Below are 42,030 nucleotides of genomic sequence, written 5' to 3'. Positions count from 1 at the left end.
AATAAAAAAAGAAAAAGAGTACCTACAAAATTACATTAATCCCTTGTCTGTTTCATAAGAATAGAGAGGGACGATTGCGTCGAAGGCACAATCAGGGTGAGTCAATAAATTCTTAGCCCGATTTTACTATTGGCTTTCAAGTTACTTTAACAAAAAAAGCGAGTCTCCTTCCGGAAACCCGCTTTTGTATTTTCTTATCGATTTGCGACTACAGTTGATAGAGTTCATCGGCCCGAATCAATTCGGTTTTATGTTTTTGCAACATTTCCACACAGCGCTCAACGCGTGTTGGACGAATAACGGTTACCGCTCCTTCATCCTTCATCGAAAAAGCGTACATGTATTCAATAAACACTTCTTCTTTTTGCAGGATATCCAACAACTTGCTTAAGCTGCCCGGCTGATTCGGTGTTTTAGCCAAAACAACATCGGTGGTTTTTACTGAAAACTCGTTTTCTTTTAACACCTTACATGCCTTATCCGGGTCGGAAACAATCATGCGCAGAATTCCGAAATCAGAGGTATCGGCAATGGTGAACGCCGACAGGTTTATTTCGGCATCGGCCAGTATTTTTGTCACTTCGTTTAATCGTCCTGACTTGTTCTCTAAAAAAACAGATACTTGTTTAATGATCATGGCGTTTAGATTTTACGGTTATCGATTACACGTTTTGCTTTACCTGCAGTACGTTCTATGGTTTTAGGCTCTACCAGTTTTACATCCACCGAGATACCCAGCGTACTTTGAATATTGTGCGTTATTTTCTTTTTCAGTTTCTCCAGTTCGCGAACTTCATCAGAGAAAAACTGCTCTTGCACTTCCACCATCAGTTTCAGCACATCGAGTGTTCCTTCGCGCTCCACAATCAACAGGTAGTGCGGTTCTGTTTCGCTCATTTCCAATAGTACACTTTCAATTTGCGACGGGAATACGTTCACCCCACGAATGATCAGCATATCATCCGAACGCCCTTTACATTTTTCCATACGTACTAGTGTACGTCCACACTCGCATTTATCGTAAATAAGTCGGGTAAGATCGCGCGTACGATAGCGCAGAATAGGAATTCCTTCTTTCGTGATCGTTGTAAATACCAACTCTCCCACTTCGCCCGGTGCAACAGGTTGCAGTGTTTCCGTATCGAGAATTTCGGGGATAAAATGGTCTTCGTTAACGTGCATGCCTACCTGATGTTCGCACTCACACGAAACTCCGGGGCCAATCACTTCACTCAAACCATAAATATCAATGGCTTTTAACTTCAGTTTCGCTTCAATTTCCTTACGCATGCTTTCGCTCCATGGCTCGGCACCAAAAATACCTACGCGTAGTTTCAGTTCTTCCGGATCGATACTCATTTCCTGCATTACTTCGGCTAAAAACAAAGCATACGATGGCGTACAGGCAATTACTGATGAGCCAAAATCCTGCATTAGCTGAATTTGCTTTTGCGTATTTCCACCCGAAATTGGGATTACTGTTGCTCCAAGGTTTTCAGTTCCGTAGTGCAATCCCAAACCACCGGTAAACAGTCCGTAACCATAGGCCACCTGTACAATGTCGTTACGTGTTACACCCGACATACACAGCGAGCGGGTAACCACTTCGGCCCACATGCTGAGGTCGTTTCTCGTGTAACCTACTACTGTTGGTTTTCCGGTAGTTCCCGAGCTGGCGTGAACACGCACAATTTCGCTCATGGGCACGGTAAACATTCCAAACGGATAATTATCGCGCAGGTCTGTTTTGTTGGTAAACGGCAGGTTTTTCAAATCTTCTACCGAACGCACATCGCCGGGCAGCATTCCAATTTCCTGCATTTTTGCGCGGTAACTCGGTATATTGTGGTAAATACGCTGAACGGTTTGTTTCAAGCGTTCGCTTTGCACAGCGGCCATCTCATCACGAGAAGCGCATTCTATTTTTTCATTCCAAATCATAAAATTTAGTTGATCTTAGTAACTGTTAGGAATTTATAATTTCATTTTATTATTCGTCTTTTCCACTTATACTTCGGAATAATTTCCTTAAATAGCTGGTGTTATTCGCGTCAATTATTCCTTGTTTAAGTTAAAAATCCTTCATAATAATTCTAAAAAATAATTTCCTAACAGCTACTTTGGTTTTACATGTTGTTTTTTGTTCTACAATCGGGCATTTACGCCAATGCTATTTCCCGTAAACCACCTTGTCTTCAAGAATTCGGACATGGTTGATCTCCAAACGGCGAACAGCCTCCAATACATCGGGTACTTCAAGTAGCAGCACTGCCAAATTATTTTCGGCAATGAGCCTTGTGTAAGCACTTTCGATATGAATGCCGGCACGAGCAATCTTCACCAGAATCTCATCCAGACCACCCGCTTCATCTTTCATTTCAAGCGCAATCACCTCTTTCATCGCTACCGAATTTCCGTGATCGGCAAGAATTTTATAAGCTTCATCGGGCTGATCGACCAACAAACTTAATACGCCCCATCCGTGTGCCATGTTATTTAAAGTAAGCGTACGAATGTTGATTCCTTCTTTTTTTAGCAACGCGGTAATCGCCTCAAAATGCGTGATCTTGTTCTCCAGAAAAACAGATATTTCAAATGCCATAATTGTAGTTTTTTAGTTTATTCAACATGGTTTCCGTAAAAATAAAGTTTATTAGGTAAACATTCACCAACGGAAATCATATTTTCAATTCGTTCAAAACCCGTACCGTTATTTTATTCCGTGGTAACAGGTTGCCAGGTGCTCGTCGGACGTTTTTTGCGTAAACAAAGAAACAGCGATCAGCACCACTATCGATACCGGCATGGCAATTACCATCGGGTCGATGATCATCCACGGAAACTCGGTTGCCAGCGTTGGTTTGCCAAACAGTGCCTGGCAAATTCCCAGTGGCTCCGATTCTTTTGCATGCATAAATGCCAGTGCAAAAGCACTTGCCAGCAAACCGGTTATAATACTCCAGATTGCGGCTGTTTTTGTTACACGCTTCCAATACAAAGCGGCAAAATACACGGGCAGAAATGACGCCGCACAAATGCCAAAGAAAATGGCTGTTCCGCGTGCGATAATACTTCCGGGCAACTTATAGCCAATAATGATACTGATTATGATAGCCACGATGATCGAAATTTTCGACAGCATCATGGAATTGAATTTCTTTTTTGGAAAAACATTCTCGATAAAATCGCGCCCCAACGAAGTTCCCATGGCGTGAAACTGCGAACTCAGCGTTGACATACCGGCCGATAAAAGCGCCAGCATAAACAGGTACACAAACCATTCGGGCATGGCGGAATTAATGTATTCCGGAATTATCAAATCGACATTTCCTTTAGCAAACTGAATGGCCAACTGCCCCGATTCGTTGTGGAAATACACATTGGTTAGTGCGCCAACAGTAAAGATAAAGCCGGTGGCGACAAAAATGAAAATACCTCCGATTAAAACAGCACGGTTCAATTCTCGATTACTTTTTACCGTCATAAAACGAACGATCAGCTGTGGTTGTGCAAGCACACCAACTCCTACCCCCAAAATAATATTGGTTGTTAGCGCCCACCACCAGGCCGAGTTCATTTTCGGGAAAACCGTCCAGCCTTCATGACCGGCAGATTTCAGGTTTTCTGGCACGAGGTCTACCATATTTGTAAGCGCCTGATGTGCTCCGCTCACTCCACCCAACTTTTGGTAGGTTACAATCAGCAGGAAAAACAAACTCAGGAACATGATACTTCCCTGTAGCGCGTCGGTGTACATTACACCTTTTAAACCTCCGGCAATTACATAAGCCGCAATAATTATGGAGAAAAAGGTAAGTGCCAGTGAGAAATCAATTTCGAAGATACTCTCGATAAAACGTGCTCCGCCAATCAATACCACGGCGGCATAAAGCGGCATGGATACAAAAATTACCGCACCACTGATGATCTGAATTTTTTTCGATTGAAAACGGTTTCCCAAAAATTCAGGAAACGTATGTGCATCAAGATTATGCCCCATTTTGCGGGTAACGCGCCCAAAAAATATGAAGGCGATAAACACGCCCACAATAATGTTCAGTGCAGTCAGCCAGATCAGGCCCATTCCGTACACTCCGGCAATTCCGCCAAAACCTATAATGGCAGAGGTAGAAATAAAAGTTGCGCCATACGACATGGCCATAACAAACGGATGAATATCTCTTCCGGCAAGTAAATAATCTTTTGCCGATTTTGTTTGACTGTAGCCCCGGTAACCGAGGTAAGCAATTACTAAAAGGTAGATTACAACTACCAATCCCAGCGTAAATGTGTTCATAGCAGTTGTTTTAAATTTCTTCTTTTAAATGTTCATCTTTTTCTTCCCAATCCAGGTCGCGCTGAATTTCGTCGGTACTGGTTTCCATTCCTTTATTCCAGTTTAACGCCCCGTACACCACACAGGCAATTAAACCTACCACAGACAAAAGGTAGCCGAGAATTATCCCGGGATCGTTGATTCCTAGCATAAGTTTTTTAGTTTTTTGGTTGAGTATTTTTTATTAACTGGTTCCGTAAACGGTTTGGTCGTCGATGATTTGCACGCCTTGTTGTTCCAGTTTTTTTATCGATTCGGCATAATCATCAACATTCAATATCAGAATAGCTTTTTGTTTTTCGGTGATCACGCGGCCAACGGCATTATCGAAATTCACCTCAGCTTTTGCTACTTCCATCAGCAGATCGTCGAGGCCACCTGCTTCGTCGCGCATTTCAAGAGCGATAACTTTACGCAGTGCCACCGACACTCCTTTTTCTGAAAGTGCAGCTTTTGCTTTGTGCGGATCGTTAACAATCAGGTTGAGAATTCCCCAACCATTTGCGGTATCGTTGATCGCCATTGACCGAATATTGATCTGAGCTTCTTTCAGCACTTTTGTTACCCGTTCGAAATGACCGATTTTATTTTCGAGAAATATTGATACTTCGTAAGCCATGATTTTAAGACGGAAGACCGAAGATGGAAGATGGAAGACCGAAGCAACTACCTTATTTAAACGGCAACTCCTATTTCCATTCTTTTCTGCTCTTCCATTTTTTATTGGTTTGATTTAGTTTTTTTATCTCAACATTGTTGACTGCCAACTGCGACTGTCAACTAATTTAAAAGTCCGTTTTTGCGGTTGTCGGTAACGCGAATAGCTTTGCCTTCCGATTTTGGAATAGAACCGGCTTCCACCAGTTTTACAATTGGTTTTGCCAGCACTTCATCGCGAATCTGGCGGGTAATGGTATTGCTCAAACTATTCAGACGTTTGATATCTCCCCTAAACCAGTCGGATTTTACTTCTACTTCCACTACCATTTCATCGGCGCCGTTCATAGTCTCCAACGTGATCATATAATCCGATCCCACTTCCGGAATTTTCATCAGCACCCCCTCAATTTGCATCGGAAATACGTTACAACCTTTTATGATGAACATATCGTCTGAACGACCTGTAATTCTATCGATGCGGCGATGCGTCCGTCCACATTCGCATTCTCCAGGAATAATCCGCGTAATGTCGCGTGTTCGGTAGCGAATCAGCGGCATGGCTTCACGGTCGAGTGTTGTCATTACCAACTCGCCATACTCGCCATCAGGAACAGGCTGAAGTGTTTCCGGATCAATAATTTCCACCACATACGAGTCTTCCCAAATGTGTAGACCGTTTTGGTGCGTACACTCAAAAGCCACTCCCGGACCGTTCATTTCCGAAAGTCCAAAAGAATTAAATGCCCGCACGCCATACATTTCTTCAATACGTTTGCGTTGCGCGTCGGTATGAGGCTCAGCGCCGATCACCAAAGTTTTTAGCTGCGTATCTTTTTTAGGATCGAGTCCTTCAGCCTCGAAAACTTCGTACAAGCGCCCCAAATAACTTGGAATAGCATGGGCTGCGGTCGTTCCGTAATCGCGCATCAGTTTTATCTGGCGCAGACTGTTTCCTGCACCGGCAGGAATACTTAGCGCTCCAAGCGTTTCAATACCGTACTGAAAACCCAGTCCACCGGTAAACAATCCGTAACCACAGATATTCTGAAAAACATCGGTATCGCGAATTCCTGCACAAAACAGCGAGCGTGCCATTAGATTGGCCCACGATTTCAGGTCGTGACGGTTATGAAAAATTACTGTTGGATTTCCGGTGGTACCGCTGGAACTGTGCAAACGGATGATCTCCTTTTTCGGCAGACTTAAAAAGCCATACGGAAAATGTTCGCGCAGATCCTGTTTGGTGGTAAAAGGCAATTCCTCTATTTGTGAAATGTCTTTTATTGCACCCGGTTTTATATTCTTTTTGCTGTACAATTCGCTATAAAACGGCGACCTGCAAGCATGTTCTATCGTTTTATTCAGGCGTTCAACCTGAAGCTTTTGCAGGCTATTCTTCCCTAAAGTCTCGAACTCTTCCTGCCAAAATTCCTGCGCCATAATCTAAAAATTATAGGTCAGCATTAACAAAATCCGGTGGTTGGTGGCGTTTACGGTATCGTCGTAAAGTCCGTCGGAGAAATCGAATGTTCCGGTTCCGTAATCAGCCGAATCGATCTCATACTCTGCTACAAAACGCAGGTTTTTGTAATTATACGCGTAATACGGTGCTATACGCCATACCTGTTTCATGGTCGGCATCAATCCTTTTGTTTGTGCTGCCCCATCGAAATTATACAGGGCATCTTTTGTTCCGAAATTCGTAGACATTCCGGCAAAAAATCCCAGTTGTTTTTGCGTTCCGTAAACCACATTCACCAATGTAGATGAAGTTGTATAATTGGTGTAGGTCATTCCGCCAGTTGCCGCATCGTATGATTTTACCCCGTAACCACCAATCATCAGCATATTCGTCAGGTTCTGGCCCACCATTTCTTTTACCAAAAAGAACCACTTATCTTTTTTGTAACCGGCGTAACTCATAACCGCATAACTGGTATTCAGCTCATCGCTCTGAAATTTGCCTGCCGTTCCTTCGGTAATATCGATGGGTTTTATGGCATTAAACTGACCTGCAATTCCGAGACTCATGCCGTTATCGTTGTAATATAAACCGGCCACCAATTCCGGGATTCCGGCATTACGTTTTGCCAGGTTCTTGCTGTTGGTATTGGGAACATCGTAAAAGCCGGCCGAACAATACTGCTGCTCGTACAAAGCGGTTAACGAAAGAGTGGTTTTAGCGCCAAGTTTGTAATCGAAGTCGATTTGTGGCGAACGGTTAAACGGGTTGTAAGGACTACCAGTGTTCAATCCACCAACCTGCGGGAAGAATGCGCCACTTCCATTCCACAAGGGATGCCAGGTTTGACCAATAAGTAACGATGATTTCTCCCAATCGAGTTTTACATATGCTTTTCGCAAACGCAATACTTCGGGGTATTCGCTTACAATTCCGGCAAAATCGGTTTCGAAATTGGCGGATGTTTTCGCTCCTAAAATTTCAGGTCCGGTAATGTTAAAACCAAAGCGGGTTGCCATAGCCGTAAAACCATGGATTCCTTGCTGGTTGAGATCGTTACCTTCGGCATCTAATCCTTTGTAAAGAGGGAAAAGATAGAAGTTGTCCTGCGCGGCGTTAAGTCCTTTGTACGAATCGTAATAATACTCGCTTCGGATAAAACCGTAAAGTTCGATCGATGATTTTTTTGCAGAAACTTTGTTGTCGTCCTGTGCCATGACAAAGATGGAAATCAGACACAGAATAGCTGTTAGTGATAAATATTTTTTCATTGTGGAAATGATTAGTTGTTTTTAGTTGATTGAAAAATGATTGTGTACCCGAAGTCCGCGAATCAGCCCTTCGGGTAAAAACAGAAGTAATCTAATAAGAAATAATATGTTGCTGTCTTAAACACGAGGCTCAAAATTAGCAATTTTACAGGCCTGCCCAAGGTTGTACTTACAATTTGAATCCTAAATAGGCTTATTTATTTTGATTTCAAACTACACATAAAAAAGCTATCATTAACTTATTCTTTATTGCCATAGGTTTAATAGAATTGCGATCGGAGCATAAAAGACTTAATTTTGACTAACTCCGACATTTATGTCGGGGAATAACCACAACTTTTAACCCGGGCTTTAGCCCTCAACCTTCGGGCAATATAGACTACAATCATTCTGAAAATCAAACAAAAACATTCTTCTCGCTTCGCTGCGACTTCCTTTTTTTCTACAGCCAAAAAAAGGAAGCAAAAAATGCCGCCGCTGACATGAAAATTGCTAAAATTTCGGAATCTCCACTAAAAGAAAAGAACTCCACTGACGCTCCATCCTTCCGGTCAGTGTCAAACAGCTTTTCTTTTTTAACGTGGTGCTTCCAAAATTTCTTAACGCATTTTCCTGAAGGCGGACTTGGCGGGCTATAAACCATCAAATTTTTTATAAATAATCTTCGTGAAATGGACTTTTTTGATCGAGTGCTATTCAAAGCAAAATCTTACTGTAAGCGGGAAGCTCCGAAGCCCCGAGACTTCGAGGGAGGATATCAGTTTGTATTGTCAGTTAATTTATTCTGACCCCTTATTATCCCCCAAAGGGGGATGTTTCCTCTCCGCCAGTTGGCGGAAGGCCAGGTGGGGTCATATATCGGTATTATTCAAATAGCCATCAATAAAAAAACCCATTCGCGAACAATTGTCCGGAACGGGTTTCTTATAATGGTTATGAAATTTTTCTATTTGTTTGCCAAAGCGAATTCCAAACCGGCTTTAAAAGCTTTGCGGTTCATTTCTACCACTGCTTCACCTTTACTACTAAAAATGTGTGCAATTCCGGCTTCTATTTTTTCCGGTTCAATATTCAGAAAAGGAGTAGCTGCACCCAGCATCACCACATTCGATGCACGTTTATTACCAATTTCTGCAGCAATTTTATCAGCATCGATGGCTACAAAACGTGGCTGTTTTTCTATTTCTGCCAAAACAGCATCCACATCCGGGTAATTCGGGATGTTGATAAAAGGAGTGGTATTGGTTACCACATAACCTTCGGACGAAAGAAATGGCAGGTAACGCAGCGCTTCCATCGGCTCCACCGAAAGAATAAGATCGGCTTTTCCCTGTGGAATTAAATCGGCAGCAATTTCGCTGTCGGAAATACGCAGGTGTGACTGCACTGCCCCACCACGCTGGCTCATTCCGTGCGTTTCGGCCTGTTTCAAAAACAAATTCTCGCTAATGGCTGCATCGCCAATTATCGATGCAATGGAAAGAATTCCCTGTCCGCCAACTCCGGCTAATATAATATCTGTCTTCATTTCTACTTATTTATTGGGGTTATCTTTCATTTTCTTTGCCTTGCGCAATCGTTTTGCCGCTGCCTGAATACACTCGCGACGGAAAACAATTACCGAAACACCTTCGTAAGCAATTTCTTCTTCGAAAGTCTCCACCATCAGATCGTGGTATTTTTTCAGCGGTGTTAACACGCGAATATGATTTGGATCAACGCCAACACCGGTACAAATGCTTTCGATCTTTCCGAGTGCCGAAGAATCCTGTCCGCCGGTCATCGATACCGATTCGTTATCAGAAATAACAACCACAATATTCGCCTCATCGTTAACAGCGTCAAGCAAACCGGTAATTCCCGAGTGCGTAAAAGTAGAATCGCCGATAACTGCCACGGCAGGAATCAATCCTGCATCGGCAGCACCTTTTGCCATGGTTACCGAAGCGCCCATGTCAACACAAGAGTAAATACTTTTGTATGGCGGCAAAGCACCCAGCGTGTAACAACCGATATCGGAGAATACGCGTCCTTTGGTGTATTTATCCAGCGCCTGGTTCAATGCTTTGTACATATCCTGGTGACCGCATCCCTGGCACAATGCCGGCGGACGGTTTACTACCAGCTCCGGAACATCAGCACCAACTTGTGTTTCTTTTCCCAGTGCTTTAGCAACCAAGTCGGCATTCAGTTCGCCGTCGCGTGGCAAAGCACCACTTAAACGCCCCGAAACCTGAATATCCTTTTTGAACACAGCCTTAATGTGCTCTTCCACTACCGGATAACCTTCTTCCAGCACCAGTACCTCTTCGCAATGTTTGGCCATTTTATCCAAAAACTTTTGCGGAACCGGGTATTGCGAAAGTTTCAGCACGGTATACGGGCAATCGTCTTTCGGATAATTTTCCTTGAGGTAATTGTATGCAATACCACAAGCAATAATTCCAAAACTTTTGTCTTCGCCTTTGGTGTAAACGTTGTATTTCGATTTTTTAGCTGTCTTCTCAAATTGCTCCTGTTTCTCAAGAAGTCCTTTGTATCTTCTTCGGGCAATAGCCGGCAGCAATACAAACTGACTTGGATCAGATGGTAAAACCATGTCGTTTTCAGGCAGTACCTCGCTGCGAACAACTCCGGCTCGCGAGTGCGCCAAACGTGTAGTAATACGCACCATCACCGGCACTTCCAGTTTTTCTGACAGTTCAAAACCTTCGCAAACCATGTCGTAAGCTTCCTGCTGGTTGCTGGGCTCCAAAATTGGTATCATGGCAAACTTACCGTAGAAACGCGAATCCTGCTCGTTTTGCGACGAGTGCATCGACGGATCATCGGCAACGGTAACGATCAAACCACCGTTTATCCCGGTAATTGCTGAGTTAATAAATGCATCGGCAGCCACATTCAGTCCCACATGTTTCATACAAACCATGCTGCGTTTCCCGGCGTACGACATTCCTAAAGCGGCTTCGTAAGCTGTTTTTTCGTTGGCCGACCATTTGCTGCGAATACCTTTTTCAATGGCAAGTTCATTCTCCTGAATAAACTCTGTTATTTCTGTTGAAGGAGTTCCGGGATAGGCATAAACCCCTGAAATTCCGCCATCAATGGCGCCCTGCCCGATGGCTTCAACTCCTAAGAATAGATTTTTTTGCATTTTGGTTTAATTTTCGAAGCCAACAAAAGTATCAATTTGAGTTTTTTATGCAATTAGGATTGTCATGTTTTGTCCTTATAATCAATATAAATTAGCTACCGCTTTGATTCCAATCTATAAAACGGCACTCCCTCTCATTTGCAATAAGGGTATTGAGATTGCTTCGTCGTAGCTCCTCGCAATGACATAATCGCAAAAATAGTCTGCCGCGGACCGTAAGCAGTTATGCCCAAATAAACTTTATCGTGGTCCGCGGCTAATCATACCATAATTAATAGTCATTGCGATCCCGATTTATCGGGAGAAGCAAACTCCTCTCCCACACATTAGCAAACAAGATATTATAGTTTGCTTCGTCGTACCTCCTCGCAATGACGCAATCAGATATAATAAGTCTGCCGCGGACCGTGTGCAAACATGCCCAAATAAACTTTATTATGGTCCGCGGCTAATCATACCTATTATTTTAGTCATTGTGATCCCGATTTATCGGGAGAAGCAAACTATGGTTAAAGTTCAATGTGAAGTTTGAGCTTGCGTCGTTTCAAACGACAGGAAGGCGTTTCCCAATTTTGTACCAAATGTTACAACACATCTAATAAACCTTGAGCATATTTGCCGAAGACAAACAAGATTATGACCCGAAAAAGTTGGATAAAATCGTTCAAGAAACTACATAAATGGCCGGCAATTGTTATTGCTTTTATTGCCATTCTTTTTGCTGCATCAGGAATTGTTATGAACCACCGGCAGCTGTTTTCCGGTGTTGATGTTTCCAGAAAGCTGCTGCCCGAAAACTATCATTACCAGAACTGGAACCTGGCGGCGGTTCGTGGTTCTGTTCAGCTGGAAGATGCCAATTTAATCTATGGAAATATTGGCGTTTGGAAATCGGATAACAACCTTGAAGACTTTGCAAACTTTAACCAGGGATTTCCTCAAGGAATTGATAACCGGAAAATATATTCCATCGTGTTGTTTAATGATGTTCTTTATGCCGGGACACACCTTGGATTATACAAACGAAACACAACAAAAGACATCTGGCAGAAACTTCAAATTCCGGTGGAAAAAGAACGTATTGCCGATCTGGAAATAAAAGACAACAAGTTGCTGGTGCTTACCCGTCATTATTTGCTGGAAAGTGCCGATGGACAACATTTCAAAAAGATACAACTGCCGGAGCCGGTAAACTACGAACGCAAAACAGGCCTGTTCAAAACCTTTTGGGAATTACATAGCGGAGAACTTTTTGGATTGGCAGGCAAATTATTTGTCGATTTGCTTGGGCTGATAACCATTTTGCTTTCGGTTACGGGGCTGTTGCACTTTTTCTTTCCTAAATGGATAAAACGTAAAAAGAAGAAAATCCAGTCGAGGACAGAAAAACTAAATCACCCTCTGCCCCCTCCAGGCGGTAAGCGAAATAATGAGGTTGCCGGAAAAGGAAATGCATCCATAGATAAGTTGGTGAGGACAAAAAAGCTGAACCTGAACTGGCACAATGTTGTGGGTTATGTTTTTGCGCTGTTCCTGCTCATCAATACTTTTTCAGGGATGCACCTGCGGCCGCCCTTTTTAATTGCCATTGCCAACAAACAGGTGGGTATTATTCCGGGCACGCATCTCGACAGTCCAAATCCGTGGTTCGATAAACTGCGTCGTGTACATTGGGACGCTGCCCACCGACGTTATATATTTTCCACTTCCGACGGGTTTTACTTTGCTGACGAAAACCTTAGCGACAAACTCATTCCCGCCCCATCGCAGCCTCCCGTAAGTGTTATGGGCTGTAATGTGCTGGAACCGGTTGGAGAAGATTTTTTGATGGTGGGTTCGTTTAGCGGGATGTTTGTATGGAATCCGCAAACCGGAATGGTTGCCGACTTTTTTACCGGCCAGCCTTACCACGCGCCACAGGGAATGGCGCGCCCCATTGGTGCCAACACCGTTGCCGGGTTTGTACAATCGGGCGACAAAAGCTGGTGGTTCGACTATACCAGGGGAGCTATCGCAATCAATGCACAAAATGAGTTTGCCGCCATGCCCGCTGAGGTGTGCCAAGCTTCGCCCATGTCCTTATGGAATGTGGCTCTTGAAATACATACCGGCCGTATTTTTGAGCATCTCGTAGGGAGCTTTTATATTTTGTTTGTGCCGCTGGCCGGTATTTGCCTGATGCTGGTACTCATCAGCGGATTTTTCCTGTGGTGGATGGTATTCCGCAAAAAACAAAAAAAGAAAAGCCCCTCTCCCCCTCGTTTGCAAACAAGATATTGGAGATTGCTTCGTCGTACCTCCTCGCAATGACGCAATCCGATATAATAAGTCTGCCGCGGACCGTAAGTAGTTATGCCCAAATGAACTTTTTCATGGTCCGCGGCTAATCAAACCCATTATTTTAGTCATTGCGATCTCGATTTATCGGGAGAAGCAAACTCAGGTTAAAGTTCAATGTGAAGTTTGAGCTTACGTCGTTTCAAACGACAGGATTTTTAACCCCTCGTTACAAACGAGGGGCAGGCGTTCCTCAATTTGTACCAATTGTTACAAAATGAAAACCAAATGTTAAACATATTTGTGCCTCTAAAGCAACCGTATGACCCGAAAAAGTTGGATAAAAACATTCAAAAAACTACATAAATGGCCGGCAATTGTTATTGCTTTTATTGCCATTCTTTTTGCCGCATCAGGAATTGTGATGAACCACCGGCAGCTGTTTTCCGGTGTTGATGTTTCCAGAAAGCTGTTGCCCAAAAATTATCACTACAAAAACTGGAACCTGGCGGCAGCTCGTGGTTCTGTTCAGCTGGAAGATGCCAATTTGCTTTACGGAAATATCGGCGTTTGGAAAACGGATAACAACCTTGAAATCGTTGCAGAGTTTAACCAGGGATTTCCGAAAGGAATTGATAACCGGAAAATATATTCAATCATTCATTTTAAGGATGAACTTTTTGCGGGAACGCACATGGGATTATACAAACGAAGCCAAACGGAAAACAGTTGGCAGAAACTTCAAATTCCGGTGGAAAAAGAACGTATTGCTGACCTGGAGATAAAAGATGATAAACTGTTGTTACTTACCCGCCATTATTTACTGGAAAGTAGTGATGGGCAAAACTTTAGCAAAATACAGTTGCCGGAGCCGGTTAACTACGAACGTAAAACAGGCCTGTTCAACACCTTTTGGGAATTGCACAGTGGAGAACTCTTTGGATTGGCAGGCAAATTATTTGTCGATTTGCTTGGGCTGGTAACCATTTTGCTTTCGGTTACGGGGCTGCTGCATTTTTTCTTTCCGAAATGGATTAAGCGTAAAAAGAAGAAAATCCAGTGGCGGACAGCAGAAGTTGATCACCCCCTTCCCCCTCCAGGGGGTAACCAAAATAATGAGGTTGCCGGAATAGGAACTGCATCCATCGATAAGTTGGTGAGGACAAAAAAGCTTAACCTGAACTGGCACAATGTTGTGGGTTATGTTTTTGCGCTGTTCCTGCTCATCAATACTTTTTCGGGAATGCACTTGCGGCCACCCTTTTTAATTGCCATTGCCAACAAACAGGTGGGTATTATTCCGGGTACACATCTCGACAGTCCAAACCCGTGGTTCGATAAACTGCGGCGTATACATTGGGACGCTGCTAACCGTCGCTACATTATTTCCACGGTTGATGGATTTTATTTTGCTGAAGAAAACTTTAGCAACAAACTTATTCCCGCCCCAATTCAGCCTCCCGTAAGTGTTATGGGCTGTAATGTGCTGGAGCCGGTTGGAGAAGACTTTTTGATAGTAGGATCGTTTAGCGGAATGTTTGTGTGGAATCCGCAAACCGGCATGGTTGCCGACTTTTTTACCGGGCAACCTTACCATGCTCCGCAGGGAATGGCGCGGCCCATTGGCGCCAACACCGTTGCCGGGTTTGTACAATCGGGCAACAAAAGCTGGTGGTTAGATTATAGTGGAGGAGCTATCGAACTCAACGCACAAAACGAAAAAACCACGTTTCCTGCAATGCCCGAAAAAGTACGCCAAGCTTCGCCAATGTCGTTATGGAATGTGGCACTTGAAATTCATACCGGCCGTATTTTTGAGCATCTCGTCGGGAGCTTTTATATTTTGTTTGTGCCGCTGGCCGGTATTTGCCTGATGCTGGTACTCATCAGCGGATTTTTCCTGTGGTGGATGGTATTCCGCAAAAAACAGAAAAAGAAAAGCCCCTCTCCCCCTCGTTTGTAACGAGGGGGTAAAGAAGATTGCTTCGTCGTACCTCCTCGCAATGACGTAATCAGATATAATAAGTCTGCCGCGGACCGTAAGCAGTCATGCCCAAATAAACTTTGTCATGGTCCGCGGCTAATCATATTATAATTAATAGTCATTGCGATCCCGATTTATCGGGAGAAGCAATTTCTGGTTAAAGTTCAATGTGAAGTTTGAGCTCTTGTCGTTACAAACGACAGGATTTTTAACCCCTCGTTGCAAACGAGGGGTAGACGGGAATTATTACAATTTTTGAGTGACCAGCATCAAGTATCAAGTCTCAAACATCCAGAATCCATCATCCTTTTTCCACAGGCTTATAATTTCTGGTTATATTAGCCTCCTATAAAACCTGTCGAATTATGGATTACATCAACATCAATAAAAAATTGTGGAACGAGAAGACTGACATTCATTTTAAATCGGATTTTTACGATGTTGATGCGTTTGTAAAAGGAAAAGATTCGTTGAATTCCATTGAACTGGAGCTACTCGGAAATATCGAAGGGAAAAAGATCCTTCACCTGCAATGCCATTTTGGGCAGGACACGATTTCGCTGGCACGGCACGGCGCAGTAGCTACCGGAGTCGATTTTTCGGAAAAAGCGATTGAAAAAGCCCGGCAACTGAATGAGCAGCTCGGCACCAAAGCACGGTTTATTCAAAGCGATGTGTACAAATTGCCCGAAGTGCTGGATGAAAAATTTGATATCGTTTATACTTCGTACGGTGTAATTGGCTGGCTTCCCGACATGAAAAAGTGGGCAGCCATTATCGAACATTTTTTAAAACCCGGCGGGCAATTGGTGTTTGTTGAGTTTCATCCCATTGTTTGGATGTTTAGCTACGATTTTAAGCGCGTGGAGTTTGATTATATGGAATCGGAAGCTATTGTTGAAGAACTGGAAGGTACCTACACCGACCAGGATGCTCCAATTAAAGGAAAGTCGGTGTGCTGGAACCACGGACTGAGCACCGTTATCGATTCGCTGATAAAAGCCGGCCTCACCCTTACCGACTTTAAAGAATACAACTACTCGCCCTACGATTGCCTCGACAATCTAATTGAAGTTGAAAAAGGGAAATACAAAATTAAAGGACTGGAAAATAAGTTTCCTTTGGTGTATTCGCTTGTAGCGGTTAAAAGCTAAGTTCCTTCAGGCTTACTAATTAACCTATTTACCCGTTTTTATTAACCTCCTTTGGTTTACATATTATTTATGTTTACTTTTAGTCGGCCTTTTCACCCGGCGACACAGGTAGAAGATTCAAAAGCAGTAGAGCGCGCCCCGGAAATATAAATTGAAAATCTGAGACTATCAGCGAAATAAACGTAATGACCAGACACATACTTTAGCGTTAATTTTGAAAAAAGAAAAAGAATGAAGGAGAATATTCTAATACCATTAATTCCATTCGTAATAGGAATTTTATTAAAAGTTTTATTGGATTTTAATTTAGCTCTTTTTATTGTCAAAAATTTCTATTGGCTTCCAGTCAGAACAATATTCAGGACAAAACCAGTTGATATTTCGGGTGAATGGAGCCAGATGTGGGAAAATGAAGCATCTGAAAAATATTCCGGAGAAAACGGGAGAAAAAGTAATTTATCAATCAAACAATTTGGGAAATATATTTATGGGGAGTTTAGAGCAAATAATGATGAGCAATATTATGTTTTTGGGGAAGTAATTGGTAAAAATATTATAGGAAAATGGGCTGACAAAACTAATGATTTAGGATATTTCGGTTCATTTGAACTAAGAATCATTGATTCCATGAAAATAGAAGGCATTTGGTTAGGTCATTCTAATTCAAAACCTGACCAAATAAATTCAAACAACTGGAAATGGAAAAAATAACTTCTAGCAAAATTGATTAATAAATTAATTGGAGCAATAGTAAAAGATGAGTTTTATAGATGAAATTAATAAGTCTCAGAAATCATATCAAAAAGAGTGGAGCTTCACTTCTGAATTTTATTATGCTCAAGGATATTACGAAAGATTGACTTCCAGCCTAAACGATAATTTGAAAATTTTAGAAATTGGAAGTGGTTCTGGTTTCTCAACAATTAACTTATGCAAAAAAGCTTCTAAACTTTATTCAGTAGATGAAAACAAATATTGTATCAAAGAGACATTTGATAGATTAATTAAGAATAACATTCCCGCGACTTTAGTGGAAAGGGGGAGTATTCTTTCAAATGAGGAAGTTTATTCTTATAAATTAGAATATGAAGATATTTTTCCAACCTCAAAAAATCTTGTTTATTGTATTGAAGGAAATATTCTATTTGACTCATCTTTAATTTCTCATCTAAAATCCATTGAAAACTTTGATTTGATAACATGTTGGATGATTGGTGCCCACGGTTTAATATTAAATCATGAAGAACAACTTTTAAAGAATCGGTCTGCATTTAATACAACTCCACAAATGGTTCAAGACTATAAATTTGAAGTGATAGAAAAGGTCTCAGAAGTATCTCAAATAATTTTGAATCAAGAAGGCTTATTGAACATAGTTGAGAGAGTGAATCTTGAGTTTGTAAAACATTATGGGATTAATGACATAGTTGATATTTATAACGAAAAAATAGAGCCTTTTGGATTTAGCCTTTTTGAAACTTGTGAAATATTAGAAATTGAAACAAAAAGTACGATGGCAATGGTAACTTCAAATGGAAAAGTAAGAACTAATAAGCTTGGATTACTGAATTTAAAATATAAAAAAACTAACGCTAACAATTTGTAATATGGTTGGCGGGGGTTTTAGCGGTCAGACAAGTCAGACCTCGTGCCCACTTTCCTGCAGGTCTAACACTCCCGATTGTATCAGGACCGCCCGACCTCACACAAGTGACCGTTGGCGGTAATTTAAACGAACAAAAATGAACATTGAACATTTATTAAAAAAAGGCTATTTGCCAAAAGAATTACCAACTTCATTTTTCACAGAACTATTTGGTAACGACTATACTAATATTTCAGCTTTGGCGGAATCTACGAAAAACGCTAGTTTGACAAGCCTCCAGAATACAGTTGATTCTATGACCGGATTATCGAGCGCTGACAAAGCAGAGAAAAAGGTAAGAATAAAACAAGTTTTTAAGAACAGGTTAAACTATTCTGATTGTGGTCAATTCAATATCCCCAAAAATGGCATAGCAAGGAAAATAATAAAAATCCCAAACCCAATTCATCAAGGTAAATTGTCACAATCAATAATTGACAATTATTCGGACATTAAAAAACTCTTTGAAGATTCTAAAATATCTACGACAAGACCAGAAATTGAGACGGAATTAGAACAAGACAAACGCTCCATAAAACATAATGACTTCAGTTTTTTTAAAGAGTCAGCTATTATTAATTCATTCAAGTATGCTGTTCAATTAAAAACTGACATTGCAAAGTTTTATCCTTCAATATACACCCATTCTGTACCTTGGGTAACTTTTGGTGGCAAAGAAAAATACAAAAGGAATCGAGCCTTAAATAATTCTGATCCTCTGAAGGTTGGAAATATTTATGGTGATGACATTGACGATAGACTTATGTGGTGTCAAAACCAGCAAACAATGGGAATACCAATTGGACCAGATACCTCTTTCATTATTGCAGAAATTATTGCTTGCCATATCGATAAACATCTCGAAAAAAAATTAAAATCCAAAAAAATTGATTTTCTGGGTTACAGATATTATGACGATTATGCTCTATATTTTAATTCCGAATTAGATGCTCAAATTGGTCTTACAGAATTGAAAAAGATTCTAAATGATTTTGAACTAAAAACTAATGACGAAAAAACAGAAATATCCAAAACTCAAAGCGAATTAGAAAAACCTTGGGCACTTGATATTAAGTCATTCTACTTTAGACCAACTGAGAATGACCAAAAGGATGATATCTGGAATTATTTTTCAATGTCATTTAGATATGCACAAGAAAATCCCAAAGACAGCGTGCTAAAATTGGCATTAAACAAATTCAATTATGTTCGAATAGAAGAAGAAAATTGGGATTTCTTCGAATCCCTTTTGTTTAGACTCGGTTTAATAGAACCAAGTTCGCTAAACAAAATTGCCAAGCTATTAGTAACATATGAGAAATTAGTTTCCAAGAAACGATTAAAGGAATTTTGTTTTGAAATAATCAAACGCAATTATGAAAATCAACACGATTTTGAATTGACATGGGCGCTTTGGATTTTAAATGAATTTAATATTCAACCAACGAAGTCTATTTATGAGATGGTTTTTAATAGTAAAAGTGTAACAGGAATAATAGTAGGACTTGATTTATTCCAAAAAAACAACAGAATTAAAAACTTCGATTTTTCCACTGTTATCGAATTAATCACGACAGATAATTTAAACAATAAAGAGTGGTTACTTGTATATGAAATCATTTATAAAGGCTGGATTCCTGCATTAAGTAAATCGATAATAAGAGACCATTTCTTTTTCAATATTTTAGAAAATAGAAACATTTATTTCTATGACGCTTCAAGAAAATTAGAGCCATTGCATGTAGAAAGGTCATATCTGAAAAAGATAGAACGAAAGCTTAAACAAATAACAAACTATATCTCAAAAAATAAATTTTCCAAAACAGATATAAAAAACGAATTAGTTCAATTGAGCGAAAATTTGAGCTTGACCAACATAACACAAACTACAGATAGAAAAGAGATTCAAAAAAAGCTATCAGATTCAGATTCTAAAATAAAAGTGTTAATTGATAAAATAGAAGCAGTTAAACTAGAGTTAAAGAAATTTGACAAAAAGAAACCATACTTTGTGGTAGGGAAAAGACTTGAAGAACTTTCAGATTTGACAACCAAGGAAATGGAAGCAGAAGCCAAACAAAATAAAGGACTACTATTCGACCCGACTTATGAATAAAAACTACCGCCAATAAATTGTAAATTGCACTGTGGAGTTCGTGGTGCGTCGTACGCTGGATTCTCGCATCGCAGTTCAGTCCTGTCGGACGTGAACGCGCTCCGAAATCCGGTATGACAACTTACAAGTGACCGTTAACAAAAACAAACCAATGCAAAAATCCAAACTCCTATATTTGTTTATTGCAATTGTCCTGATCAGTTGTCGGGAGAAAGGAGGAAACAGTATGCGGCAGGAAAAATATATACGGGTTGAAGACGGTGTAGAATTGTATGTTGAAACTTACGGCAACCCGGAAAATGAGGCTTGTTTATTTATTTCGGGAGCCGGTGCCAATAGTTCGTTCTGGTCGGAGCACATCTGCGACAGCCTGGTAAAAAACGGGTTCTTTGTACTGATATACGACCACCGCGATTTTGGCTACTCCTCAAAAATCGACTGGGATAAAAATCCCTACGATTTTATGCAACTGGCAAAAGATGCGGTTTCAATTCTCGATTCTTTTCACATCGGCAAAGCACATGTAGTTGGTCATTCCATGGGCGGGTTTATCGTTCAGCTGCTGGCCATTCATTATCCCGAGCGTGTACTCTCCATAATTTCGATCTCCGCCTCCACCAATTCGCCAACGGTGCCTTCACCGCCCGACAAAACCTGGGAGATTTACCTGGCGAATAAACCAACAGGTGATTTTGAAGCTGACCTGGATGGTTTTTTAAACGTTTGGGAATACCTGAACGGTACGGCAAAATTCGATAAGGAACTGGCCGTTGCTTACACCAAAGAGCTGTACAAACGACAACCCATTACCGGAGCTTTGGGTGCTTCGCATGTAAAAGCACAGGAATCGTTAAGCGACCGAACCGAAGCATTAAAGGCAGTAAAAATTCCGGCTTTGGTTATGCACGGCGAAGAAGATTATGCAGTGGATAAGTACGGTGGCATCCAAACCGCCGAAGCCATTGAAAATGCCAAACTGGTGTTGATCCCCGAAATGGGGCATATTCCGTTTAACTATGAAATCCGGGAGCGCTTCGAGAATGAGATCATTGGTTTTATTGTGGAAAACAAAAAAACGCTATAGTGATACGCTCACTGAAAGTGAGGGTATCACTAATTACAAGGCCGCTTTAATTTCCGCCACAGTTTTTGCGGCATTTCCCACAAAAAGTTTTCCTTCGATTTCAAACACCGGGCGTTTCAGGAAGGTGTAATCCATCAGCAATAGTTTTTTGTAATCGGCATCGGTTTTTACGGGGTTGTCTTCAAGGACTGCTTTTAATTTCCGGGCACGTTTATTTATCAGGGCTTCGTAGCTTTTGGTATGTGCATAAAAGCTTTCAACCTGCTCTTCAGTAATTGGCTCGGTCTTTATATCCTGCTGAACAAAACTGTCGTCAACATTTACTTCTTTCATTATTCGTTTGCAGGTGTCGCAGGTGGATAGGTAATATACTTTTCGAGTCATGTGCTTTGTTTTAGTGTTCGCAAGATAAATATTTGCTGTTGTCTTTCCAGACGGAAAAAGATTTTTGCTTTCTTTTGATCGATTGCAAAAGAAAGTGCCCGCCTGGCATAACAATGTCAATAAGTTAACAGCAAAATGACTGAAGGTCATATTTATTTCAGCCCAATGCGTTGCATTGGGTAATGAGCAACAAACAGGAACAGCGCCCTGAAAGGGCAATTTAGCTGCCCTTTCAGGGCGACTAAAAACATCAATCCTGTCCCCAAGGCGTTGCCTTGGGCTGTATTATCAAAGGCTTACAGCCTTAACTTAATGACATTGGTCTGGCATAAAGACCAAAATAACCAATAGAAAATTGAACTCCATGTTTTTATCCGGAGCAACCTGAAAAGAGAAAACTCAAAAGCGAAATCCTACTTCTCACAACTAACCACCAAAGGCAAATGTTTTCCACCGAAAGCATCCTGTTTAAAGTTGGCATAAAACTGAATATTTCGAAAACCGGCTTTTTTCAACAGCGTTTTTAACGTTTTACTTTTTAATGCCAGCAAAGGTGTTTCGTTCGATACGATTCGGTTAATGGCTTTAATTTCAAGATCGGTTTGAAAACCGATCAAATCCGAGTCGTCAGTAAAATTATACCGACGCACAAAACGGATGTTTTCTGTGTCGATTACGGGCAGTGTTTCAACCGGTTCGCTGCAAATGTAGTCGTAGTTCAGCAGCTGGATCAGCAATTGACCTCCGGATTTTAAAACAGTTTCAACACCTTCCAGCATTTGTAAAACCAGTGATTCAGAATTAAGGTGAACCAAGGTATTTCCAAAACACAGAACCGCATCAAACTGCTGCGCTTTAAAATCCTGTGTTAATTCCAGCATATTCCCCTGCTGAAAAGTCAGTTTTTCGTGCATCTTTTTGCTGATGGCCTGTTGCAACAGATCTTCGTTCAGGTCAATTCCAATAACTTCTGCCCCACTTTCAGCCAGTTGATAAGCCAACTCTCCGGTGGCACAACCGATATCCAGAATATGTTTTCCGGGCAACTCGCCAAGCTTGTTTTTCACAAACTTCAGTTGCGTGGGGTTAAACGGAAAAATCTCGGAGTAATACTTTGATATGGAGGTGTAGAAAATATTTTGTGAATCGTGCATGTACAAATTTACAAATATTGCTCGACAATACTTTTTACTTCGTGCGCAGGTCGCACACCCATCCCACTCCACTTTAACTCGCCGTCTTTAAACAGCATCAGTGTAGGAATGCTTCGTATCTGGTATTTCGAGGCAATATTAGGGTTGCGGTCAACATCCACTTTAATGATCTTGACATTTTCTTTCAGCTCGGCTTTCACCTGCTTCAGAATGGCCGGCATTTGTTTACACGGACCACACCAGTCGGCATAAAAATCGACCAAAACCGGACGTTTGCAATTGATAATATTTTTGAATTTAGCTATCATTCTGTTCTGCTCTTTTTTTGCGCTTCACCATAAAATCGTTTATGGCATCGCCCACAAGGTAACCAACCGCAGCTCCCCACAAAGTACTCCAGTACCACACCGATTTAATGGGGCAGGTACCGCTTAAACATCCCACGTATTTCCAGTAAAGGAAACCTCCAATGGCACCAACTACCAATAAAATCAGGGCCAGCTGCTTTTCTTTTAAAATCTTTTTCATTTTACTTACAACTTTGAAACAACGACAAGCACTTTTAGTTTTTAAATAAACATTGAAAAAAATGATTGCAAATAGATTTCGCCGAAATCATAACTTTTAGGAAATATAGAGCTCAATGAAAACGGCTACTTTTGTCGGCTTTAGAAAACATTATGTGGGCACTATTCGGATTGGCATCGGCCTTATTTCTGGGCATTTACGACATTTTTAAAAAGCAATCGGTTAACGGCAACGCGGTAATGCCCGTGCTGTTTTTTTCAACGGTTGCCAGCACTTTGCTGTTTACACCTTTTATTATTTTATCGTTTAAATCGCCCGAGCTGATGGCCAACACCGGCTTGTATGTTCCAAAACTCACCGCTACCGAACATTTACAGGTGTTGCTAAAATCGGCCATTGTTGTGTCGAGTTGGGTGCTTGCCTTTTTTGCGCTGAAACACCTGCCCATTACCATTGTGGCTCCAATCCGGGCAACCGGTCCGCTTTGGACACTTATCGGTGCCCTCATCATTTTTCACGAACGCCTGAATGTTTACCAGTGGATTGGAATCGCCATCACCCTCGTATTTTTCTACCTCTTCTCCACCGCCGGAAAAGCAGAAGGCATCCATTTTAAACGCAATAAATGGATTTATTTTATTGTTGCCGGAACGCTACTCGGCGCCTGCAGTGGTTTATACGACAAATTTATTTTACAACGAATCGACCGTGTGGCGGTACAAGCCTGGTTTTCGGTTTACCAGGTGGTAATTCTCCTGCCTTTTGTTTTGCTGAACGAGAAAATCAGAAAACGCAAGAACATTAGTTTTGAGTGGCGCTGGACGATCCCGCTTATCGGGTTGTTTTTGGTGATTGCCGACTACCTGTATTTTTATGCCCTTAGCAACGAAGATGCTTTAATCTCGGTAATCTCGGCACTGCGCCGCGGAAGTGTTCTGGTAGCTTTTGTAATTGGCGGTGTGCTGTTTAAAGAACAAAACCTGAAAAAGAAAGGTGCTTATCTGGTGGGTATTCTCACGGGTATTTTGCTGATTACTTTGGGAACGGTGTTGTAAAGAAAGTTGCGAGCTTCGAGTTGCTAGTTGCGAGCGAAAGATTGAGGGAGATTGATAGAAGATTGAGGGAGATTGAGAAATTGTGAAATTGTCAAATTGATAAATTGTCAAATTGCAACTTTCGGAACTACTTCTCTCCTCTTTGTGAAACTTTGTGTCTTCTCTGTGTAACTCTGTGGTAAAATATTTTGATAACTGACGTGAGATTTGTAACCTCTTACTTGAAGCTAGAGGCTCTTTACACGCAACTAGTAAAAACAAAAAAAGCTTCCCGCAAACTGCAGAAAGCCTTTCTCAAATATTTTGTATTCAATTAGAATTTAAACGTCAATCCTACTCCAAACGATTCCATAAACTGTAAATCAGGTGCGGGAAATCCGGAAGGATCTTCTCCCTGAATTTTAACATCATTATCGTAAATCAACTGCGTAATCAGGTTAGCCGACAGGTAGTCGTTCACCTTCATAATAATTTTGAATGTCCAGTCGATATCGACATTTTTAGGTTGATCGAGGTAATTCGAGAAAAGATCAACTTTGGTATCAAGCGTTACATTCTCCCAAATATCCTTTTTATACTGTGCTTTAACTGTTGCACCAAGTTCGGCACGAACCGATTTTCCTTCTTCAACACCAAAAGCACCTTCATCAGAAAGATCATCGTCGGTAACAAAAGTAAATTTTCCCGACACCGGAGCCATCATCAGCGAAAAATCATCGGTTTTGTAATCCATACCCAAACCAAGATTCAGGTAACCCGGCGCCATAAATTTTGAAATGGCATTGTCGGTATCCGGGTAAGTGTAACCCGCGGCAAACTGCGATTTGAATCCCATCAAAGCCGAATAATACCAGTTCTTTTTGGCCTCAATACCCAGTTTCGAACTAATATCGATCATATCGTCAGATTTCTGCAAATCCTTATCTTCTTCTTTTAAAAAGCCATAACGAAAATCGAAGGTATTGTCCCAGGTCAGCTTGTCCTTTTTATAATTAGCAGCGTAGTTTACCATAAAAACTCCCGACATGGAACTTCTTCCTCCGGCTGCCCAGTTGCTCAATGAAACCTGCGAAAAATTAAGTGTAGTACTACCATTTGTTGTCCAAAGGGTATCTTTTGTTTCGTCTTGTGCAAACGCAAATGCAGGTACTAAAAATAATAAAATCAGTAATTTCTTCATTTCAATATTTGTTTGGTAATTTTTAAAAACTCAAGTTAAGGAAAATAGAACAAAGGTTGAATAAAAAAGTTTGTAAACATAACAACGACTATAGAAATCGGGCCAGATCAACTTCGTTATTGATGGCATAATTATCGTCCGTAATCAACGCTTTCATTTCCTTCGCAAAATAAGGCGCCAGCATCACTCCCTTTGTTCCCAGCCCGTTAAATAAATTGAGATGACCGAACACCGGATGTTTTCCTAAAACAGGGCGCCGGTCGATAACTGTTGGACGTACGCCTGCCCAATGTTGCTCTAACTCAAAATCAACATGAATCAAATCTTTTAAACGATCGACAATGGAGTTTTTTCCTTCTTCTGTCGGTTTAACAGAAAGATCTTTCCACTCATATGTTGAGCCGACTTTAAAACGATGATCGCCAATTGGCAGTACAAATACACGCCGGTTAATAATATAGTTCTCCGAAAGATCGGGTGCATAAATCTGCAGCACCTCCCCTTTTGCGGGTTGCAATCGCACAAAATCAAACAGCGGTTGCGTTTTGAGGTAGTGCCCCTCGCAAAACACTATTTTATCAAATTGAATATCCCGAAAAATATGATTTTCGAAATTGCCCTGGTTTGCCGGAAAATCAGCTTCGATCAACATTTCATTTTTCTGAAAAAAACGTTTTGCAGCATCCAGAAAAATGCGGGTTTTTAAATAACCCGATCCTTTTACAATTCCATAAGCATGTGACTGAAAAACATTTTCAACCGGACTGGTTTCACAAATATCCTGAATAAATGGGGCAAATTTCTCATCAGCTTTTCGTTCGAACCACAGTTCGGCTTCCTGTTCCGACAATGGTTTAATCATAGGCAGATCGAAATAAAAACGTTCACCCAACAATTCTTCCAGATCGCTGTAACGATTTTTCATTACCGGCAGCAAATCATCCACCATCCAGCTTTTGGTCATTCGTTTAAATACCAGCGGATTTACCATGCCGGCTGCCACTCGAGTTGCCGTACTTTTTTGCGGATTGTTGACGATACACAATTTCACTCCGGCCAAATGCAACTCAAAAGCCAGCAATGTTCCGGCCAGCCCCTGACCAACAATCAATACTTCCTTCCGCTTCATTGGATGCTAATCTTTTTGGCTGCTTCTTCCACTTCTTCAACCGGCAGTTCGCAAGCACCGTTTTTGCATACATAAATCAAATCCGTAGTATGACTAAAACGATCTTTCAACAATGGCACCTCGCTTTCCTTCTCGGTGAATGCCCAAAGCACATGCGGATAAAAACCATTTTGCAATTTCTGAAGCTGTAAGCGAGAATTAATACCACAAACGGCTACCTCGAAATAAGGAGCCGTTAATTTTAACAGCAACGTGCCCCAGTTGGCATAAGCCATCGGATAATTGGTAAAATGTGGCGTAATGTATTGCAACATTTTCTTTGCTGTTTCCAGAAACTCGGGATCTCCTTGGATTAAATACAAACGGTGCAGGTTGTTCGCCATAACCGAATTGGCCGCCGGAATTACATTATCCTCTTTCTGAAAATGGTTCGTAATTACCGCATCGGCATTAAACCGGTTAAAGTAGAAAAGTTGTACCTCCTTGTCGTAAAAATGGGCAAAAACATACGCCATCAACTTATCCGATAAGACTAGCCATTTTTCATCACCTGAAACTTCGTATAACGCCAGAAATGCTTCGATCAATAAAGCATAATCTTCCAAAAATCCGTCGATGGAAGTAATGCCATTTTTCCAACTGTGGTAAAGCTGACCGTCTGCTTTCATCAGGTTTTCTTCGATGAATGCAGCATTTTTAATGGCCAGACATAAAAACTCTTCGTTGCCAAACGCTTTATACGCATCAGCAAGTCCCTTAAGCATGAGCGCATTCCACGATGTTAGTGTTTTATCATCCAATCCCGGACGTATTCTTTTGCTTCGTGCTTTCAACAGTGCATATTTCCATTTACCAACTTTTATCTCGAGCTGATTTAAACTCAATCCTTGTTTTTCGGCAAATGCTTCATTCGAAATATCACGAAGCAATATGTAATTATTATGCTCCCAAAATCCTTTTCCATTTACATTATAATATTCTTCGAACAACGGAAACTCATCGCCCAAAACTTCCTGAAGCTCCGCTTTCTTCCACACGTAAAATTTTCCTTCTTCGCCTTCGCTGTCGGCATCTAACGACGAATAAAAAGCACCACTTTCATCCATCAGCTCTCGTTCTACAAATGCAATGGTTTCGTAAACCACCGTTTTAAACTCCTCGATTTTAAAATGCTGCCAGGCCTTTGAATACACACTTATCAACTGCCCATTATCGTACAACATCTTTTCGAAATGCGGTACTTTCCATTTTTCATCCACCGAATAACGCGCAAAACCTCCCCCCACCTGATCGTAGATACCTCCGCGAGCCATTTTCAATAAAGTGGTTTCTACAAAATCGAGCACGGCCTCATCAGAATTCATAAAACCATAGTACAGCAGAAAGTCAAGATTTACGGGCATAGGGAATTTTGGGGCGCCGGCTCTGCCGCCTTCCTCATAATCGAAATATTTTTTCCAGCCATCCACACCGTTTTGCAATAATTCTTTGCTGAGTGCAACCTCTGTTTCCACTTCGGGCATTAACGAAACCTGTTTTATTCCCTGCTGCAATTGTGTTGCAAATTCTTCAGCCTTGCTTTGTTTTCCTTTATAAAAAGCTGCAAGTGTTTTTAAGTTTTCCACCCAGGTTTCTTTTGGGAAATACGTTCCGCCCCAAATTGGCCGCCCGTCGGGCAACGCAATTACATTTAACGGCCAGCCGCCCTGCTGCCCCATCAACTGAACTGCACTCATATAATAATGGTCCACATCGGGGCGCTCTTCACGGTCGACTTTGATGCAAACAAAATTTTCGTTCATTACGGCAGCCACCTGTTCATCCTCAAAACTTTCGTGCTCCATAACGTGGCACCAGTGACAGGCTGCATAACCAATACTTACCAAAATAAGTTTGTCTTCAGCTTTTGCCTGTGTAATAAGTTCTTCGCTCCAGGCCTGCCAGTTTACAGGATTATGGGCGTGCTGCAAAAGATATGGCGATGTGGCATTTATCAGCGCATTTGTATGTGGCATAATCAAAATAATTGTTTTTAAACAAGCTGTTTTCAGCCTGCTTCTGTTCTGAAACGACTGTTTTCAGAAGAACAATAAAACCGGAAATTGGTTCCCTTGGATATCGTTTTTGACATAGCCTGCATGACAAAGGTCATTTTGACTTTTAAAACGAAAGCTACTTTTGTAAGCACAAATCCACCTAAGAAATTAGGACACAACATCAAACAAAAAATAAAAATCCCGGACTGGACGCCGGGATTTTTTTATGGCTCAAATTTTCTCTGCTTATTTTGATGTAACATCTGCGTTGTTCTGCGAAATCTGCGTGCAAAAGTGTTTGGGATAAATACTTTGAATCATAGTTTTAAATACAATTCACCTCACGCTCCAAAGTCACGCCAAACTTTTCTTCCACCGACTTACAAATTTCTTCCGAAAGAGAATAAATCTCTTTGCCGGTGGCATTGCCATAATTGACCAGCACCAAAGCCTGTTGTTCATGAACTCCGGCATCGCCAATACGTTTGCCCTTCCAACCGGCTTGTTCGATCAGCCAACCGGCAGCCAGTTTTATTTTGCCCTCTCCTCCCGGATAAACAGGAATCTCCGGGTATTTTGATTTGATTTGCTCTGCCAAAGCGACTTCCACTACCGGGTTTTTAAAGAAACTTCCGGCATTACCCAACTCTTTTACATCGGGTAGTTTTGAGGAGCGGATTTCAATAACCGCCTCACGAATATTGTGAAGATTTGTTTCTCCTTTTTCTTTTACCTTTTCTTCCAATTGTCCGTAACCAAGGTTGAACTCCGGAAATTTATCCAATCGGAAAATCACAGAAGTAATGATAAAACGGTTTTTAAGGTAGCTTTTAAAGACACTGTTCCGGTAGGCAAAACCACATTCGGTTGCAGGATACTCAACCGCACAACCCTTTTCCAGATCAAAACCTTTTACTTTTTCAACCAGTCGGCAAACTTCCTGTCCGTAAGCACCAATATTTTGCACCGGTGTTGCCCCCACATTCCCAGGAATCAACGATAAATTTTCAGCTCCACCCAATCCCTGATTTACGACAAATTCTACAAATTCGTCCCAAACTTCGCCGGCACCAACTTCAAACCACTCGTGATTGCGATCCTCCCAAACCGAATTCATTCCCGGTACATTCGGATGAATTACCAGCCCGTCGAAATCATTCATAAACAAAATATTGCTGCCCTCACCCAAAACGATCAGCTTCTCCTCTTTCCAGCTTTTATTGGAATTCAGAAAAACCTCCAGGTCTTCCAGTTCGGTAAATTCGAAATAATATTTTGCCTTGGCTTCGATGCCAAATGTATTGTGTGCCTTTAGCGAATGATTTTCTGAAAAGCGGATCATAGAATAAATTTTGCGCAAAGATAAAAGCTCCATTGATTAATGATGAAGGATTAAGGATTAATTTGCCTGCAATGCTTTAATGCGAGAATGCTTAAATTACAAAATTGCTTAACTGATAAATTGTAAAATTATATGCAAAGAACGCCTCCAACTCATACGCACTTTTGCCAATTGCATTTTGCCAACTGCCTATTGAGCCACTTAACATCAGTCCTACCGTTCTTTGTGAGACTCTGAGTCTTCTCTGGGCAACTCTGCGTTAAAACATTTTGACAGGAGATTGAGCTCACAGCAAGAATCTTCCAACTTCGCGTTTCCTGCTTCCTACTTTTTCTATCTTTACAACAAAATCATTTCATTCACTTGAAGCGCAAAAAGCAAATAATTGTTTCTGTTACCAACGACCTGGTTGCCGACAACCGGGTGCACAAAGTATGCACATCTCTGGAAGAAATGGGATTCAGTGTTTTGCTGGTTGGCCGGAAATTAAAAAACAGTCAGCCAATCGCCCGCAGCTATCAGACTCACCGATTGCTTTTGCTTTTTAAAAAGGGAGCGTGTTTTTATGCCGAGTACAATTTTCGGTTGTTTCTGTTTTTACTTTTCCGGAAAGCCGATGTTTTGCTCTCCAACGATTTGGATGCACTGACAGCCAATTATCTGGCTTCAAAAATTAAACGATCGACACTGGTTTACGATAGCCACGAATATTTTACCGAAGTTCCGGAATTAATTGACCGCCCGCGGGTAAAGCGGATTTGGGAGTGGCTGGAAGGAAAAATGCTGCCAAATTTAAAACACTGTTACACGGTTTGTGATTCCATTGCGGCTGTTTACAAGGAAAAATATGGCGTGCCGTTTCAGGTAGTCCGGAATATTCCTACTTCAAAAAATACTGCTCAGTTTAACAAAAAAGATAACCAGCGGAAAATCATTCTGTACCAAGGAGCGGTAAACATTGGCCGCGGACTAGAGCAAGCCATAAAAGCTATGCATTTTATCGACGATGCACAGCTTGTTATTGCCGGCGATGGCGATATAAAAGATCAGTTGGAAGAATTGGTACACAATGAAAAACTGCAGGAAAAAGTGCGTTTTACAGGGCGCCTTTCCATTGAAGAACTGACAAAACTAACTCCAACTGCCGATCTGGGATTATCAATTGAAGAAGATTTGGGGCTGAACTACCGTTTCGCGCTGCCCAATAAATTATTTGATTACATCCGATCCGGTGTTCCGGTGTTGATTAGCGATTTGCCTGAAATGAAAGCCATTGTTGAAAAATACGATATTGGTGCCATCAGCAACTCGCACGATCCAAAAGATCTGGCAAAAACGATTAACGAAGCTTTGAATAACCCAGACAAACGAAAAGTCTGGAAAACCAACCTCATTCAGGCATCAAATGAACTTACATGGGAAAATGAAGCGGAAGTTTTGAAAGGTATTTTTTCTGAATTTCTATAGGCATTTCATACGACTACACGTGGTTATTGTTTTACCCCCGGCCCCTAAAGGGGAGCTGGGCAAGTCCCCTTTTGGAGATTTAGGGGTGAATTAAATCCAGAAACCTAACCCACTAGAAATCGGACCACTGAATGCGATAAACTCCTTACCTCCAACGTCATGCTGAACTCGTTTCAGCATCTCCTTTTCAGGATCATCCTCTCAAAAGCCCCTAAAACAAGTTCAGGGTGACGTCTTAAACTAAGGTAAACTGAAGATCAAACTACACATTTTTCTCCAGCAGATTTTCAAACTCAATTTCATCAGTATTTTTTGCCGAATCGTGCAATTTACCATTTACACAAACCAGTGTTCGCGCAGGCTTTTTGGCTATGGCAGCATAATCGTGCGTTGCCATCAAAATTGTTTTTCCATCGTTGTTTAATTGGATAAATAAGTCCAGAATATCTTCCGAAGTTTCCGGATCGAGGTTTCCGGTGGGCTCGTCGGCCAAAATAATATCAGCATGATTTAAAATGGCGCGGGCAATAACAACACGTTGCTGTTCACCTCCACTTAGCTGGTGCGGCATTTTTTCTTTTTTGTGCAACATTCCAACGCGCTCGAGCACTTCATCAACACGATTCTCAATTTCCAGCTTGTTTTTCCATCCGGTGGCTTTTAACACAAAAGCCAGGTTGGCGTAAACATTCCTGTCGGTAAGCAAACGAAAATCCTGAAAAACAACCCCGAGCCGTCTTCTCAAATGAGGAATATTCCGTTTTTTCAATCCGACCAAATCAAAATCCAACACGGTCCCCGAGCCAAATTCCAAAGGCAATTCGGCGTTCAGCGTTTTTATGAGGCTGGTTTTTCCGGTTCCCACTTTTCCAACCACATAAATAAACTCACCTTCCTGCACCTCAACATCAACACCCGAAAGAATGAGGTTATCGTACTGGTAAATACTGGCATCGAGCAACTTTATGACTGTTTTTTTGTCCATAAAAAATGTGTTGCAACTAAAATAGTTCGAAATTTCTTACCCACATATATAATAAAGGAAAGAAATAAACAGTTTTTTGTTAAGAATTACAAGCATTAAGGGCAGTTTAGCAAACAGGGAATAGCTATTTTAGTTGGTCAATTGTAAAAAGTAAGCCAGCAAATGGTTTGAAACAATTAATTCATTTAAAACAAAGAGAATAAAGCATGAGAACGATACAAATTTTGTTATCTCTTTTTATCATTATTGGTTCTTTTCAGCAAGTCGGGGCGCAGGAAACGGCTTATTTCGATGATGTGAGAAAGGATATCGACATCGCCAAAGGACTCTACAACAAAGGAAAATACATTTCAACCTACCGGCAATTCGAGAAAATTCAGAAACGTGTTGAGCCCAAATCGGAACTGTATTCCGAGGCCGAATATTTCAAAGCGGTTTCGGCACTTCACGCCGGTTACCGCTCGGGCGACAAGCTGATCCGCACCTTTGTTGAAACCTATCCTGATAGTCCGTACATGAACAGCGCGCAATTCAACCTGGGTAAAAACCAGTCTGAAAAACGACAATATTCGCTGGCCGTTCGCACTTTTGCAAAAGTCGATCGTAAGGACCTGTCGGAAAACGAGCGCATTGAATTGCAATATCAAAACGGATTTGCCAACCTCGAGCAAGGAAATACGGAAGTTGCCTATCGTGAGTTTATGGCTATTCGGAACACCAACAATTTATACAGCAAACCGGCCACTTATTATTGTGCGCACATTCAGTATTTAAATGAAGATTACGATGCTGCACTGGAAGGATTTACTGCGCTGAACAACGATCCGGCTTACTCGCAGGTAATTCCGTTGTATGTGAGCCATATTTACTACAAACAGAAGAAATACAACGAGGTAGTTAACTACACCACTTCGATTATCGACGATGTGCAGGAAGAAAACCAAACTGAATTGGCAAAGATAGTTGGCGATTCATATTTTCATTTAGGTCAGTACGAAAATGCCATTCCTTACCTCGAAAGATATTTTGAAACTTCGGGGACAAAAACACGGGAAGAAAATTACATCCTTGGATTTTGTTACTACCACACCAACAAATTTGCAGAGGCCGCTGAATTACTGCAAAAAGCAGCTACCGGCGAAGATGAAATGACGCAAAACGCCTACTATCATTTGGCCGATTGTTTTATCAAACTTGACGATAAAGAAAAGGCAAAAACAGCCTACAACGCCGCTTCGGAATTTGATTTTAACGCGGACATAAAAGAAGACGCTTTGTTCAGTTACGCCAAATTAACTTACGAGCTTTCGTACTCGCCATTTAACGAAACCATAAAAGCTTTCGACCGCTACATTGCTGAATATCCAAACTCGCCAAAAAATGCTGAAGCCTACGAAATTCTGGGAGAAGTTTATATGGTGACCAAAAACTACAAAGACGCGATCGAGTCGATTGACAAAATACAAAACAAAACACCCGACATTTTGAAAGCCTACCAGCGCGTAACATTTTACCGCGGTCTGGAACTTTTCAATAACCTGATGTACAACGAGGCAATCGAGAATTTCGACCTGTCGCTGGCCAACGGAAGCTACAGCAAAGAAATAAAAGCACGATCACTTTACTGGAAGTCGGAAGCGCTGTACCGCGTGGGCGATTACGACAATTCAATCGCGTCGTACAACCAGTTCGCACGCAGTTCGTCATCGGCAAACGATGCAGAAGCCTTGAGTGCCGACTACAACATGGGCTACGCTTATCTGAAAACCGATAACAAAGAAGCGGCACAACAACATTTTAGTCAGTATGTGCAGAAAATGCAGGGCAAACGAACACCAAAAATTGCCGACGCCTACAACCGGATTGGCGATTATTATTTCCTGAATACAAACTATGCGCAGGCCATCGACAATTACGAGCGTGCCTACAACATAAAAATGCTGGAGGCCGATTACGCACTGCTGCAAATTGCATTTTGCCAGGGACTTCAGCGCAAACAGCAAGACAAGATCAACAACCTGAACCTGCTGTTACGCGAGTTTCCGGAGTCGGATTACTACGATGACGCTTTATACGAACTGGGGCGCGCGAACGAACGAATGGGCAATAATTTTGAGGCCGTTCGCCAGTACCAGGAGATCGTTGAGAACCATCCGAACAGCAACTATTACCGCAATGCACTTTTGCAATTAGGATTGGTAAATTACAACAACGGCGACTTTAACAAAGCCCTGCGCCAATACAAGGAAGTGGCCGAAAACTATAAAGGTACACCCGAAGCAAATTCAGCGTTACAAGGAATAAAAAACTGTTACGTAGAACTGAATGATGTGGATGCTTATTTCGCCTACGTAAAACGTTTGGGGGGCGATGTTAGCGTTAGCGCATCAGAACAGGATCAGCTGACTTATTCAGCTGCAGAACGTGTTTACATGGCCGGAAATGAGGATGCCGACGTGCAACTTCAACAGTACCTGAATCAATATCCGAACGGCGCATACATTACAAATGCACATTTCTATCTGGCAGAAAATAAATACAAAGAAGGCAACTACGAGGAAGCCAATACGCATTACTCGTTTGTGGCCAACCAGCCCGACAATCTTTTTACCGAACAGGCACTTGCACGCGCATCGGAGCTGACATTCAACGCCGGCGACTACAATGCAGCACTCAATCTGTTTAATCGGTTGGAAGAAAAATCAACCGGAAAATGGAATTCGCTTCGTGCAAATACAGGCCAGATGCGCTGCCAGTTGATCAATCAAAATTATCAGGCAGTAATTGTGGCTGCTGAAAAAGTAAATAAATCGGATGTAGCCAATGAAGCATTGAAAAAGGAAACCGATTATACCATTGGAAAATCGAATTACGAACTGGGCAACTTAAGTTCGGCAATTAGTCCGCTGCGCGATGTGGCAAAAGACACCAAACTGGAACAGGGTGCTGAAGCCAAATACCTGTTGGCAGAAATTTATTACCGCGACAATAACAAAGCAAAAGCCGAGGAAGAGATTGTTGATTTTATCGACAAAGGAACGCCATACACGTACTGGCTGGGTAAAGCCTTTTTGTTGCTGGCCAGTATTTACGAAGATGGTGGCGACCAGTTTCAGGCAAAACATACCTTGAAAAGCCTTGCTGAAAACTATAACGACGACAGCGACGGAATAAAAGCCGAAGCGCAACAACGCCTTGATGTTATTCTGGCAAAAGAAGCGCAGCAGCAGCAAAACGCAGTAGACAGCTCTTTCCAAATGGAAATTAAACAAAACTAAAAATGCACAACATGTTCAAAACAGCTCGATATATTTTCACTCTTTTAATACTTGGCACCACCGTTTTTGCACAGGCGCAACAAGACACCACGCTTACCAAGGAAGTTATGGTTACCAAAGCTTACAAGCCAACAATTTCGGATGCCAACAAGCTAAACAGCATGCCGACAATTGATGAATCGGAACACCAAAAACCAACCTTTAATTACAGCATCAACAGCCAGCCTGTTTTTAGCACTTTTTCGGTGAATCCGTTAAAAGCGGCCATTGTTGAAACATCGAAAAATCAGGATAACGGTTACGGCCTGGTTCGTGCCGGTTTGGGAACAACTTTCCGCCCTTATGGCGAAGTTTTCTTTAACAATCAAAACTCAAGGAATTCGCTGTTTGGCATTCACGCCATGCACCTATCATCGTTTGACGATATTGAATTGGAAGGCGGCAATAAAGTGGATGCACCGTTTATGAAAAACGAGGTTGATCTGTTTGTAAAACACCTGGTCCGGGACAATGTACTTTCGGTGAATCTCGATTTTAAACACGATGCTTTTAATTATTACGGCTATCCATTAACTGCCGTTCCTGATCCGCTGCTTGAAGGCGGTCAGACCATTAATTATTTCGATACCAAACAGTCGTTTGCAAAAGGCGGAATTAATGTCGGGCTAAAAAACCCAACTGCCGAATACGACGATGCAACTATAGGATTTGATTTTAACTACCATTATTTTGGTACAAAAACCGATCAGCGAGAGCATTATGCCAGTTTTGTACTCGACGTACAACAACCAATGGTTACCGGAGTTGGATTACTTGAAGGCGGCGTTTTATACACACAGGCCAGCGATATTTACCTGCAGGCCGACTCAGCCACCGGCAACCGCTCGCAAATTATTATACACGCCAAACCGGCCTGGTTTATTGGCGACGAGACTGCGAATATTACACTCGGCGCTAACACCTGGTTTATTATGGTTTCGGATGAAGATACCGAAGCTAAGATTTCACCAAATATCCGTGCCAACTGGACACCTGTTCCGGAGTTGATAAGTATTTATGCAGGAATTGACGGCGATTACGTTAGCAATCACTATTCAAAAATTGCGTACGAAAATCCGTTTGTCGACCCGTTGCACGATGTAATGAACTCGTTTCAAAAGTTTCGTTTTTATGGTGGTTTTGATGGTAAGTTTTCAAAAAAGACCAACTTCAAAATTTCGGCAGAATATGCTATGATCGATAACCAGCCATTTTACTACCTGAGTGAAGCTTTATATCTTGATCCTGACTACAATCCTGCCCCATCGATTGTTGACAATACTTTTAAGATTTTATACGACAATATTGATCGTTTAAAATTGAATGCAGAGATCTTTCACGCCTCGTCCGACAAAGTTGATTTAACAGCATCGGTAAATTACTACAACTACAAACTCGACGAACAGGAAGAAGCATGGAACCTTCCAATCTGGGATGCCAATTTCAATATCGGCTACAAAGTAAACGAGCAACTTAGTTTGTCGGCCGATATCTTTTTAATGGGCGAAAGAAAGGCTTTGGTTATTGAATCAGCAAACTTATACTCGAGTGCAGCCGCAATTTACAGATCCAATAATCTCGAAACTGCTTTCGACTTAAACCTGAAAGGCAACTACCAGATCACCAACCAATTTTCGGTATTTGCACAACTTAACAACTTTGGTTTTCAAAAATATCAACGCTGGTTCGGATACCCGGTACAAAGCTTTAATATGCTGGCCGGTATAAGCTATTCGTTCTAAGCAATACTAACAACTCAATTCGGTAAAGGGAGGCAAAAGCTTCCCTTTTTTGTGAAGGTCTCATGAAAACCAGTAGCAATATATGTTTCTTGTGCCTTCTACACAATCGTCCCTCTCTAAGCGTAGAGAGGGAATGAGGGAGAGTTAAATTCAAATTACTTTACTCTTATCAATGTTGGAGATTTTCTAGAATAATGAATGTTATTTACGTATAAACAAGACTCGATTCAACTCTTTTTTCAGTCCGATTTCAACCCAAATAAAAACCCGCTGCTTCGCCCTCATTTTGAGGTTAATATCTTGTTGAAAAATAAGGTCTTTTAACACATTAAAAACAGCAGTTTTCTGCCTATTTTTTATATATTTGTGACGTGATTATCAGATCATTTTTAGAACAAGATAAGAACTTGAAAATCAACTAGTTTTCTTCGAAAAGTTTTAAAGAATTTTTTGCGGGGGAAACTATTTTATTTTAGAGGATTTAATTTTAACAAAGAGAGATGAGCGAAATTGAAAAAAATGAAGTCCAAAGCAACGGCAACGGAAACTATGGAGCAGATAGTATCCAGGTGCTTGAAGGTTTGGAAGCAGTAAGAAAAAGGCCGTCGATGTACATTGGCGATACCAACGAAAAAGGTTTGCATCACCTCGTTTACGAGGTGGTTGACAACTCGATCGACGAAGCGCTGGCTGGTTACTGTAACAACATCGAAGTTATAATTCATGAAGATAATTCCATCACTGTAAAAGATGATGGGCGCGGTATTCCAACCGAAAAACACTCAAAAGAAAACAAATCGGCGCTGGAGGTTGTAATGACCGTTTTGCACGCCGGTGGTAAATTCGATAAAGATTCATACAAAGTTTCAGGTGGTTTGCACGGTGTAGGTGTATCGTGTGTTAACGCACTTTCTACCTATCTGAAAGCCGAAGTACACCGCGACGGAAAAATCCATGTGCAGGAATATGGCATTGGAAAACCACAGGGCGATGTTCAAATTGTTGGTGAAACCGACAAAACAGGAACCTATGTAACTTTTGTTCCCGATAGTACCATTTTCCTTACAACGGAATACAAATACGAAATTCTTGCAGCACGTTTGCGCGAGCTGGCTTTCCTGAATGCAGGAATCAGACTTCGAATCATTGACGAACGCGTTGTTGAAGAAGACGGTTCTTTTAAATCAGAAGAATATTTTTCGGAAGCCGGTTTGAAAGAGTTTGTTGAGTATTTGGATACTACCCGCGAAAAGCTGATTGAGGAAGTAGTGCACATTACCACCGAAAAAAATGATATTCCGGTAGAAATTGCGCTTCAATACAATACTTCATTTTCAGAAAATATTCATTCGTATGTAAACAACATTAATACGATTGAAGGAGGAACGCATTTAACCGGTTTTAGACGCGGTTTAACACGTACCTTGAAAAATTATGCCGACCAAAGTGGAATGCTCTCAAAACTGAAATTTGATATCAGTGGCGACGATTTCCGTGAAGGATTGACTGCAATTATTTCGGTAAAAGTTCAGGAGCCACAGTTCGAAGGTCAGACAAAAACGAAACTGGGTAACTCAGAAGTTAGTTTATCGGTTGACCAGGCTACCAGCGAAGCTTTACAGAACTACCTGGAAGAAAATCCAAAGGCAGCCAAGCAAATTGTACAAAAAGTAATTTTGGCAGCTCAGGCACGTCACGCAGCGCGTAAAGCCCGCGAAATGGTGCAACGTAAAAACGCGCTTTCGGGTGGTGGTTTGCCGGGAAAATTGAGCGACTGCTCGGAAAAAGATCCTGCACAATGCGAAGTATTCCTTGTCGAGGGAGACTCGGCAGGTGGTACGGCAAAACAAGGCCGCGACCGCAGAACACAAGCAATTCTTCCGCTGCGTGGTAAAATCCTGAACGTGGAAAAAGCCATGCAACACAAGATCTTCGAAAACGAAGAGATTAAAAATATTTTCACCGCTTTAGGAGTTACCATTGGTACCGAAGAAGATTCGAAAGCGTTGAACATGGAAAAACTGAGGTATCACAAGATTGTGATCATGACCGATGCCGATGTGGACGGTAGCCACATTGCAACATTGATTATGACCTTCTTTTTCCGCTATATGAACGACCTGATTAAAAAAGGTCACCTTTACATTGCAGCTCCACCACTTTACCTGATTAAAAAAGGAAAGAGAGAATCATATGCATGGTCGGAGAAACAACGCCTGCAACTTATTGAAGAGTGGGCCGACGGTAACGAAAGTGCCGTTCACACACAGCGTTACAAAGGTTTGGGTGAGATGAATGCCGAGCAGCTTTGGTCGACTACCATGAACCCTGAGCAGCGTACACTGCAACAGGTAACCATAGAAAATGCTGCTGAAGCAGACCACATTTTCTCAATGCTTATGGGCGATGATGTACCGCCACGCCGTAAGTTTATTGAAGACCACGCTACCTACGCAAATATTGATGCGTAATTTGTTTGAACAATAAATAGCACGGCGAGTTATTATTCGCAATGCTATACATTATAAAATACAAAGTTAAAATCCGGGAGCCTTTCCCGGATTTTTTCGCTTTGCTAAACAACTAAATCCTACTATATGAACATCTGTGTTTTCTGCTCATCGAGCAATGCCATAAACGATAAATATTTCGAGGCCGCACAAAACCTGGGCGAGCTAATTGGTAAAGGCGGTCATAGTCTTATAAATGGTGGTGCCAATGTTGGATTGATGGAAGCGGCTACCATTGCTGCCAGCAAAGCAGGTGCAAAAACGGTGGGTATTATTCCCGAAAGGATGATCGGCCGGTCGCTGGCCTCCAACAACTCGCACGAAGTAATAATTACCACCGATATGATGGAACGCAAAGATCAAATGCGTAACATGTCGGATGCTTTTATTGCATTGCCGGGTGGCTTTGGTACACTCGAAGAAATCTTAGAAGTTATTACGCTTCGGCAACTCTCCTACCACCACAAACCCATAGTTTTTGTTAACACAAATAATTTTTTCGACTACCTCTTTAAACAATTTGAGGTTTCGTATGTCGAACTATTTGCAAAAGATATTTACCGACAATTATATTTTGTGGCACAAACGCCCGAAGAAGCGATGGAATACATCGAAAATTACGAGGAAGTAGAACTCGATTCGAAATGGTTTAAGGTTCCCGAAAAATAATTGTCTGTACTTGTAATTATTAATACGATAAATTGTCGTATTATTTGCACGTTCTGACAAGACATACTGACATACTTTCAGTAGACACCGTTTTTATTTTCACTTTTTAACACTAGAGATAGCTCCGTGTTAAATTATGCAAAATAGCGGCAATCAGCGGCAGGCAAGCAAAACAGTGGCAATAAATTTGCGTTCTTAATTCCCTGAGAAAATTAGAACGTTTTAAAAATTTTAAGTTATGAAAAAAGTAGGAAGAATTTCGCTGACATTTTTACTTGTTATAGCAGGTGCATTTGTAGGAGTTTGGGCTTACAGCACTTTTTTCGACAAGCCACAGGTTGTAACAGTGAAAGAAGAGCAAGCAGCACGATTTGTTAATTACCCCGCGGATAGCGAACAACAGTTACCCGATTTAACTTTTGCCGCCGAAAAATCGATTCATGCGGTTGTACATATTGCCACAAAATCAGTTCGTACCGGGCAATGGTCGAGCGGTAATCCGTTTTTAGATGAGTTTTTTGGCCTGCAAAGGCAACAACCTCAGGTACAGCAAGGTTTTGGTTCGGGTGTAATTATGTCCGACGATGGTTTTATTATTACCAATAACCACGTAATTGAAGACGCCCAGGAAATTAAAGTAATATTGAATGACAAACGCGAATTTGACGCGCGTTTAGTTGGAACCGATCCATCAACCGATATTGCTTTATTAAAAATTGAAGCCAATGACTTACCATATTTAACTTATGGCAATTCCGATAACCTGAAACTTGGCGAATGGGTATTGGCAGTTGGTAACCCGTTTAACCTTACATCGACGGTAACTGCGGGTATTATAAGCTCACAAGGACGAAACCTGGGAATTAACCAGGATCAGTACCGAATAGAGTCGTTTATTCAAACCGATGCGGCAGTAAATCCCGGAAACAGCGGAGGCGCACTGGTAAACCAACAAGGTAACCTGGTTGGAATTAACACTGCAATTGCCTCTCGTACCGGATCATACACCGGATATTCGTTTGCAGTACCGGTATCTATCGTAAAAAAAGTTGTTAAAGACTTAAAAGAATTCGGAGAGGTACAACGCGCATTACTAGGTGTAAATATTGGCGATGTTAATGCAGAAATTGCTGAAGAACTGAACCTTGATAAGGTGGAAGGTGTTTATATAGGTGGAGTCGTTGCTAACGGAGCTGCCAACGAAGCCGGCATAAAAGAGGAGGATGTGATCATCAGTGTTGATGGAGATAAAGTAAAAACAGCAGCCGAGCTACAGGAAAAAGTTAGTCAGTACCGTCCGGGCGACAATGTAGACATTGTTGTAATTAGAGACAATGAAAAGAAACAATTTACCGTTACCTTGCGTAACAAACATGGCGACACCGAAAT

At 41.5% G+C, this 42,030-nt stretch carries 33 protein-coding genes; 14 read left to right on the top strand and 19 right to left on the bottom strand.

Annotated elements, in window-relative coordinates:
• Window positions 1-208: 208 nt before the first annotated feature.
• The 10 genes from QZ576_RS19670 to QZ576_RS19625 form a co-directional block, all read right to left on the bottom strand.
• Window positions 209-637: an ACT domain-containing protein gene (locus QZ576_RS19670; protein WP_297100389.1), complete on the bottom strand. Its 429-nt coding sequence runs from the start codon at window positions 635-637 to the stop codon at window positions 209-211.
• A 5-nt stretch (window positions 638-642) separates the two neighbouring features.
• Window positions 643-1,941 carry a phenylacetate--CoA ligase family protein gene (locus QZ576_RS19665; RefSeq protein WP_297100385.1) on the bottom strand — a complete coding sequence of 433 codons (1,299 nt, stop codon included), beginning with the start codon at window positions 1,939-1,941 and terminating at the stop codon, window positions 643-645.
• 229 nt (window positions 1,942-2,170) lie between these two features.
• A complete protein-coding gene (locus tag QZ576_RS19660) occupies window positions 2,171-2,602 on the bottom strand; it encodes a hypothetical protein (RefSeq protein ID WP_297100382.1) in 432 nt (143 codons plus the stop codon).
• Window positions 2,603-2,710: 108 nt separating this feature from the next.
• The gene (locus QZ576_RS19655; RefSeq protein WP_297100381.1) at window positions 2,711-4,297 is read right to left on the bottom strand and encodes a sodium:solute symporter; all 1,587 of its coding nucleotides are present in this window, start codon (window positions 4,295-4,297) and stop codon (window positions 2,711-2,713) included.
• A 10-nt stretch (window positions 4,298-4,307) separates the two neighbouring features.
• On the bottom strand, window positions 4,308-4,487 hold the full coding sequence (locus tag QZ576_RS19650) for a symporter small accessory protein (protein ID WP_297100378.1): 180 nt from the start codon (window positions 4,485-4,487) through the stop codon (window positions 4,308-4,310).
• Between the two features lie 33 nt (window positions 4,488-4,520).
• Complete coding sequence (locus QZ576_RS19645) at window positions 4,521-4,955, bottom strand: hypothetical protein (RefSeq protein ID WP_297100376.1); 435 nt, start codon at window positions 4,953-4,955, stop codon at window positions 4,521-4,523.
• Between the two features lie 161 nt (window positions 4,956-5,116).
• The gene (locus QZ576_RS19640) at window positions 5,117-6,436 is read right to left on the bottom strand and encodes a phenylacetate--CoA ligase family protein (RefSeq protein WP_297100373.1); all 1,320 of its coding nucleotides are present in this window, start codon (window positions 6,434-6,436) and stop codon (window positions 5,117-5,119) included.
• A gap of 3 nt (window positions 6,437-6,439) precedes the next feature.
• Window positions 6,440-7,729, bottom strand: a complete 1,290-nt coding sequence (locus tag QZ576_RS19635) for a hypothetical protein (RefSeq protein WP_297100370.1) — start codon at window positions 7,727-7,729, stop codon at window positions 6,440-6,442.
• A gap of 946 nt (window positions 7,730-8,675) precedes the next feature.
• Window positions 8,676-9,257, bottom strand: coding sequence for an indolepyruvate oxidoreductase subunit beta (locus QZ576_RS19630; protein WP_297100365.1), 582 nt, complete (start codon window positions 9,255-9,257; stop codon window positions 8,676-8,678).
• A 6-nt stretch (window positions 9,258-9,263) separates the two neighbouring features.
• Window positions 9,264-10,883: a thiamine pyrophosphate-dependent enzyme gene (locus tag QZ576_RS19625; RefSeq protein ID WP_297100362.1), complete on the bottom strand. Its 1,620-nt coding sequence runs from the start codon at window positions 10,881-10,883 to the stop codon at window positions 9,264-9,266.
• A gap of 636 nt (window positions 10,884-11,519) precedes the next feature.
• Between QZ576_RS19625 and QZ576_RS19620 the strand changes: the two genes are divergently transcribed.
• The 7 genes from QZ576_RS19620 to QZ576_RS19590 all read left to right on the top strand — a co-directional run bounded on the left by QZ576_RS19620 (window position 11,520) and on the right by QZ576_RS19590 (window position 21,143).
• Window positions 11,520-13,193, top strand: a complete 1,674-nt coding sequence (locus tag QZ576_RS19620; protein ID WP_297100359.1) for a PepSY domain-containing protein — start codon at window positions 11,520-11,522, stop codon at window positions 13,191-13,193.
• Window positions 13,194-13,482: 289 nt separating this feature from the next.
• A complete protein-coding gene (locus QZ576_RS19615; RefSeq protein ID WP_297100357.1) occupies window positions 13,483-15,123 on the top strand; it encodes a PepSY domain-containing protein in 1,641 nt (546 codons plus the stop codon).
• Between the two features lie 386 nt (window positions 15,124-15,509).
• On the top strand, window positions 15,510-16,298 hold the full coding sequence (locus QZ576_RS19610) for a bifunctional 2-polyprenyl-6-hydroxyphenol methylase/3-demethylubiquinol 3-O-methyltransferase UbiG (protein ID WP_297100354.1): 789 nt from the start codon (window positions 15,510-15,512) through the stop codon (window positions 16,296-16,298).
• 231 nt (window positions 16,299-16,529) lie between these two features.
• On the top strand, window positions 16,530-17,009 hold the full coding sequence (locus QZ576_RS19605; RefSeq protein ID WP_297100351.1) for a hypothetical protein: 480 nt from the start codon (window positions 16,530-16,532) through the stop codon (window positions 17,007-17,009).
• Window positions 17,010-17,055: 46 nt separating this feature from the next.
• Window positions 17,056-17,904 (top strand): hypothetical protein, encoded by an 849-nt coding sequence (locus QZ576_RS19600; RefSeq protein WP_297100349.1) that lies wholly within the window; start codon window positions 17,056-17,058, stop codon window positions 17,902-17,904.
• Window positions 17,905-18,040: 136 nt separating this feature from the next.
• Window positions 18,041-20,059: an RNA-directed DNA polymerase gene (locus QZ576_RS19595; protein WP_297100346.1), complete on the top strand. Its 2,019-nt coding sequence runs from the start codon at window positions 18,041-18,043 to the stop codon at window positions 20,057-20,059.
• A 151-nt stretch (window positions 20,060-20,210) separates the two neighbouring features.
• A complete protein-coding gene (locus tag QZ576_RS19590) occupies window positions 20,211-21,143 on the top strand; it encodes an alpha/beta fold hydrolase (protein WP_297100343.1) in 933 nt (310 codons plus the stop codon).
• Window positions 21,144-21,176: 33 nt separating this feature from the next.
• On the opposite strand, the gene QZ576_RS19585 is transcribed toward QZ576_RS19590, so the two are convergent.
• The 4 genes from QZ576_RS19585 to QZ576_RS19570 all read right to left on the bottom strand — a co-directional run bounded on the left by QZ576_RS19585 (window position 21,177) and on the right by QZ576_RS19570 (window position 23,209).
• Window positions 21,177-21,527 carry an arsenate reductase family protein gene (locus QZ576_RS19585; RefSeq protein WP_297100340.1) on the bottom strand — a complete coding sequence of 117 codons (351 nt, stop codon included), beginning with the start codon at window positions 21,525-21,527 and terminating at the stop codon, window positions 21,177-21,179.
• A 413-nt stretch (window positions 21,528-21,940) separates the two neighbouring features.
• Window positions 21,941-22,681, bottom strand: a complete 741-nt coding sequence (locus QZ576_RS19580; RefSeq protein ID WP_297100337.1) for a class I SAM-dependent methyltransferase — start codon at window positions 22,679-22,681, stop codon at window positions 21,941-21,943.
• A gap of 8 nt (window positions 22,682-22,689) precedes the next feature.
• Window positions 22,690-22,989, bottom strand: a complete 300-nt coding sequence (gene trxA / locus QZ576_RS19575) for a thioredoxin (protein ID WP_297100334.1) — start codon at window positions 22,987-22,989, stop codon at window positions 22,690-22,692.
• Window positions 22,979-23,209, bottom strand: coding sequence for a DUF6132 family protein (locus QZ576_RS19570; RefSeq protein ID WP_297100330.1), 231 nt, complete (start codon window positions 23,207-23,209; stop codon window positions 22,979-22,981). The genes trxA and QZ576_RS19570 overlap by 11 nt, the downstream gene beginning before the upstream one ends.
• A 131-nt stretch (window positions 23,210-23,340) precedes the next feature.
• Here QZ576_RS19570 and QZ576_RS19565 point away from each other — a divergent pair, with 131 nt between their 5' ends.
• On the top strand, window positions 23,341-24,264 hold the full coding sequence (locus QZ576_RS19565; protein ID WP_297100328.1) for an EamA family transporter: 924 nt from the start codon (window positions 23,341-23,343) through the stop codon (window positions 24,262-24,264).
• Window positions 24,265-24,577: 313 nt separating this feature from the next.
• Here QZ576_RS19565 and QZ576_RS19560 read toward each other — a convergent pair whose 3' ends face one another.
• The 4 genes from QZ576_RS19560 to murB all read right to left on the bottom strand — a co-directional run bounded on the left by QZ576_RS19560 (window position 24,578) and on the right by murB (window position 29,951).
• Complete coding sequence (locus tag QZ576_RS19560) at window positions 24,578-25,444, bottom strand: DUF3078 domain-containing protein (protein ID WP_297100325.1); 867 nt, start codon at window positions 25,442-25,444, stop codon at window positions 24,578-24,580.
• Between the two features lie 88 nt (window positions 25,445-25,532).
• Window positions 25,533-26,573: an FAD-binding oxidoreductase gene (locus tag QZ576_RS19555; RefSeq protein WP_297100322.1), complete on the bottom strand. Its 1,041-nt coding sequence runs from the start codon at window positions 26,571-26,573 to the stop codon at window positions 25,533-25,535.
• Window positions 26,570-28,588 (bottom strand): thioredoxin domain-containing protein, encoded by a 2,019-nt coding sequence (locus QZ576_RS19550; protein ID WP_297100319.1) that lies wholly within the window; start codon window positions 28,586-28,588, stop codon window positions 26,570-26,572. The genes QZ576_RS19555 and QZ576_RS19550 overlap by 4 nt, the downstream gene beginning before the upstream one ends.
• Window positions 28,589-28,934: 346 nt before the next feature.
• Window positions 28,935-29,951, bottom strand: a complete 1,017-nt coding sequence (murB, locus tag QZ576_RS19545; protein ID WP_297100316.1) for a UDP-N-acetylmuramate dehydrogenase — start codon at window positions 29,949-29,951, stop codon at window positions 28,935-28,937.
• Window positions 29,952-30,314: 363 nt separating this feature from the next.
• On the opposite strand from murB, the gene QZ576_RS19540 reads away from it, so the two are divergent.
• Entirely contained in the window at window positions 30,315-31,418 is a 1,104-nt protein-coding gene (locus QZ576_RS19540) for a glycosyltransferase (RefSeq protein ID WP_297100314.1), read from the top strand.
• A gap of 262 nt (window positions 31,419-31,680) precedes the next feature.
• Here the strand turns inward: QZ576_RS19540 and QZ576_RS19535 are convergent, their stop codons facing one another.
• On the bottom strand, window positions 31,681-32,403 hold the full coding sequence (locus tag QZ576_RS19535) for a cell division ATP-binding protein FtsE (RefSeq protein ID WP_297100311.1): 723 nt from the start codon (window positions 32,401-32,403) through the stop codon (window positions 31,681-31,683).
• A 206-nt stretch (window positions 32,404-32,609) separates the two neighbouring features.
• Between QZ576_RS19535 and QZ576_RS19530 the strand changes: the two genes are divergently transcribed.
• From QZ576_RS19530 to QZ576_RS19510, 5 genes are all read left to right on the top strand, one after another.
• Window positions 32,610-35,681, top strand: a complete 3,072-nt coding sequence (locus QZ576_RS19530) for a tetratricopeptide repeat protein (protein WP_297100308.1) — start codon at window positions 32,610-32,612, stop codon at window positions 35,679-35,681.
• 11 nt (window positions 35,682-35,692) lie between these two features.
• Window positions 35,693-37,462, top strand: a complete 1,770-nt coding sequence (locus QZ576_RS19525; RefSeq protein WP_297100306.1) for a hypothetical protein — start codon at window positions 35,693-35,695, stop codon at window positions 37,460-37,462.
• 500 nt (window positions 37,463-37,962) lie between these two features.
• Window positions 37,963-39,933, top strand: a complete 1,971-nt coding sequence (gyrB, locus tag QZ576_RS19520; RefSeq protein WP_297100303.1) for a DNA topoisomerase (ATP-hydrolyzing) subunit B — start codon at window positions 37,963-37,965, stop codon at window positions 39,931-39,933.
• Window positions 39,934-40,059: 126 nt separating this feature from the next.
• Window positions 40,060-40,641, top strand: a complete 582-nt coding sequence (locus QZ576_RS19515) for a TIGR00730 family Rossman fold protein (RefSeq protein ID WP_297100300.1) — start codon at window positions 40,060-40,062, stop codon at window positions 40,639-40,641.
• Window positions 40,642-40,879: 238 nt separating this feature from the next.
• The coding region (locus QZ576_RS19510) for a trypsin-like peptidase domain-containing protein (protein ID WP_297100297.1) at window positions 40,880-42,030 on the top strand (1,151 nt) is incomplete at its 3' end.

It is taken from the genome of uncultured Draconibacterium sp. (assembly GCF_913060805.1).
In the GTDB taxonomy this organism is placed as follows: Bacteria; Bacteroidota; Bacteroidia; order Bacteroidales; family Prolixibacteraceae; genus Draconibacterium.
This window is presented reverse-complemented; position numbering and strand designations above follow the sequence as displayed.

What these genes read in the sequence shown, in the direction of transcription:
- QZ576_RS19555 (WP_297100322.1), bottom strand. Translation starts at nt 26,573, where the DNA reads ATGAAGCGGAAGGAAGTATTGATTGTTGGTCAGGGGCTGGCCGGAACA.
- QZ576_RS19615 (WP_297100357.1), top strand. Translation starts at nt 13,483, where the DNA reads ATGACCCGAAAAAGTTGGATAAAAACATTCAAAAAACTACATAAATGG.
- QZ576_RS19630 (WP_297100365.1), bottom strand. Translation starts at nt 9,257, where the DNA reads ATGAAGACAGATATTATATTAGCCGGAGTTGGCGGACAGGGAATTCTT.
- murB (WP_297100316.1), bottom strand. Translation starts at nt 29,951, where the DNA reads ATGATCCGCTTTTCAGAAAATCATTCGCTAAAGGCACACAATACATTT.
- QZ576_RS19605 (WP_297100351.1), top strand. Translation starts at nt 16,530, where the DNA reads ATGAAGGAGAATATTCTAATACCATTAATTCCATTCGTAATAGGAATT.
- QZ576_RS19650 (WP_297100378.1), bottom strand. Translation starts at nt 4,487, where the DNA reads ATGCTAGGAATCAACGATCCCGGGATAATTCTCGGCTACCTTTTGTCT.
- QZ576_RS19560 (WP_297100325.1), bottom strand. Translation starts at nt 25,444, where the DNA reads ATGAAGAAATTACTGATTTTATTATTTTTAGTACCTGCATTTGCGTTT.
- QZ576_RS19635 (WP_297100370.1), bottom strand. Translation starts at nt 7,729, where the DNA reads ATGAAAAAATATTTATCACTAACAGCTATTCTGTGTCTGATTTCCATC.
- QZ576_RS19535 (WP_297100311.1), bottom strand. Translation starts at nt 32,403, where the DNA reads ATGGACAAAAAAACAGTCATAAAGTTGCTCGATGCCAGTATTTACCAG.
- QZ576_RS19665 (WP_297100385.1), bottom strand. Translation starts at nt 1,941, where the DNA reads ATGATTTGGAATGAAAAAATAGAATGCGCTTCTCGTGATGAGATGGCC.
- QZ576_RS19600 (WP_297100349.1), top strand. Translation starts at nt 17,056, where the DNA reads ATGAGTTTTATAGATGAAATTAATAAGTCTCAGAAATCATATCAAAAA.
- QZ576_RS19645 (WP_297100376.1), bottom strand. Translation starts at nt 4,955, where the DNA reads ATGGCTTACGAAGTATCAATATTTCTCGAAAATAAAATCGGTCATTTC.
- QZ576_RS19595 (WP_297100346.1), top strand. Translation starts at nt 18,041, where the DNA reads ATGAACATTGAACATTTATTAAAAAAAGGCTATTTGCCAAAAGAATTA.
- QZ576_RS19640 (WP_297100373.1), bottom strand. Translation starts at nt 6,436, where the DNA reads ATGGCGCAGGAATTTTGGCAGGAAGAGTTCGAGACTTTAGGGAAGAAT.
- QZ576_RS19625 (WP_297100362.1), bottom strand. Translation starts at nt 10,883, where the DNA reads ATGCAAAAAAATCTATTCTTAGGAGTTGAAGCCATCGGGCAGGGCGCC.
- QZ576_RS19655 (WP_297100381.1), bottom strand. Translation starts at nt 4,297, where the DNA reads ATGAACACATTTACGCTGGGATTGGTAGTTGTAATCTACCTTTTAGTA.
- QZ576_RS19525 (WP_297100306.1), top strand. Translation starts at nt 35,693, where the DNA reads ATGTTCAAAACAGCTCGATATATTTTCACTCTTTTAATACTTGGCACC.
- QZ576_RS19530 (WP_297100308.1), top strand. Translation starts at nt 32,610, where the DNA reads ATGAGAACGATACAAATTTTGTTATCTCTTTTTATCATTATTGGTTCT.
- QZ576_RS19610 (WP_297100354.1), top strand. Translation starts at nt 15,510, where the DNA reads ATGGATTACATCAACATCAATAAAAAATTGTGGAACGAGAAGACTGAC.
- QZ576_RS19620 (WP_297100359.1), top strand. Translation starts at nt 11,520, where the DNA reads ATGACCCGAAAAAGTTGGATAAAATCGTTCAAGAAACTACATAAATGG.
- trxA (WP_297100334.1), bottom strand. Translation starts at nt 22,989, where the DNA reads ATGATAGCTAAATTCAAAAATATTATCAATTGCAAACGTCCGGTTTTG.
- QZ576_RS19570 (WP_297100330.1), bottom strand. Translation starts at nt 23,209, where the DNA reads ATGAAAAAGATTTTAAAAGAAAAGCAGCTGGCCCTGATTTTATTGGTA.
- QZ576_RS19590 (WP_297100343.1), top strand. Translation starts at nt 20,211, where the DNA reads ATGCAAAAATCCAAACTCCTATATTTGTTTATTGCAATTGTCCTGATC.
- QZ576_RS19585 (WP_297100340.1), bottom strand. Translation starts at nt 21,527, where the DNA reads ATGACTCGAAAAGTATATTACCTATCCACCTGCGACACCTGCAAACGA.
- QZ576_RS19550 (WP_297100319.1), bottom strand. Translation starts at nt 28,588, where the DNA reads ATGCCACATACAAATGCGCTGATAAATGCCACATCGCCATATCTTTTG.
- QZ576_RS19660 (WP_297100382.1), bottom strand. Translation starts at nt 2,602, where the DNA reads ATGGCATTTGAAATATCTGTTTTTCTGGAGAACAAGATCACGCATTTT.
- gyrB (WP_297100303.1), top strand. Translation starts at nt 37,963, where the DNA reads ATGAGCGAAATTGAAAAAAATGAAGTCCAAAGCAACGGCAACGGAAAC.
- QZ576_RS19580 (WP_297100337.1), bottom strand. Translation starts at nt 22,681, where the DNA reads ATGCACGATTCACAAAATATTTTCTACACCTCCATATCAAAGTATTAC.
- QZ576_RS19670 (WP_297100389.1), bottom strand. Translation starts at nt 637, where the DNA reads ATGATCATTAAACAAGTATCTGTTTTTTTAGAGAACAAGTCAGGACGA.
- QZ576_RS19515 (WP_297100300.1), top strand. Translation starts at nt 40,060, where the DNA reads ATGAACATCTGTGTTTTCTGCTCATCGAGCAATGCCATAAACGATAAA.